Raw genomic sequence first — 57671 nt, 5'->3', positions numbered from 1 at the left:
GTCGCCCGCTGATCAGAAGGACTGTTGCGAAATAACCGGATCATCCGGCAAAATCAGCTTCCCCGTGTTTGGCAGTAAAATAACATTGAGCAAAGAAGGACATACAGAAGAATTTATTTTTGACCCGTTGCAACATGTGCAGCAACCCATGATAGAAAAGGTAACGGCCTATTTCCTGGGCAAAGGCGCTAATCCCTGTTCCGCAGAGCAGGCTATTTTATCAATGGAGCTGATGGACCAGTTCACGAAATCCGCGAAAAAAAGTCCCGGTAATTAGGTGAATACCCAACTATTTGCGTATCTTAATTCCTGCAGAGAGCAGCATTCAACCATATCGCTCATTCAGAAGAACCAGTTGAACAGGACCCACGTTATTGATTAACTACTTGACCGAGTAGTGTGATGCAGACATATCCTCCCGGATATGAACTTTATGTTACGAATGCAGTGAACACTTAATATTCAAATTATCCTGTAATATTTTCGCGCTCATGAAACCTATCTTCACACTTCTGTCAGTACTGTTATTATGCTGCATAATCAGGCAGCCATTGCTTGCACAAACAACGCAGGCGTCGATTTCGGGGATTGTCTCTGATGATACCAAACAACTGATTCCGGGTGCATCTGTACTGGTGCGCAACGAATCAACCGGCTTTAGCAGCCGTACTATTTCAAACGCCAAAGGAGAGTACCTTATTAAAGAGTTGCCACTCGGCGGACCATATACGATCCAGGTAACAGCGATGGGATATGCCGAACAAAAACGCACCGGGTACTCACTCAACCAGGGCGATGTGATCCGCGCCAACTTCCAGATGCAGACAACCGCGGTAGCCATGAAGGAAATCACGGTGTCGGGCGCAGCGCTCCGCAACAAAACAGAAAACTTTGGCGCAGCCACCACGGTAACGGCAAGGGATATTGCCCGCCTGCCGGTGAATGGCCGTAACTTCAGCAGCCTCATAGATCTTTCGCCGCTCAGCAGCGGAAGCAACCTGGCAGGACAGCTCGGCTCTTCTACCAACATCACCATTGATGGTACCTCCGCAAAGAACCCGACTTCCAGCAGTGGCACCAACACCCGTATCGGCGGCCCATACGCTATTTCAATGGAAGCCATCCGGGAATTCAAAGTAGTTACCAACCAGTACGATGTTACCTTTGGCCGCAGCGGTGGCGGTACCATCAGCACGGTAACCAAATCAGGTACCAACACTTTTTCAGGTAGCGCCTTCACCTTCGTAAGGGCCGATGCGTTATCCAGCAAATACGACGCCCGCGGTAACAGGCGCCAGAACGACTTCTCCACCTATCAATACGGCTTCTCTTTAGGCGGCCCTATCATTAAAAATAAACTACACTTCTTCGTAGCGTGGGATCACCAGGCCGATTCACGCCCCCTGCAACTGGCGGATATCAAAACACCGGCAGATGAAAAACGGTTCAACGTTACACAGTCGACACTGGATACTTACCTCGGTATTGCACGCGGCAAATACGGCGTAGCCTCCACGCCGCAGTTCGGATCTTTCAACAAGAAACGCGGTACAGATGCGGCTTTTGCACGTATCGACTGGCAGCTTAACGAACGGAACCTCCTCACCATCCGCGATAACTATGTAAACGACCGCGCACCGCTGGGTCGTGACGATAACACCGCCATCAATCTCTATGAAGTATATGCAGATGCGCATGCCATCAACAACAGCTTGCTGGCTACCCTGCGTACCGTGGTGAATCCCAGGATTACGAATGAGCTGAAACTGCAACATCTGTATACTTTTGAAGAAAGCTCACCCGGCAGCCAGCTGCCTGCACAGAATATTCCACGTGCTATCGTGGAGAGAGTGGAGTCCAGCATTGACAATAAATCCGTGTTTACCTCCATCCAGCTCGGTGGACAACGTTACTCGCCGGAACACTTCTACAATAACGTATTCCAGCTGGTAGACAATCTTTATTACAATACCAATAAAGCAAACTATACTTTTGGCGCCGATGTGATGTACAGTCACATGAACTCACTGTATGGCAGTGAAATGAACGGCCGTTTTTATTTCACCGGTATGGATAATTTCAATAACCTGAAACCTTACCGTTATGCCCGCGAAGTAGCACTGGCAGATGATCCCAGCGTGAACCAGAATATTCTCAGCGGCGCCTTATACGCACAGATGCAAACCTACCTGTTCCCTGGTTTTGAAATGATTGCCGGTCTCCGTGCCGATTATACCACTTACCTGAACAAGCCCAACTTCAATCAAACCGTGTATGACGAGCTGGGACTGAGCACTGATAACTCGCTGAAAACTTTCCAGCTGCAGCCACGTATCCAGTTCAACTGGGACATCAAGGAAAAGCATACAGATTACCTGCGCTTCGGTGCGGCCATCTTCGGATCAGACATAAACAACTATGCCATGATCAACAACATGTTGTTTGATGGTACGAAAGTACTTACTGTGGATATACAGGGCGCCGGTGTACCCGTTCCCGATTTCCCGGCATACCGCAAAGATCCTTCTACCGCACCGGGTAAGGAAATGTTCGATAAGCTCGGACTGCCACGCCAGGGTACCATTAACATGAATGGTAAAGATGCCAGGATCCCGGTTGTGTACAAAGCGAACATCTCCTATAATCACCTGTTCTCCGACCGCTTTAAAATGGGCGTGACTTTCTTCACCACTATTGCGCGTCACAACTATATGTATGTAGATCGTAACATGGCGGATCAGCCTTTCTTCCGTTTGTCGAATGAAGGTAACCGCGGCGTATATGTGCCTGCATCTACGATCAACGTAACCAATGGCGCTACCGACTGGACCAAAGGCCGTAAGAGCACCAATGTAGGCCGTGTGCTGGAACTGAACAGCGATGGTAAAGTGAACCAGTTTGCCTTTGTGGTAGATGGTACTTTCCGTTATTTCAGAGACGGGGAAGTTTCTGTTAGCTACACCTGGAACGATGCAAAAGATAATACCTCTTATAACGGCGACGTAGCCAACACGGCTACTTTGTCGCTGATGGTAAAAGACGATCCGCGTAATCTCAGCACTATGAGCTATTCCGATAACCAGTTCCGTCATAAGGTGGTGGTATACGGTACACTGCCCACCTTCTGGGGAATTAATGTAGGTGTGCGTTATTCCGGTATAGGCGGTACACGTTATTCGCTGGCTGTAGGCGGTAACGTAAATGGCGACTTCGTAAACTCAAACGACCTGGCCTATGTATTTGACGTGAACAATGCCAATGTGCCGCAGAAGATCCGTACCGATCTCCAGGCGATTTTAGATAATCCTTTAGCCGATGAAAGCGTGAAAGATTACATCCGCAGAAGCAGCGGGAAAGTAGCAGAAAGAAATGGTGGTGTAAATGGCTTCTATGGTGTATGGGATCTGAGGATCGCTAAAAAGATCCGGTTTGGTAAGAAGCAGTACCTGGAGCCATCTGCCGATTTCTTTAACCTCGCCAATATGTTTAACAAAGAATGGGGTACCAGTAAATTACTGGGCAAACAGAATATTTATTCTTTAGGTGGTTTCGATCCTGTTACCTCCACTTATAAATATAACGTGAACGTGAACTCAGGTGTAGTAGTGCCGGGCGGTAACCCGTGGCAGATTCAGCTGGGGCTCCGTTACGGTTTTTAATAAAAACGGGTTAAAGCGAAATAACTGTTTGAAAACAATACAAAGGGGGATCGCCGTTACAGGCTGGTCCCCCTTTCTACTTGGATTACTGGCAGGAGAATTAATTATCGTTAAATTTGCCTGATTGATATTGAATATTTATGAAACAGGATTTATCAGAGATTTCTCTGGCCCCACTATTAAAGTATTTCAATGATCTTATTCCGCTGAACAGTATGGAAAGGGAGCTCATTGTAGCCAGGTTTCAGCCCCGTCTGTATCGCAAAAGACAATATGTGCACCAGGAAGGCGATATTTGTTCGCAACTCAGCTTCGTAATACGTGGTTGCCTCCGGATGTATAAAGTAGATGAAAAGGGAAACACGCATATTTTACAGTTTGCAGCGGAAAACAAGTGGATCAACGATCTTGGAAGCTTCCACAGCAGAAAAGCCTCAGAATTAAACATAGATGCCCTGGAAGATACAATGGTTTTGCAGATCAGTTACGATAACCTTATTTCACTTTATATAGAGGCTCCGAAATTTGATCGTATTTTCAGAGTTTTGACTGAGAACAGTTTTATTACCCTTCAGAAGAGACTGCTGCAAAACCTCAGTTCCTCTGCAGAAGATCACTACAACTCGTTTTTAGAGGTTTACCCCGATTTGTCTAACCGCCTTCCCCAGACCCAGATAGCATCCTTTTTGGGTATTACGCCCGAGTTCCTGAGCCGTTTGCGTAGCAAGCGCACAAAGAACTCTTAAACCAGATCAATATTTTTTCTTGATGTAGTTTATTGGCCTGCAGATAGACGTTGCTGAACTTTGTGCTATCAAATTCTAAAAAGAGATAGTATGAAAACAACTTCGAAAGTGGCCATCATAGGTATGGGAAACATAGGACAGGTAGTTGCCGCAAACCTGGCTAAAGCTGGCCGCCCCTTTATTGCAGCCGACAGGAATGTTGACAAGGCAAAAGAACTTGCCGGAAAATGGGGCGCATCAGCTCAGGCAGGGGATATTCATTATGCAGTGAAAGAAGCGGGTATTGTGGTGCTAGCCATTCCATTTGGCGCGATTGCTGATTTTATAAATCAATATGCTGCCGATCTGGAAGGTAAGATTATTGTGGACCCATCCAATCCAATTGCTCCGGATGAAAAAGGCGGGTTCAAAAAAATCATCGCTGAAAACCAATCTGCCGGCGCAATAAACGCAGCGGCTTTACCGAAAAATACCTGGCTGGCAAAAGCATTGGGAACATTAGGCGCCGGTTCGCTGGCAAACGCTGCGTTTCAAACGCCGGAAAGGGCCATACTGTTCTATGCAACAGATGATACAAGCATTAATGCCGATGTGGAGCAGTTGATCATCGATAATGGTTTCGAACCGGTACGTATTGGCGGACTTGACAAATCCATCAGGATCGAGGTATTTGGGGATCTTCACGAATTTGGTGCGTTGGGTAAAACGGTTACATTAAAAGAGGTAAAAAACATATAGTATGGCAAGGGAAGAAAAAATACAATTGATGAACCGGTTTGTGGAATTTATAAATACAGCAAACCCTCAACTGGCAGATGAATTGATTAGCCCTGATGCGGTCTTTCATGTACCTGGTAACCCTGAGCCTATGCGTGGTCCGGAAGGTTATCTGGCGATTATTGGTATGATGCGTAGCGGGTTTCCCGATATTCAATGGAGCCCCGACGACATCGTTATCGATAATGATAGGGTAGCAGTACGTTTCACGATGAAGGGAACTCATAAAAACATATTCTTTGGGATTGCTGCAACGGAAAGGTCAATTGAGATAAAAGCAATGAACTTTTACTATTTTAAAGAAGGACAGATTATTGAGGAGCATGGTATGCCGGATATGTTTGGGCTGTTGCTTCAGCTGGGAGCAGTGATAAACGCCGGGTGAATCTTACAGGAATGAGGCTTTTGGCAGCTTTATGCAACAGGCCTCCGGATTTATGCACCGGAAAAGCTGCAAAGAATAAAAACAGGGTGCGGTATTATCACCGTACCCTGTTTTTATTTTTTAGAAAGAAATGATTACCACGCGCCCAATTCCGACAGCACCGCATAATGCGAGCCCGAGTAATTAGAGGCGGTTACGATCTTGATATATTTTGCAGAAATGGTAGCCCCGAAAGAGATATACTGTTTGCTGTTTACATTCGTCAGCGTATAGTTCCCCCTCGATGTATACGTTACATTATCGGTACTGGTGAATACCGAAATATCTTTTAATGAACCATTCAGGTTTGCCCGTTGCAGGAATGCCAATCCCTGTATGGATTTTATTGCATTCATATTTACGATCACTGTATGCGGATGCGCGGGTTGTACCGTTTTCCACTGCGTGTGCCATACTGTTGCCTGGTCGTTGTCCAGCAGGTTGGTTGCGGGGCCATCGTCTTCCTGGCTGCTTACAAACGTGATACTCCAGGAAGATTTGTTCAGTTCGTCCTTGGTGCTGATATCCAGTACGGGTTCATTGTTTACAAAAGTATACGGGTAAGAGATTTCTGTAGAAGAACCATTGGTATACAGGAAACGGATACGCAGGGCGTAGTTGCCTGTCTTCTTATGAAATTCACTGATGGGCATACTCAGCTGGAAACTATCGCCGGAGGGCGCAGCCACCCACGGTACGGCATCATAATCATTTCCTCCTTCCGGATCATTATATACGTTTACATTGTTCACCGTTTGTGTGGAAGAGAATTTCACTTTCAGCTCAATGTTGCCGCCGGTATAGCTGGCTTTGATGATATTGATAGTAGTGTTTCCTCCGCCGTAAATGCCGGTGGCGGTGCTGGTGCGGAATACCTGTGAGTTGTTGAGGATAGCAGCGCTGGCGGCAGTAAGAAAGGTAGGGCTTTTGCCGTAGGTGTAGTTGCCGCTGCCCATGAGTGCCGTGCCTTTGGCCGGATCAGCGGCTTCAGATACTTTCTCTTTGTTATGTGGCAGGTTAAGGCCGTGCCCCAATTCGTGCATGAGGCCACCGATCCATTTGGTAGCGCGGTTGCCCAGCGTGGTATTCTGACCGAGATAGCTGGTATCCATTTCGGCATAGTCCAGTGCAAAGCACCACCGGCCCAAACCATAGAAGGGCACGCCGCCGGGATCGCCATCAGAAGCATAGGTGCTGGCGGGCATAATAACCAACGTGTGTTCACTGTGCTTATCTGCCGGATGTGCGGCAAACCAGGTGTTCAGTTCACCGATGGCAGTGTTGCCGCCTCCTTCATAGGGATAGCCGGTTTTTGGCAGTGCGCCTTTTACTACCGTGATCTTTACTTTACCGGTGGAGTCCAGTGGCAGTCCGAAGGAGCGGTCGCCATAGCCGTAGTAGTTCATCCACTTTCCGTAGAAGCGTTGCCCCTGTTGTAAAATGCCGTTTAGCCGTGCCCGGTAGTTCACGATGGTGTCGCCATCGGAAGGCACAAAGTAAACAACGTTTAAGGCGTACGCGCTGGGTACAAAGTTTTGCAGGCCGGATTTGGTTTTATCTGCTACGGGCTGCAACTCCCCGCCGGGGGATCGTTTACAGGCCATAAAAAGGGTAGGCAGCAATAGCATACCTGCTAACAGGGAATGAAGGTTTTTCCTTTTCATTGTTCGGATTTATTGATTAACAAAGACAGTAAGAATCGACAGATTTTGGTTTACGGTTTTCCAGGTTACGCAGTTGGCGTTTCACATATTCAGGTAAACTAAATTAAGTAATTGTTTCAGAAAGCAAAAAAAAATAATAATATTAGGTAAATGGCTGAAGAATTAAGCAAAAAAGAACAGCAAAGAAGATTCCTTTCAGGATACAGCTATGCTTTTGATGGTTCGCCCAAAAGGCGTAACTGGAAGAAGATTTTTGCTTTATGGTATCCGGCTGCATCAAATGGTCATAAAAGAGCACAGTTTTATGTAGGTACCTGCTATGATTATGGGAAAGGAGTGGAGAAGAATACGGAGGAGGCATTTTACTGGTACCTGAAAGCCGCTATGCAGGGACATATGGATGCACAGTTTAATGTAGGACTCTTTTTTAAGACCGGAGAATATGTGAACCAGGATTATGGAAAGGCAATAGAATGGTTTATGCGTTCAGCAAAACAGGGAGGCATCGAAGCCTGGAGAGAATTAGGGTATAGTTATTTCTATGGTCAGGGTGTGGCAGAAGATCATCAGAAAGCTGTTTACTGGTATCGAATGGCAGCCGGGAAACAAGACCTTAAAGCGGTTTACAATTTAGCCCTGTGTTATAAATGGGGAGATGGTGTGGTACAGTCTGACCGGTGGGCAAAATATTATTTTGAAAAAGCAGGAAAGGAAGGGCATAAGAGAGCCTTGAGGCAATTAAAGAATTATCCGAAAAGCACGATCAGATAATCCCCGCTCCAACATTAGTTGTAATATTCCCCCCTCTCTTCCGGATATGAAATATTTATCGCAAATTGGTCCCCGTAAATAATAATAACTATGTTCAAGTACCTGTACCTGTCAGGGTTGCTGTTGGCAGCCCTGGGTTTGTATGCAACCCCGGCTATCCCCAAAGCCGCTCCCATTGAAGATTCAACGGAGCTTTACCAGAAAGAGCTTGATAATTATGTTGACTCTGTAAACAAATCTTTTAAGTATGAGAAAGGCACTATCCTGTTGCCGGGTGGGAAAGTAGAAATTAATGTACCTGCCGGTTTTAAGTTCCTGAACAAGGAAAAAAGCCAGTATGTGCTCACCACGCTCTGGGGCAATCCGCCGGAAAATGCCAATAATACGTTGGGAATGATTTTCCCGGAAAACTCTGATCCGTTTGCGGATAGCAGTTATGCTTTTATCATCGAATTTGAGGACATCGGCTATGTAAAAGATGACGACGCTGAAAAGATTGACTACAATGAAATGATGAAAGGAATGCAGGAAGGAGAGAAGGAAACCAATGAAGAACGTGCTAAACAGGGCTACGCCGGCATCCATCTGATTGGATGGGCGCAGCAGCCTTTCTACGATAAAAAAAATAAAGTACTGCACTGGGCAAAGGAGATCCGTTTCGATGACCAGGAAGGCGGTCATACGCTGAATTACGAGATCCGTATCCTGGGGCGTCATGGTGTATTGTCGCTGAATGCTGTTTGTAAGATGAGTGAACTCCCGGTGGTAAAGGCGGATATCAGCAAAGTATTACACATGGCCACTTTCACACAGGGCAATACCTATTTCGATTTTGATCCGAAAGTGGATAACGTGGCGGCATGGTCTATCGGCGGCCTCGTAGCGGGTAAATTGCTGGCGAAAGTTGGGTTCTTTGCTATCCTGTTAAAGTACCTGGCGGCCGGATGGAAGTTTATTGCTATCGGGTTTGTGGCGCTTATCGGTTTTTTCAGACGGATGTTCAGCCGGAAGAAGGCGGAGAAGGAAAGTGTTGTTTTTAATACGGTTACAGATGATCATACAGCACCAGATGATGCCGGAGAGCAGGTGGCTGACGCTCCAGTAGATGCACCGCCAGCGGATAATAATCCGGAAGATAAATCGTGATTAATATCATCATAAGCATAAATGAGAAGGCCTGCATCATACGCAGGCCTTTTTTAATGCCCAATGCCCACTGGCAGGCGCAAATATTGTTTTCCTGGTTTTTTCGGAATAAATGTCTTATTTTTTCAGGTGAGATGCCATTATCTATGGTTTCCGGATTGTCAGAATTGATCACGAAAGGTATATTTTATGTCAACGCCATCCGAAGCACTGGAGCCAGCCATACTTTTCAAAACTTACTATACCAGGCTTTGCTACTTTGCCTTTCAGTTTACCGGTGATAAAGACAAAGCCAGGGATATTGCCCAGGAAGCCTTTGTAAGCTACCTGGGGCAACAGGGGCAGGTGACCGCGCATCCCGTGGCAATCAAAAATTTCCTGTATAGCACCGTGCGTAACGCCTGTTTAAATGCTATCCGGCATGAAAAAGTAGTAGAGAAATTTGCGGCAGCACAGGAAGGAATGTCTGAAAACGATCCTTCTGTTATATTAACAATGATCCGGTCTGAAGTGATCGGGGAAATCAACCGCGCACTGGAAACATTGCCGGAAGCCTGCCAGGTGATTATCAGGATGGGCTATATCTCCGGGCTCAAAAACCAGGAAATCGCCGACCAGCTGAACATCAGCATTAATACGGTTAAAACACAAAAGAAAAGGGGACTACACCTGTTAAGGCAACGTCTTAACCCCGAAATCTACGCCGTGCTGTTCCTGTAAATCCTTCTCTCAAAAAAAATATTATTATTTCTTTCACCCCTTTTTTCATCCCGCGTTTCTTTACCTGGTAAGCAACCTTTATGGAGGAAAACCAGGATCTGTATAAATACGCCGATTTAATTTTAAAATATCTCCGGGAACAGGCTACCGCAGCAGAACAGCGGGAGTTGGAAGCCTGGCTGGAAAAAGATGTGCGGCATCAGCAGCTGCTGGAATCCCTGAAAGACCAGGAAACCCTGCGTGATGCACTGGCGTTTCATGAGGCCATCGATGTGGATGCCGACTGGCAGTCCGTGCTGGCCCGCGCCACCCCGGCCACTTCCGGCAGGAGCATAGCATGGCGCCGCCTCGTCGGGTGGACGGCCGCCGCTGCCGCCATACTGGGAGGCGTGATCCTTGCCTACAACTGGCGCACAACGGAAACAAAGCCCGTAAAAATGATGGCGGCCACTTCCCCTCCAATAAAAAACGACGTACTCCCCGGCAGCAACAACGCCACGCTGCAACTGGGCAACGGGAAAACCATACACCTGGGCAATCAGCCGGAAGGAGCCATCAAAGAGGAAGATGGAACCACTATTGCACAGCAATCAGGCGGCCTTGTATACAATAAAACAAATGAACCGCACACGGCTGCGTTATTCAATACCTTGTCTACCGCAAAGGCCGGGCAATACCAGCTCACGCTGGAAGACGGCACACGCGTATGGCTTAACGCCGCATCCTCCCTGCGATTCCCGGTACACTTCACCAATGGTGAACGCCGTGTGGAACTCACCGGTGAAGGATATTTTGAAGTGGCCGCCAGCCCGGATAAACCTTTCCGGGTAATGGTGCAGAACATGGAAGTACTGGTACTGGGCACCCACTTTAACGTAGGCGCCTACAGCAAAGTGGTGAAAACCACGCTGATCACCGGCGCAGTAAAAATCCAGGTAAAGGATAAACGCTCCTGGCAGCTGGCGCCAGGTCAGCAGGCCAATGTACAGGGCGACCAGGTACGTATCTCCGCAGCAGATACGGAAAAAGCCATCGCCTGGAAAGAAGGGATCTTCTTTTTTAAAGATGATGATTTCCGGGAAATTATGGAGCAGGTGGCCCGCTGGTACGACCTGGATGTTCACTACGAAGGTCCGCTGCCCGCAAAACTTATCAGCGGTAATATCAGCCGTCAGGCTAAGTTGTCGCAGGTGCTGGAAATGCTCAACTTCGTGAGCGGCGCCAACTTCAGGGTAAATGGAAAAGACGTTACTATAACACTGTCGAAATAAAATCAGTTATAACTGGAACGGATGCACGAAATATAAGTACCTGTAATAAACAAAGACCAGAATTTAAACGAATCAATCGCTATTAATTTAAAATTAAACCGATGATGAAAAGATTTATTTCCGCTTTCGGGCGGGGTATACTACTCCCATTGCCTGTAAAAACGAAGGTGGCCTTAAAGCTGACCACCCTGCTGCTTTTCCTTTTCGCATTAAGTGCCGCAGCCACTGCTTACGCGCAGAAAATTACGTTGTCGGTAAAGAAAGTACCGTTACAGCAGGTGTTTGACGCCATCAAACAACAAACCGGCTATTACTTTTTGTACAACAACGATATCCTGAAAAATACCACGCCCGTTTCTTTAAATGTAAAGGATGCGGAAGTAACTGCGGTACTGAATCAATGCCTGGCAGGCCAGCCGCTGGAATATAAAATCATCGACCGCACCATCACCCTGAAGGAAGTGCCGGTGAAAAAATCCACTTCGGAATTGGTAGCAGATACACTGATTACCGGCAGGGTAACCGATGAAAAAGGCGTGCCATTGCCCGGTGTAACCGTTACAGTAGAAGGTTCCGCAAGAGGTGCCGTAACAGATGCTACGGGCAAATACACCATCCAGCTGCCATCCGGCGCTAATGCATTGTTATTCTCCTTTATCGGGTTTAACAAACAACGCGTGGAAACCGCCGGCAACACCACGCTGGATGTAAAATTAACAGAAAGCTCAAAGGGCTTGTCGGAGGTAGTGGTAACGGCACTGGGTATCAAACGCGAAAGCAAATCGCTCGGATATACCGTAGCAGAGCTGAAAGGCGCCGACCTGTCGGAAGGGAAAGAAGTAAATGTGGCCAACGCCTTATCCGGTAAAGTGGCCGGTGTACAGGTGAGTCAGCCTGCCTCCGGCGCCGGCGGATCTTCCAAGATCCTGATCCGCGGAAACAACTCTTTGCAGGGAAATAGCCAGCCGCTGTATGTGGTAGACGGAGTACCCCTCGATAACCAGAACATCGGCGCTGCCGGCAGCACCGGCGGTGTGGACTATGGCGATGGCATCTCCAATATTAACCAGGAAGACATTGAAAGCATTTCCATCCTGAAAGGACCGAATGCTGCGGCATTGTACGGCCAGCGCGGCAGCAACGGCGTAGTGCTCATCACCACCAAATCCGGCAGCTCCCGCAAAGGTATCGGGCTGAAGTTCAGCAGCGATTACGCCATCGGCAACGCACTGGTAACACCCGATTTCCAGGATGAATACGGACAGGGCCTGAACGGTGATTTTACGCACTTCCGCGCTACAGATGGTAAGGTGTATACGATGGCGCAGGCCAAAGCGCAAGGCTTGCAGGGCATGCCTAAAATGAGCGCCGGCCGCGACAGGATCGCCCGCAGCAGCTGGGGCGCAAAAATGGAAGGGCAGGAGTATGAAGACCAGTGGGGAAACGTATTGAAGCTAACGCCGCAACCTAATACCTATAAAGATTTTTTTAACCAGGAAAAACAGTTCGTTAATAACATCGCCGCGGATGGTGGAAACGATAAAGTGAACTACCGCTTCTCTTATTCCAACACGCATGTAAACGGATATGTGCCCACCAATACGCTGGACAGGAACACATTTACCCTCCGCACACAGGCGTCTATTACGCCTAAATTACAGCTGGACGTAAAGCTCAACTACATCTCCCAGAAAGGTAAAAACAGGCCTACACTTTCTGATGCATCCGATAACCCGGCTTACCTGTTTATCAGTCAGCCGCGGAGCATGCCGCTGAGTATCCTTGCAGATTACACCTGGACCGCCCAGGACGTGGCCCGGCAATTTGGCTACAGCGGCGTAACACCCGGACTGGAGAAAACATACGCTACCAACAGTTCTACCGCCAATCCTTACTGGACCATCCATAAAACACAAAATACTGATCACCGCGACAGGCTCCTGGGCATGCTGCGGTTGTCGTACGATTTTAATAAATGGCTGAAATTAACAGCCCGCGGCGGTACCGATTTTTATACAGAAGAACGCCTGCGCTGGAGAGCCAAAGGCACTTACCAGAGCCAGAACAGGAATGGTGATATTGAAGACCGGGTAATAAGAGTACGGGAAGATAACTATGATGTATTGCTGAACGGTAACCTGGAACTGAGCAAGGACTTCACCCTGGGGCTGAATGCAGGCGCCAGTCACCAGAAAAAGTTTATGCGCATGACCGGCAACACCGGGAAAGAATTTATTGTGCCGGACCTGCACGTGATCAATAACACGCTGACCAATTCCTATCTTTTCGACTTACAGGAATCTGAAATCAACTCCGTATATGGCTTCGGACAGCTGGCCTTCCGGAACTACTGGTTTGTAGATTTCTCCGCACGAAACGACTGGTCATCTACTTTATCTGCCAGCAACAATTCTTTCTTTTATCCTTCTGTGAGCACCAGTTTAATTATGACTGATCTGCTGAAGATGAACAGCAATATCGTAAGTTTCTGGAAGCTGCGCGGATCACTGGCGCAGGCCGGCAGCTCCGGTAATCCTTACCAGCTCACCGGCGCCTACAGCCTGGATCAGTTCACACATGGCGGTCAGCCGCTGGCCGCGTTTACCTCCATCATCCCGGACCCTAACCTGAAAAATGAACTGACTACCTCGGTAGAATTTGGTACCGATGTACGTCTCCTGAATAATCGCCTGGGCATCAGCTTTACTTACTATAACGCCGCTACGAAAAACCAGATCCTGGATGTGCCCTTACCGCCTTCCAGCAAATTTGAAGCGCGCAGGATCAATGCCGGTGAAATCCGGAACAAGGGAATCGAACTATCGTTAAACGGAACACCAGTGAAGCTGGCGAATGGATTTACCTGGGAAAGCACTTTTACTTTTTCCCGCAACAAAAATGAAGTGGTATCACTGACCGAAGGAGTGGAAACATTTGTATTGGGCAGCGACAGGGGGATCAACGTAATTGCTGCACCAGGTAAGCCTTTCGGTACCATGATCGGAACCGGCTTCGCCTGGCTGAAAGATGAAGCCGGCAACCGGTTGATAGATCCGGCTACAGGATTGCCACTGCGCACGCAGGGCCGCCAGCTTACGGAGCTGGGAAATGCCATGCCCGACTGGACCGGCGGTTTCGCCAACACCTTCCGTTATAAAGGCTTTGCCTTAGCAGCATTGGTGGATATCCGCCAGGGCGGACTGGTATATTCCCAAAGCAACCGCGAAGAGCTGATCTATGGCACCACAAAGAAAACGCTGGCCGGCAGGGATGGCAGCTATGTAGCTTCCGGTATGATTGCAGAGAAAAACAGCAGCGGCAACTGGGTTAGCACCGGTAAAGAAAATACCATGAAAGTACTGGCACAGGACTACTGGAACGTAGTGGCGAGCGATAAAGAAAACGTGGTGTCAGAGGAGATGATGAACGATGCCAGCTATGTAGCCATGCGGGAAATCAGTTTGAGTTACGCGCTGCCGTCGAAATTATTCTCCGGTAAAATTATCCGCAGAATGAATGTAGGCATTTATGGCAGGAATCTTTTTTACTTCCAGCGGAAAACAGATGGCTTCTCTCCCGAAGCCTCTTCCTTCAACGTAAACAACTCTTCCCTCGGCCTGGAATCAACGGCGCTGCCGATGATGCGGAGCTTTGGTGTGAACGTAAGCCTGGATCTTTAATCTGTAAAAACGAAGCATATGAAAAACAAATCATCGATATATAGAAAAGTGCTGGTGTTAACTGCGGGACTGTTACTGGGCGGCTGTACCAAAAACTTCAGCGATTTAAACACGCCGCCAACAACGGTTACCAACATTGATCCCGCCCTGTTGTTGTCGAAAGTACAGAAAGATGCGGCCTTTTCTGAAGGCACAGAAACCGCCAATATACAGGTAGGGTCCTGGGTGCAATACTGGGCCGGTGGCCTGGTGGCGCCTACTTCCCGCTACATCCAACAGCCGGATAATAACATGTGGGCGGCGCATTATACCTTGCTGCGCAACCTCGGCCAGATCCGCAACCAGGCATTGAAAGGAAAAGAAAATGATCCCACAGGAAGAACGAAGCTCGCTATTGCCCGCATCCTCGAAATATTTATATGGCAACGGTTAACGGATCTTTTTGGCGCAGTACCATTTTCGCAAACAACAGAAGATGCTACTGATGTAAACAACAAACCGGTGTACGATAGCCAGCAGTCGGTTTATGAACACCTCATTGCCGACCTCGATGCTGCTATTGCCAGTATCAACGCCAGCGACGTATCGTACGGCAATGCCGATTTCTATTACAAAGGCGCTACCGATAACTGGAAGAAATTTGGTAACTCACTGAAACTCCGTTTAGGCATGCGCATTAAATATGCCGCGCCGCAGCTGGCAGAAAAAACAGTGCGCGAAGCGATGAGCCAGCCGCTTTTTTCAGATAATAAAGACAATGCCGCTGTACCTACTTTCAACGATGCACAAACCACCAACGCAAACCCTATCCTGGCGCAGTTTATCAGCGGCAGCCCCGATCTGCGTTACCTGGCATCGGCTTTTGTAGCTACGCTGAATGATAAACATGATCCACGCCTTACCTTTATTGCGGCGCCTACCGTAAATTCAAGAAACAGTGGAACGCCCGTGTACAAAGGTATTGGCGTGGCATTAACCGATGCGTTGTTGTCTGGCATCATCAAGGATGATTACTCTACCGCTTCCATGACTACCTACTTTAATAAAACATTGGCTACGCCTATCCCTGCATATGTATTCACGTATGCAGATGTATGTTTCTTCAAGGCAGAAGCGGCGTTGATGGGATGGGGCGCCACACCGGCAGAGGCAGAGAAATTTTACCAGGATGGTATCAGGGCGGCAATGGCCATGCAGCCGTACAATATTACTTCCATTCCGCAGGCGTATATTGATGCGGAGTTTTCACTCGCCGGACTTACGTCAGAAAAACAGCTGGAGAAGATTATGACCCAGAAATGGATACTGTTGTTTGGCCGCGACTATGAAGCTTATGCTGAATGGCGCCGCACGGGCTACCCCGTTTTAACACCGGGGCCTAACCAGGGATCTACCAATGGTACCATTCCCCGCAGGGCGGTATACTCATCGCTGGAAGCGTTGCTGAATACAGATAATTATAAGGCTGCCGTGTCCGGTTTAAGCAATGGAGATTCCTACCTGTCGAAGGTTTGGTGGGATCAGAAGAAATAGATAGTGAATGATAGAGAAGGGTCGTCTTTTACAGGCGGTCCTTTTTTTATTGCCCCACCCGCCGCTTTACCGGTAAAAAAGTTGTTTTTACCGGCATGATACTGTCATTAACCCATTTTAACTATGCTGCAGTAGCCCGGCTGCCTATTTTCGTATTCATATCTAAACAGCTATCGTATGAACCAGGCATATGAAATTAATGCGATCACGCAGGCGAACAACGCCATCTATCACTCCTTCCGTACGCTGGATTTCCGCGGGGCTTCCGTATACCTCACGGAAGATTGCGACTACATTACCTTTAACGGCATGCACTTAAAAGGGCGGGAGGAATACATCATGCTGCATGAGCGGCTGATGAATAACTTTATGTTCAGGGGCGCGCGGTTACATGGACACATTGAACAGGTACGTTTCCTGAATGAAAATGTAGCCATCGTGGTAGCCACCGGTGCCATCCGTTTCCGCTGGCAGAAAAGAGTACCTGAAAGCCGTCAGTCGGTGAACACCACCGTATGGGTGAAAAGCCCCGAAGGACAATGGCAGATGTCCGCCTTTCACAATTGCCGCATAAAGAAAATGAACTGGCTGGCCAGGTGGATCATGGGGTCTGTAAAAAAGAAGCCCGACGAAAAGAAGCCGCAAATAGCCCCCTGGATTGTCGGAACCACACCCCCGGAGTATGCTCCGGAATGAATAATTTTGTTTTAAGAGATACATCTTACAAGATTATTCAAAACAAAAAACAGGTGTTATGTCATTCCAGGCTTATTTAGACAATATCAAAGCGAAAACCGGCAAAACAGGTGACGATTTTAAAAAGCTGGCAGAGAAGAAAAAGTTCCTGCAAAACGGGGAACTGGATCCAAAAGTAAAAGCCGGCGAAATTGTAAACTGGCTGAAAGAAGAATATGAACTGGGCCACGGTCATGCGATGGCAATATTCGCATACTTCAAAGGGAAGCGGGATTGATTCATCTCCGCAGCTGATCTACACTCCAGCGGTATGCAGGTAAGGTAGATAATAAAAAGCTGCCGGCACTGGCGGTGAATACAGAATAATTCAATGGCGCGGCTACACCCAGCGCTACAGTCATGGCCAGTGCAAATCCCAGTAACAAAACACCACTGCCAATGGCCGCCCATCGTGTCCAAAAGCCCGCGATCAGCATTACCGCAAAAAGTATTTCTAAGCCCGATGCCAATGCGGCAAAGATTTCCGCTACGGAGTAGGGGAGAAAGAACATCAGCTTGTGTGCATACTGCATGAAATGCTGCCAGTCGCCCCAGCCGATATTAGGTGCACCCGGAGGCCCCCACACGCCGAACCTGTCGAGCCCCGCGCACAAATAACTGGCGCCTAACGCCACCCGCAAAAAGAGCTGAATGAGATCCTGTTTAATATTCATCGCCTGGTATTTTTGACAGGCAAAAATAACGCAGATTCCGCTGCTGCAGGTAGTCCAGTTTATAATCAGGGGATAGTCCAGCTAACTTCCGTATATCCATTATCGTTACCCGGTCTGTAAATCTCCCCGCTATTTACTATTTTCAGGGATCAAAAAAATGTTATTATGAAGAAATGGTTGCCGGTCCTGCTCATCGCTACAATAGTGGCCGTTACCGCTTTTACGCCCCGGAAAATCACCTGGGTGGCCATCGGGGACTCTATTACGTATCTGAATGAACACCCCGATGAAACCGGGAACAGGATCACCAAAGGATACCTGACCCGCGTAACAGAAAAGCTCCCGGAAATACAGTACATCAATAAGGGCTATAACGGCTGGACTTCCGGCGGTATCGCCGATGCCATTGAAAAACTGGATCTCGTAAAAGCAGATGTATACTCCGTATTCCTCGGTACCAACGACTGGTGGGGCGGCCGTCCGGTTGGTACTTTCTCCGACTATCTTCATAAAACCGGCAACAGCACCGTGTACGGTGCATTCCGGACCATCATTGATAAGCTGAAGTCGCTGAATAAAAACGCGCACATTATCCTGATCACCCCACTGCAACGCGGCGATTTTGTATACATCGCCGATATGCATAACAACGCCTGGGGTTCTTACAAAGAAAAGAAGGGACAGCAGCTTTCACAGGTGGTGGCTGCCATCGATTCTATTGCCGGCTACGAGCACTTCGATAAATTAGACCTGTATCATAACAGCGGTATCACCCTGGAAAATATGGTGAAGTATAAACGCCTGAAAGACCCTGCCACCGGCGAATACAAGGACTACCACTGGCCGGAGTATAAAGACATTCCCTTTCACCCGGACACCGACGAATACCCTTATCCCGTTTCCGCCATCGATATGACGTACGATGGTTTGCATCCTTCCGATAAAGGATTTGCCGTAATTGCGGATATGCTGGTGGAAATAATGAAGCGGTATTAGCCTCCTTTCTGACACTTGAAAAGTTGGTTAAGTGCTGATAACATTAACACTATATATCGTCTGAAATAAATATGCTATATTACCCCTGGTTTAAATTTTGAATAATGGCGATTAACTTACAAAAGGGACAAAGGATCGACATCGGCCTCTCAAAAATCAGTATTGGTTTAGGCTGGCATCCTAATGAAGGAACAGGCTCGGCTTTCGACCTGGACGCCTCTGCATTTATGATCGATGAAACCCGGCACATTCTCCAGGAAGAATATTTTATCTTCTACGGAAATACTGATTCTCCCGATGGTGCGCTGCATCACACCGGCGATGACCCTACCGGCGGCAACAGCGCCGATGGCGATGATGAAACCATCCAGGTAGACCTCACAAAAATAGATCCCCGCGTAAGGGAAATTTTATTCGTGGTAACCATCCATGAAGCCATCAGCAGAAGACAAAACTTCGGACAGGTAAGAGATTCGTATATCCGTGTTGTTGATGAAGGCACCGGCAATGAAATTGCAAAGTATGAACTGGGAGAAGATTTCTCCATTGAAACAGGCGTGGAATTTGGCCGCCTTTACCTGAAAGATGGTAAATGGAAATTTGAAGCATCCGGTATTGGCTACAGGGAAGATCTAGCTTACTTCTTATCCAAATATTTCAAAGGTCAGATTATTAAATAATCCCTGATAAACTACCACCTATGGCTATCAATTTAGTAAAAGGTCAAACTATCGACCTCCGTAAAAACGACAAAGGAGAAGAATTCGATTTATCAACGGTCACTATCGGATTGGGCTGGGATGTACGGCAAACAAAAAGCAAGGAAGGCTTCCTCGGAAAATTATTCGGCGGCGAAAAAAAAGAAGCAGAATACGACCTGGATGCAGTAGCCATGTTGCTGGACAGCAGCGGCAAAGTGGCTAATCTCGGCAGAACCGTTCAAACAAGGGATGGCCGGTCAGTAGGATTGTTTGAAGGAGATGTGATCTTCTTCAATTCCATGCGCCACCCTTCCGGCAATATCTGGTTAACCGGCGATAACCGCACCGGCGCAGGCGACGGCGATGATGAACAAATTATCATCAAGCTGGATCAGCTGGAAAGTAAATACGAAAAGATCCTGTTTATGGTCACCATTTACAATGGCCGCGCCACTAACCAGCACTTTGGTATGATCGATAATGCCTTTATCCGTGCGGTGGACAACCGGGGAAAGGAAATTGCAAAATTCAGCCTGTCGGGCGACAGCACCTACAACGGTATGTGCTCCATGACATTTGCGGAAATTTATCGTAAAGATGGCGCCTGGAAATTCAGGGCCATTGGTATTCCACATCAATCCGATAGCTTTGTGGATGAATTGAAAAAGTTAACCTATTCCTGATAACAAAAAACCTATATTCAGCATACCTTCATCCTGCGGAAAACGCAGGATGAAATGTTACCCATTTTCAACATGCCAACACTGGTATTAAATTAATGCAGTATGAGAAGATTACCCGTGTATCTTTTGTTAGATACTTCCGGTTCTATGAATGGAGAACCTATTGAGGCTGTAAAAAATGGTGTACAGATAATGATTAACTCATTACGCCAAAACCCACAGGCCATTGAAACCGCCTTTATCAGCATCATCACTTTCGATAGCTCTGCAAGACAGGTAGTACCCCTTACCGATCTTGCGTCTTTCCAGATGGTGGATATAAAAGCCACCGGCACCACCGCACTGGGAGAAGCCCTGCAGCTGGTAAGCAACTGTATCGATCATGAAGTGGCTAAAACCACTACGGAAAAGAAAGGCGACTGGAAACCACTCGTGTTCATCATGACGGACGGCATTCCTACCGATAGCTGGCAAAGCGGACTGGCAGCATTTAAACAACGCAAAGTTGCTTATACAATCGCTTGTGCCGCCGGCTCCGGTGCCGATACCGCTATCCTGAAACAAATAACGGATAATGTACTCAGCCTGGATACTGCGGACAGTCAGAGCATCGCCCGCTTCTTTGCATGGGTAACCGCTTCTATCGGCGTCACCTCCACAAAAGTGGAAGATGCCGGCAAAGAATTAATAGGCTTAAACGAACTGCCGCCACCACCGGCAGAACTGAATATCGTGGTGTAAGAAATTAAAATACTGATATGCGACGATTACCGGTTTTTTTCTTATTGGATACCTCCGGATCTATGTACGGTGAACCCATACAGGCGCTCAACAACGCCCTGAGCGGCATGGTAAACACTTTGCGGATGGACCCCCAGGCAATGGATTCCCTGTGGCTCAGCATCATCACTTTCGACCGGGAAGTAAAAGAACTGACACCACTGGTGGAACTGGCCAACTTCCAGCTGCCGGAAATTACCTGCCCCCAGAGCGGCCCCACGCACACCGGCTATGCACTGGAATTCCTCCACGCAAAAGTGAATAGCGAAGTACGCAAAGGTACCCCCACACAAAAAGGCGACTGGCGCCCGTTGTTATTCCTCTTCACCGATGGTAAACCCTCGGATCTGCAGCTGTACCGCAAAATGATCCCGCTGATAAAGGAGCTGAACTTCGCCACCATCGTAGGTTGCGCGGCCGGCAAAGCAGCAGACAACGGCATGCTCAAAGAACTGACAGATACCGTGGTACATCTCGATACCGCCGACAGCGCCACACTTAAACAATTTTTTAAGTGGGTATCCGACACCATAGAACAGGGAAACAAAAGCATGGGCACCACCGAGCAGGTAACATTGCCGCCGCCCCCCAATGAAGTGAATTTAGTCATCTGATAATAAAAAGAATGAACGTAAAATTGATCGGACATGATTTTAAATGTCTGGAAGTAGAATTATCCCAACAGGAGAAATTCTTCTGTGAGAAAGGCGCACTGATCTATCATGAAGAAGGAATTACTTCAAAGGTCAACGTATTCGATAAAGGCGTAGCCGGACTGATAAAAAGAAAACTCACCGGCGAAAGTATTTTCCAGGTAGAACTGTGCAATACCAATCTCAATCCGCGCAAACTGGTGGTAGCCGGTAAAGTAGGGCTGCTGCCCATTAATCTCAAGCAAGTCACCACCGGCATTGTTTGTAAAGCAGGCGCGTATGTAGCCTCCTCCGACAAAATTGATATTGATGTAAAAATGAACCTCACCTCCCTCATCGGCGGCACGGGCCTGATCATGCAGAAAATAACAGGATTCTGTACTGTTTTTTTAGATGTGATTGGCACACCCATCACGCTGGACCTCGCACCCGGGCAAACCGTTTTTGTGGATGAAAAAAGTTTCATCTGCATGAATGCAGATATGGTAAACCGGATGTCGTCACATTTCTCAGGAAATAATCTCCTGGGAGGAGAAGGATTAAGTATGTTGAAAATTACCGGTCCGGGTACAGTATATATCACTTCCGTAAATTTTGGATAATGAGAAGACTTCCTGTTTATTTCCTCATAGACGTCTCCGAATCAATGGTAGGAGAACCCATTCAACAGGTGGAAGAAGGCCTGGGACAAATCATCCAGGCGCTGAAAACAGATCCCTACGCCATAGAAACAGCGTGGATCTCTATTATTGTTTTCGCCGGCCAGGCAAAAACACTGGTACCCCTGCAGGAAATCATCAACTTTTATCCGCCACGTTTTCCCATCGGCGGCGGTACCTCTTTAAGCAGGGGACTGGGACACCTCATGTACGAACTGAGAAAAAACCAGGTGAAAACCACCTATGATATGAAAGGCGACTGGAAACCCATCATCTTTCTTTTCACAGATGGCGTACCTACCGACGATACCACTGCAGCGATCACGGAATGGAAACAGAACTGGCAACGCACCGCCAATATGGTGGCCGTTTCCTTTGGTAACGAAGCAGATACCAACGTGCTGAAAGAACTGACAGAAAACGTGGTGCATTTTAAAAACAGCTCTCCCGCAGCGTACAAACAGTTCTTCAAATGGATCACCGACTCAATCAAAACCAGCAGCGAAAGCGTAGAGAAAAACGCTTCCGGATTTGAACTGTCGAAAATACATGACACGGATACATTGTCGAAAATAGATCTCTCCAAACCATTGCCGCCCGCCAGTTATACCGACAGCAACTTCGTGGTAATGGTAGGGAAGTGCCAGCACATGCAACGCGACTATCTCATGAAATACCGCCGCGCAGAACAGGACGCAGAAATATACGGTTTGAACCTGAACCGGCTGTATTACCGGCTGGTAGGGGCGTTCCAGGTGGATAAAACCTATCACGAACTGTCCGATAGCAACGCCAAACCAGCCAGCATCAACAGTGAAGAACTGATTGGCAATCCCACCTGCCCCTGCTGCGGCAACCAGTGGGGATTTGCACTCTGCTCCTGTGGCCAGATCCATTGCATCGGCGAAGAAAAGCTCAGTACCTGCCCCACCTGCGGCAACACCGCAGCCTACGGCGCCAGCGAAGGCGGTTTCGATGTAAACCGGGCACAAGGCTAACCGACAAAAGATCAACATGGACAAATCCTTTATCCAGGAATTATTTAAAGCAAATAATATTACGGTTGGCACTAACCGGCAGCACCTGTTCGACGCATTTGTAAACGAAGAGAAAAACAGGCTGGCAGTGAAGCTGATCATGGAAAATAAAAAGCTACTAATGGATACCTGGCAGTTTAAAAACCGGTTAGCAGACATTCAGCAACAACCCGTCAGCATCCCGAATGCCACTGCCGGAAAGCCTTACGAGGTGAAACTGGACTTCGCGCAGCTGAACTGGAACGACTTTTCTTATTTCCATATCGACGGGCTCGAGGAATCCGGTCTGCAATACGACCCGGAAACAAAGGTGATTCACGGTACACCCGTTAAAAGCGGCGACTTTAAACTCACGCTGAAATACCGCATCAAAGGGGAAGACGAAGCCTCCGCACCAAACGAAAAAAAGGTGCCGCTGGTGATCAACCCCAATCCAAAGTCGCTCTGGAAAAATATGGAGAGCGATAAAAACGATCCTTACTGGAAAGAAGACAATGTAGCCATATATGCCCCGCTGGGCGACCGGCATCTGCTGGCAGCCTCCAAAAGGGGCCGCTCACACGCCAATACCGGCGGCTTCCGGGAAGATGATTTTGCCTTTAAACACTTCACCGACACCGGCTGGAGTGTATTGGCCGTTTCAGACGGCGCCGGCAGCGCGCGGCTGTCGCGCGCAGGGTCCAGGATCGCCTGCAACGGCATCGTGGAATACTTTGAACAGCACTTTACGCCTGAACTGAGAAGCACATTTGATGCGCTGATCGCCACACACACCGCCGCCCCAGGCGATAAAACACAAAAAGAGCTCACCCGCTTTGTATACGATAACCTCGGCAAAGCAGCGTTCACTATACATAAAAAGCTGGAAGAATTTGCCGCTACCGCCGCCGCACCGGTGAAAGATCTTCATTCCACACTTATATTTGTACTTTTAAAAAAGTACGAATCAGGCTATGTGATCATGAGCTTTGGCGTAGGCGACTGCCCCATTGCTTTGATAAATAAGGACTTTTCAGATATTGCGTTGCTGAACCGCCTGGATGTAGGGGAATTTAGCGGGGGAACCCGGTTTATTACCATGCAGGAAATCTTTAAAAGTGATACATTTGCAACCCGCTTCGGGTTCAGGCTGGTGCCGGATTTTTCGTACCTCATGCTGATGACAGACGGTATTTATGACCCCAAGTTTGAAGTAGAAGCCAACCTGGAGAAGCTGACAGCGTGGAAAGCACTGCTGGAAGACCTCGGCGGAAAGAACGATGACAACGTAAAAGTAGACCTGGCCAGCCATACAACGGAAACCGCCAACCAGCTATCTGCCTGGATGGACTTCTGGAGCCCCGGGAATCATGACGACAGAACTTTAATGATCATCAGTTAAGTATGCGGACTATATGAGTACAAAAACGGTGAATTCCGTCATCAATGCAGGAAAAAGTTATCAGTACGTTGATAATGGAGAACCTATGCGTGGCGGTATGAAGGACGTTTACTTCAGCCCGGATAAATCATACGTGGTGGCATTTTATCGTGATGCGCAGGACTACGCTTCGAAAGAACGGTTACGGAAAATTGTAACGGATTACTATAACAGCTTCTTTAACCGCGAAGGCGGCGACTACTACCGGGCTCTTTATTGCTGGCCCACAGATATGGTGGAAGCGGATAAAAAGGTGGGCCTCGTAGTACCATGTTACCATGCTAACTTTTTTTTCAAGAAGGGATACGCCTCAAACGACCTGATTAAAGGAAAGGAAAAAGAAGGGAAATGGTTTGCTTCACCCAAATTCAGGAATAAACAGTTTACCCTGCGCCTGGATGAAGCAGAACTGGGCAACTGGTTAAGCTATTTCCAGATTGGTGTAAATATTTCCAGAGGCGTGAAACGCCTCCACGCCGCCGGACTCGCACATTCCGACCTGTCGTATAAAAATGTGCTGGTAGACCCGGTAAGTAAATCGGCTACGATCATTGATATTGATGGCCTCGTGGTACCGGGCCTGTTTCCACCCGATGTAATTGGCACCGCCGATTTCATCGCACCGGAAGTACTGGCCACCAAACACCTGGACCTGAAAGATCCGGGCAGGAAACTGCCCAACCGCCTTACCGACCTGCACGCACTGGCGGTAATGATCTACATGTATCTTTTATACCGTCATCCCTTGAAAGGAGGGAAGATCCACGATCTCGACGCAGAAAAAGACGACCTGCTGGCAATGGGAGAGAAGGCGCTGTTTATTGAACATCCGCAGGATACTTCCAACCGGCCAAAACTGAATCACGTTAATCCGAAGGAATTGCCCTGGGCAGATGTAAATAAGCTGCCATACACCATTACAGGGCCTTACCTGAAGGAGCTGTTCTACCAGGCGTTTGTAACCGGTTTGCACCAGCCAACCGAACGTCCGCCGGCAGAAATGTGGGAACAGGCGTTGTTAAAAACAACAGACCTCATGCAGCCCTGCAGCAATGCGGCCTGTGAACAGAAATGGTATGTTTTTGATAACACCCATTCTCCCAAATGCCCCTTCTGCGGCACACCGCATAAAGGTACCCTGCCCGTGCTGGACCTCTATTACGAGTTTAAGCCAACGGTATGGAAACCGGAAAACCACCGGCTGATGGTGTATAATAATCAATACCTGTTCCAGTGGCACGTAAACAGGAATACCATCCGCAATGAAAGGATCACCGCCGCGCAGAAAGTGCCGGTCGGGTATTTTGTATTTCACCAGGGAAAATGGGTGCTGGTAAACCAGCAGCTCACTTCTTTAAAAGATCTTACGGAAGACAAAGAAATTCCCATCGGCGCCATGGTGGAATTAACGGATGGAAAAAGACTGCTGCTGTCGAGGGAAGAGGGTGGAAGAGTAGTGATCATAACAATTGCCAACAAGTAGAAACCTATATAAAAAAATAAACTGAAATGAATGAATTAATCCAACAAATTATTGACAACCCAATACCTTCGGCGATCATTGTCGGGAACCTGGTTATCATTGAAAGCTTACTGTCGGTAGATAACGCCGCCGTACTGGCTACAATGGTAATGGACCTGCCCGAAAAACAACGCGACCGCGCCCTTAAATACGGGATCTTCGGCGCTTACCTGTTCCGTGGTCTGGCTATGCTGTTTGCGTCTTTCCTGATCAAGATCTGGTGGCTGAAACCATTGGGCGGTTTATATCTCCTGTACCTGGTATTCAGCTGGTGGAAAAATAAGAAAACAGAAGGGGAGAAAGAAGAAGAGAGCATCGATAAAGGCCAGAACTGGCTATACAAGGCCACCGTGGGGGCTATCGGGCCTTTCTGGGCTACAGTGGCACTGGTGGAACTGATGGATATGGCCTTCTCTATAGATAATATTTTTGCTGCGGTAGCTTTTACCGATAATATATTACTGGTGTGTTTGGGCGTGTTTATCGGTATCCTCGCCATGCGTTTTGTGGCGCAGGCTTTCGTGAAACTGATGACGAAGTTTACCTTCCTGGAATCAGCGGCGTATATCGTTATTGCTATTCTCGGTATTAAACTGACCTTGTCTATCTACGAACACTTCTTCCCGGAATCGCCTATCACGCATTTCCTGGAAAGTTCACAGGCAGATATCATTACGTCGATCATCACCGTAGGCGTGTTTATTGTTCCGATCATTACTTCGGCGCTGTTAAACTTCCCTAAAAAGACCCCTGCTGCAGAGTTGGAGAAAAAATGATGCCGGTCACAAACCGGATCAACTTAATAAAGGTTTCTATGGCGCCAGTCTCCGGACTGGTGCCTTTTTATTTAAATGACATTGGTATTCAGCATCGTTTTGAGGATGTTGGTCTGTACGTCAAAGCGACCAATATGCTGGAGGAAATCAACATCGGAAATCTTCTCATAGTATTCTTTCAGCAACGCCTGCACATTGTCCGGGATCACCGTTTTCAGTACATTGGCGCGGCTCATCAGGTTATCATTCTTATCCGTTAGTTCCTGTACGATCCTTGTTTTTTTGGAGAGGGTATTGGACCAGTCAACATCCGTAATTTTTGAAAGATCGCAGAACAGGAATAAATTTTTTGCGGGAAAGAAGAGAAAGTAACGGTCCATATTAAGGAAGCGGTACACTTCCAGGATGAGGTTACCGGCACTGAGCCCGCAAAAGAACTCGGTTTTAAAATCCATTTTGCACAACAATCCCATCAGCTTGCGTTGTATGATGGCGGAGTTGTTCCGGTACACGTCTGCCGGGTTGAATTTAATCAGCTCGTTGAGCGCTTCAGTAGAAATATCAAAATAAAAATCCTGGGAGAAGCGGGCGCTGAAAGCATTGATATTTTTGGAAAAGGGGTAGTCTTCAGAGTTGTCAGACAGTACCTGGTACAGCTTCCGCAAAGACAGGTTGATCTTCAGGGATTGTTTCTGTTTATCCAGCTGGTAATTTTTCTCTGAAAAAACGGAGTCGTTTATATTTTCGATCAGGTCTTTGTTGATCTGGATTTCATCATACAAAATACTCACGTTCCTTTCGTTGCTGGCTTTTATTTTCCGCAGGAGCTCGATCACTGTGGTGGTGTATTGCAGATGGAAGAGTTCCAGCTTATTGATATCGAGTTCCGGATTGGTTTCAAATAATTTATGGACAACCTGGCTTCGGAGATAGATCTTGTATATTATCTCTTCTTCAAAAAAAGTGGACAGCAATTGTAATTTGCTGATAGTTTTATTTGAGTCATTTAATATGATTGCCAGGTTATCCTCCATTACTTATCCTCCGTTAGCTAACGTTTGTTACATTTTTCTTCAGCTCTGTTTCCAGCGTCTGCAATTCACCATTCAGCACTTTCCGGCTTTCGGTGCCCTGTTCGTGGATCTTCTTCACTTCATGTAAAGTTTCAATCAGCGACTGGGTAGTTCTTTTCAATGTTTCAATGGATACTACCGTTTTCTCGTTCTCTTTCGCTACCTCAATACTGTTTTGTTTCAGCAGGTCGGCATTCTTCTGGAGAATGGTATTGGTGGTATCGGAAATTTTCTTCTGCATTTCCACGTTGGCTTTCTGTCTTTGCAACGCCACCGCAATGGTGAGCTGGTTTTTCCAGACAGGGATCGTGGTGGAAATGATTGATTGCGCCTTTTCCGCAATAGAAGTATTGTTATTTTGTACCAGCCTGATCTGGGCTAAAGACTGCAGCATAATAAAGCGTACAATCTTCATGTCGGCCAGTCTTTTATCCAGGCGGGTAACGAAATCCCTTAAATCAGCGATCTCATAGTCGTTGTAATTGGCGGCATTCACTTCCATTTCAGCCAGCTTCTGGCTAAGCTCATTGTATTTCAGCTGACCTGAAATAATGAGATCTTCCATTTGCTTGATGTAAGATACGTTACTATCAAACATGGTTTGCAAAGAACTGTTGTCTTTCAGTGAATTAATACGGCCCGCTTTGATCTTGTTGGTGATCTTATCGATGTTGCTGATAACGGTATCGTATTTCTGGAAAAGCTTTTTGGCATCAAATACCAGCTTTTTCAGGAAAGGTATTTTGGAGATAAAACTCTGCAAAGCACCCTGGTTCAGCTCATCTACGTCGATATAATTCAGTTCGGTCAGCAGATCGTTGATCAATCCGCCTACTTCGCCGGAGTTATAGGTACGTACAGAAGTCAGGAACTCGTTACTGTATTTTTCCATTGAATTCTGTACTTCTGTACCGTAATTCAGGATGGAATTTACATCGGTGATCACCAGTGTTTTACTTATTTCCCCGTATTTCTTGGCGTCGTCCGGCGTAATAACCGCCAGATCCACATTTCCCTCTTTGTCGAGCCTCACCGCGGGAAGGGTTTGGTCGGTGATATTTGGGTTTGCTTCCATAAGGTATCTGATTATAAATTGATATTATCTTATCAAAAGTAAATCCTACAGGTAGTTCTGCGCAACGGTGTTCACGGTTTCCTGCAGCTTTTTATCTTTTGTAGGTTCACCGATCGCATTAAATTTCCATTCGCCGTTCTTCTTGTAAAAAACACCCATCACCATAGATACGTGTCCTGCAAAGCCGGGGCCGCTGGCAATATCATAGGTGGCAAATACTTCATTCACGCGGGCAGGGGTGCCTTCATAGATGCGGATAGACGCAAAAGGAATGGTACCGAAATCGTGTCCGCGGAAGCTGTTCAGCACAAACGCCACGTAATTGGTATTGGCATCCAGCCGGGAAAAATCGAGGGTGATCACCTCGTTGTCCAGGCCGTCGTTGCCGTTCAGGTCACCGGTAAGATCATCGCCGCTGTGCTTTACCGCGTTGTCTTTGGATTTCAGGTTGCCGAAGTAAACCACTTCCTGCAGCTGTTTCTGTTCTGTGAACATGGCGCAGCTGCCGTCCAGGTCTACTGCTTCTTTGGTTTTAGACAGGCCAAACAGGCCCTTCTTTTCAATGGCGCCCCAGTTGATCCCTACACAGATATTCTGGAGTTTGGCACCATTGCTTTTTTCAAGATTTATACGCTGACCTTTTTGAAGATTGATTGCCATAGTAAGCTAATATTTTTAGATATAGTGGTGTATAATTAGTTGTATTTATTCAGGTAGTCCTGCAGGCCGCCTTTCATGCCAACGCCTACTGCTTCAAACTTCCATTCGTCGTTGCGTTTGTAAATTCTTCCGAATTCAACGGCTGTTTCAATAGAGAAATCTTCTTCCAGTTCGTATTTCAGCAACACCTCGTTGGTAACCGGGTCGAATATACGTACAAAGGAATTCCTTACCTGGCCGAAGTTCTGCCGGCGTGCTTCCGCATCATGGATGGTAACCACCACGCATATTTCGGTGATTTTTGAATCTGCTTTGGACAGGTCAATCTTGATCTGTTCATCGTCGCCACCGCCATCGCCGGTGAGGTTATCGCCGGTATGCTCTACGCTGCCATCGGGCGATACCAGGTTATTGTAAAAAATAAAGTGCTGATCGGATAAAATCTTTTTATTCTCTCCCATTACAAACAGGGAAGCATCCAGATCGAAGCTGGTGCCGGTAGATGAAGCATTCGCGTCCCAGCCCAGGCCAATTACGAATTTGGGCGCATTAATTGTTTGCCGCTGACCTTTTTGCAAATTAATTGCCATGTTGTATGCTTTTATGTTTTCTGTTAAATAAGTAATTTTTAATAAAATTCAGATTTTTCTGGTACACTTCTATCGTATGATAACCGTTTCCCAGGGCCATATTATACAAAAGATTTACGAATTTATCTGTTTGATTTTGCAGGAAAATACAAAATGAATCAAAATCGTAGTTCAAAATATACTTTACAATCCGTGTATTAATGAAAAAGTGTTCCCCCTGAATAATCTTTTCCAGGTGGAATATTGACTTTACAAAATGATAGTTCAGGTGGTTTTCAATGTTGGGATGAATGCTTTTATTCTGCAGTTCCGCATAATAAAGCAGGTACACATCATTGGAAAGGTCGTATGCATCTACCATTTTCAGGATCATCCTTTCATGGCCGCCCGTAATTTTGATGTCGTCCAGGAAAATTACTTTCTTCCCGATAAGGAATTGACGGTCGATGTGGAAGCTGTCGTTGCCGATCAGCTTTAGCCGTTGCTCCGCATCCAGTTCGCCGTAATCCTCCTTGTAAGTAATGGTACGATGCACTTTGGTTTCCTGTAAAACGGGATGCCCATGCGCCGCCAGCCACCTGTTCAGATGAAAAACGAAATAGTTTTTCATGGCAAAGGTAGCCGTTGGAATGAACGAATACGGACTGGAAACCACTACAAACTGCGGTACTTCCTGTCCTTTCAGGTGATGCTCAATAAACCCTTCCGCCAGGCTGGTCCCGAATTTTTCGGCAACGGCATCGTCCCCGAATTTAAAACGGCTGTAGTCATCGGGGCAAAACCCGAAATGGCCAGGATGGGTGATCTTATGAAGTGAATAGGTTGTTGTCATCAGTTAAGTAAACTTGAAATACATTGATTATTGGAGTTGACCAGTAAAGTACGAATGCCTGTCACCTGCGCCCCGTTGATATCTGCTTTTACATTATCGCCAATATGTATGATGTTACTTAGCGGGATTGCTGTATCATTTCTTACTGTTGCCACGTTTTCCAGCATGAGGCGAAACATTTTTTCATTGGGTTTCGACATGCCGGTTTCATCTGAATACAACTGGAAATCGAAAAAGCGCTCCAGTTCCAGCTCCTGTAATACGCGTCTTAACGTGCTGCCTTTTATAAAGGCCGTATTACTGAGTAAACTGATGGTACTATCGGACGATTCTTTTATCCTGCGCAATGTTTTCACTGTTTCCGAGCAATAAATAACCGGGAGGTATTTAAGCACCAAGGCGTCCATCTCCTGGTAAAGTCCGGCCAGATCAATGTTTCCGAAGTCGTTACCGTAATCATTTATTTCACTGATCACCATGAGATACATTTCTTCCGCATCAATATTGCCGCCTGTTTTTTCATTGATGGCATTGCATAGCAGATCTGTTTTGCGGAAAATACGGCCTACCTCTTCCAGCGTTTTTTGGTGTTGATTGAAATGGTTGTAAAAAAAGCGCGTCCTTTCCTGTTTAAATAAAGGATTCGATTTTATTAAAGTTAACCATAGATCAAAAGAATAATGTTGGTATATGTTCATGTACTTTTTATAGCATTTACGTCACGCCGGTAATTGTTAGTTGGTTCGGTTCCCTGTAGCAGCATACCTGTAAAGGTTAATCCAATGTGGTAGCGTAACATTAATATAAGTAATATTTAGTTGCTCCCGTTTAATCTTTTTGTTACCAAATCAGTTTGTTATGGGTTAATACTAAAAAAAGCCAGCATATTGCTTTTTTTCAAGCTCCTAATATAGGATTTTATCTTTCACAAAAACCCAAAACGATCTGTTAATGTATTGGTAATAAAGTAAGTTGGTTTTTAAGTTATCTAGTATTCTTTATGCAATTTCATGCGGCTAAGCTACCAAAAAGCAGCTATTCTTCACCTGTGGAAATTCTCAGGCGGCAGGTGCTGTATTTGGCATACTCTGTGAGCCCGCCCACGGTGAATGCCAGGCTGTTGTCTTTATCTGCCTGCCACGGTACCACCATTTTAACATCCGTTTACAATTGTTTAAAATCCGTTGACAGGTTACCGTAGAAAGATGTGTTAACTTATCTACCAGAACAACCAAAACTACATTGAGCAGCAATTGCCTCACCAGGGGCAGTTGCTTATAATTGAAAACCCGAAACCCCCTTTCATTAATTCATCTTAAAAAAAAATGTATGAAAACTTCATTGTTTGCTGCAGCATTCATTGTGCTGGGCATACTGTACGGATGCGAAAAGAAAAGCGCTCCCGGCAGTGATCTTCAACCCGTTCCCGGAAAAACAAACCTGCAGGTGTTAGCCACGCCACCCGCCACCTGGCAGGAACATTGGTTTGAACACGTGCAGTTGCTGAACCGCGTTTTTTATGATACCAGCGTAGCCGTGTATTTCGATAACGACGTAAACAGCAGCATCACCTGGCCCAATACCTATCTTGCGCAGGTGTGGAACTATACCAAAAGTACCTACGGCGCTTTTGGCGATGATTCCCGCCTTTTTGTAATCCTGCATTCCGGTAAATATTCCGGTGGCCACCCTTCTACGTATATGGATGCCGGTCATGATTACCGCAACGTAATAGATGTAGGTTCCTCCGATCCCAATGCCTGGATCTCCGGTGCCGGCAACGACATCGACCTCACCACCCATGAAGTGGGACATATCGTGGAGGGGGCTTCCAAAGGCGTACACGGCTCCCCGGCCTTCGGCATCTGGCACGACAGCAAATGGATGGAGATTTACCAGTATGATGTATACCTGGCGCTGGGCCGCAGCGCTGATGTGACCCGCTGGTACAACATGAAGATCACCCAAACAGATGCTTACCCCCGCGCAGGTACCTACTGGTTCAGGGATTGGTTTTATCCGATCTATAATAACTACGGCGGTGTAACTGCACTGAATAAGTTTTTCGCACTGCTGGCGCAGCACTTCCCCAAGCAAACCTTCAACAACGGCATCACCACTTACCCCGAATACACCCGCGGGCTTAACTTCGGGGAGTTTGTACATTACTGGAGCGGCGCAGCCAATAAAGACCTGAAGCAACTTGCACTCACCGCCTTTGGCAATAAAGACGAACAGGGCAACGACTGGACGGCACAACTGAAGCAGGCAAAAACAGATTTCCCGGGCATCACCTATCCGTCGGACGACGTCACCGGTTCAGGCACTATTACCGTGAGCAAGGAAAACAACGGCGGCGCCTCCGCAGCAGAAGGCTCCCTGAAGCTCACCGATAATGTATACAGCACCAAGTTGTTTGTAAACGCCGTGCCTACTGATTTCAAAATGCAGCTGCAGTTCGCCACCGGGCAAACCGTAAAATCATATACCCTCACTTCCGGTAACGACGCCATAGACCGCGATCCCAAAAACTGGCAGCTGAAAGGCTCTGATAATGGTATTACCTGGACTGTACTGGATACGCAAACCAACCAGGTATTCAGCGCCAGGAATCAAACCAGGCAGTTTGTTATTCCCAATACCACGGCGTATAAGTATTATGCGGTGTATGTAATCGCCACCAATGGCAGCGTGGATTTTCAGCTAAGCGAATGGAGATTGTTTAAATAAACAGGAGAGGGCTGTTGCTGTAAAAAGGAACAGCCCTTTATTTTCGTAGGCGGGTAACCGTTATTTCATATCCTCAAACCGGCGCAGTATTTCTTCCAGTTGCTTCCTGGTGAGGTCAATATTCATCCCCTGCGGATCCAGGATATTTTTGGCCCTCAGTTCTTTCAATGTCCTGTTAAAACTCCGGGTAGTAATACCCAGGTAAGCCGCCATATCCTTTTTTGGAATAACAATATCCTGTTCCGCTTCCAGCGCCAGCAGGCGAAGCAACGCATACTCCACCGGGTATAGCTGCTGGTAAGACGCACGGATACAGGTTTGACGGATACGGATAACCAGTTCTTCCAGCATCAACCCGTTGAACTCCGTATTGTTGAGCAGCAGCCAGCTAAACAAGGTATGCGGAATGGCATACACCGTTACGGGCGTAATGGCTTCAATATTACAAAGACATTTTTCTTTCCTGATCCCTTCCAGGTCCCCCGTAATTTCGCCCTTGCCCAGGAATTCGAAAATATAGTCTTTCCCGTTATCTTCTTCGATATAACATTTTGTAATACCTTCCCGTATAATATAAACATGGCTGATGGTATCGCCCTGGCGGATGAGCCGCGTACCGGCAGTGAAGGTTTTTATCGCCACCGCTTCGCTTTCCCTGCCGCTGGCAGTGAACCGTTCCATGAAATGAAGAAAAGCAGGATTAGTCCGTAACATATTTTTAAGAGTGAGACAAATGTCCCGATTTATAAACCGCCGGTTTCTATTTTTGCACCCGGAAAAATGTAAAAATAACAATGATCTCTGATATTAGCGTGATCGCATTTGATGCCGATGACACCCTTTGGGTAAACGAGCCATACTTCCAGGAAACAGAAGCCCTTTTTTGCGGCCTGCTGGAAGATTATCTGCCGCATCATACCGTGTCGCAGGAACTGTTTAAAACGGAAATGGCCAACCTGGAACTCTATGGCTATGGCATAAAATCTTTTATGCTCTGCATGATAGAAACCGTGTTGCGCGTATCTGAAAATACCGCCAACCCGGAAGTATTCCATAAAGTGCTCCAGTACGGAAAAGAAATGCTGGATAAACCCATTGTACTGCTCGACGGGGTGGAAGACGTGCTGCAGGCGCTCTCCGGCAAATACCGCCTGGTAGTGGCCACGAAAGGCGATCTGCTGGACCAGGAACGCAAACTGAGGAAATCGGGCCTGGAACATTATTTCCATCATATTGAAATTATGAGCGACAAAAAGGAGCGCGACTACAGCAAATTAATAAAGCACCTCGACTGCCGCCCCGAAGAATTCCTGATGATGGGCAACTCGCTGAAATCGGACGTGTTGCCGGTGCTGGCATTGGGCGGTCATGCTATCCATATTCCATATCATACCACCTGGCAGCATGAACACATTGACCATACCATTGAAGATCCCCGTTTTTACCAGTTTAATACAATGGCAGACATCCTGCCGCACTTAATATCATGAAACAATTATTAGACCTGGATACCTGGGCGAGAAAAGAACACTTTAATTTTTTCCGCCAGTTTGAGGAACCTTTTTTTGGGGTCACCACAGATATCGACTGCACCACTGCCTTTAACAAGGCCAAAGCCAGCGGGGATTCCTTCTTCCTAAGCTACCTGCACAAATCACTGGCAGCCGCCAATGAAATTACCCCTTTCCGTTACCGCATTGCCGGCGACGAAGTATGGGTGTACGACCAGGTACACGCATCGCCCACCATTAACCGGCCCGACGGTACTTTTGGTTTCGCATATATGAATTTTTATGAAGATGCTGCTGCGTTTGAAGCCAGCAGCAAAGCGGAAATTGAAAGAGTACGTCAAAGTACAGGATTGATCCCCGCTGTGTCAGGAGAGAATGTGATCCATTATTCCTCCCTGCCCTGGATTAATTTTACCGCAGTATCCCATGCGCGGAGCTTTTCGTTTAAAGATAGCTGCCCTAAAATTACTTTCGGTAAAGTGAAAGAAGTGGGAGCGCGGAAAATGATGCCGGTGTCGGTACATGTGCATCATGCGCTGATGGATGGGTTTCATGTGGCGCAGTTCCTGGATGGGTTTCAGCAGAGGATGGAAGAATGAATATTTGGAGCATAGCCGGAATTGTATAGTTTGGTAGCATAATCAGATTGAGTCAGCTAAATACTGAAATAAAATCACGTAGTTAAAAATTAATATGTATTCCTGGTAGTGCGGGGTTACTTCCCGGATACTTCTGGGTTACTTCTTGGATACTTAGGAGTCGTCTATGCGTTGTATTCCCCATACAGTTCCTATACAGTCCCCATACAGTCACTATACTGTTACCATACACTCCCCATACACTCCCCATACACTTCCAATACACTTCCAATACACTTAGGGTCATTTTTACCGGCTCATATATCGGTTTTTGAGAATATCAGATAGCGGCAAATGTGGTCAGGCCTCCGCCAGCTTCAGTAGGGCGATCAGGTTGGGTCGGCTTCCCCAGGCTTTAACCGATGTCTTTAGCGGCGTAACGGCGTTTATCCGCATAACAGCCGCCAAAGAAAATGATCCACAGAACCCGGGAGTGGCATCTGGCCAGTTACGCAGGGGTATTGGATTTTAATAAAGACACTTGTCAGGCCTGGAGAAAGCCCCAGCTTTTCGCTCAAGGTCCAACATCGCCTGTAACGACTTCTCCGGCGCGCTTGTAGCTGGCTATAATAACCCCTTTTGGTGTCACATGGCTTTCTGTTAAGGTAAATGCTGCCGGGATCGTGCCATTTTCGAACAGCTTTTTTCCTTCACCAAGAATCACCGGGTAAATTTTGAGCCGGAATTCGTCCACCAGGTCGTGCTTAAGTAACAGCTGAATGAGCTTACCGCTTCCCCAAACCTGGATGTCAGCACCCTCCGAATTCTTAAGCTTTTCGATGTCTGCCAGGCCTTTGAGGAAAAAGGTATTTTCCCAATCTGATTTTTCCAGGGTTTCCGACAGTACGTATTTGTTGCCATCATTGATGCCTGGCCAGAAGTCGGCATGTTGAGGCCAGTAGGATGCGAAAATATCAAATGTTTTTCTACCTAAAAGATATGCTGCCGGTTTCATTTCTTCTTTCATGATCTCACCAAAAACCTCATCACCATAAGATACCGTCCAGCCGCCATATTTGAAGCCGCCTGATGTGTCTTCCTGGGGGCCGCCCGGGGCCTGCATTACACCATCTAAGGTAATCATTGATAAAACAGTTATTCTTCTCATACTATTATCGTTTATTGTTTAAAAAAAGGTTTTGCTATGATTTAAGGTTTGCTTTCAAAATGCCTGGCAACATCTCTTATTATAGTTACTTCAAAAAACTATCCAGGTAACCCAATATTGTTTTGGTCTGCATCATCAGGCTGACATGGCTCTGCGAAGGAACAACGGCCAGCTGCGATTTAGGCATTACTCCAAAATCAGCACAGATGGCGCCTCCCAGTAGCTGATATGTTTTTATCAACTCAATTTTGTCCAGGCCATCATTGTCGCCCGAGATCAGTAATACAGGCGAACTGATTTTCGCAATATTGGCGTCACCCATATTGAATGGTACATTACTAAGAGCAATCATCTGTTCCAGGAACTTGGTCCATTTTGTTTTATCAGGCGCCACTGCATCGTATGCGGCTTTCATAGGCGTATTTGCAAAAAGTTCTGGCTTCATTGCTTTAAACGCATTGTTTACTTCGGGTAGCCAGCCATCACTTTTATAGGTAGAAGAAATGATTACTAATTTTTTTACCCGTTTAGGGCTTTGTATAGCAAGTTGATAAGCCACGGTGCCACCAAAACTATATCCAGCTACATCAGCACTGTCAATTTTCAGGTAATCCATTACTCCTGCTACATCACTGGCCAAAGTAGCACGCGATAATTTTCTATCTGAATACTGTGTACGTCCATGGCCCTGCAATTCAATGGCAATTACTTTCCTGGTTTTTGACAGCTCAGGGATTAATTCGCCCCAGTTGGTACCAATGGTCATAAAGGCGCCATGTAATAAAACTATAGGCTGGCCTTCGCCATGCACTTCATAATACACTTTGATGCCATTAACAGGCACGTAACCACTGTCGGAAGATTGGGATTGTCCGTTTGAGGAGGATGCTGCAAACATAGTAATCGCAATGAGTATGATTGATTTAAGAAGATGAGGTGTGCGGAGTAAATTTTTCATAAGGTCGTTTAATTGATAGTTTGAATTTTATTGACAATACAAAACTAGCATCCGCTTCAGGATTTGACCCGGGGGGAAAACGACAACTTGAGGGATGAATTCCGACAAAATGTACGCATAACAGTTTGGAATGATGTTATTACATCTTCGGAGAAAGGTTTTTTTCTTCCCACCTCTATTTGTAGCAATTTTGCAACACTTCCGGTCTCCTTTTTATTTCATAAACCCACTACCATCAGGCGCTTCCGGTCAGGCAGCCTTTTTGCGGTACCACCCGCAAATTCAGGCACATTATTTAAAATCATGCTTTATGAATAAAAAATTGCTGGTTCTGGGAGCAGCTGCGTCTGCTGCCGCGGCATATTTGCTATACAACAATACTAAAGTATCCATTCCCAAAGGGGCCAAAGCCGTTTCTCCTTTTGACCTGGAGAAGTACCTGGGCACCTGGTATGAAATTGCCCGGCTGGATTACCGGCTTGAATATCATCTCAGTAATGTTTCAGCTACCTATTCATTAAAGGAAAACGGAGAAATAAAAGTGGATAACAAAGGATATGATACGAAGAAATACCGCTGGAAGGAAAGCGAAGGGAAAGCCGCGTTCGTAAACGGTCCCGGTGAAGCCCGGTTGAAAGTATCTTCCTCCGGTCCGTTTTACGCAGGCTATAATGTAATTGATATCGATGAAAAATATCAGTATGCGTTGGTAGCGGGAAATAACCTGAACTATATCTGGATTTTATCACGCACCAAAACGATTCCTGAAGACATTAAAATCCGTTTCCTGGCGACGGCTGCAGCATTGGGATATGATACCGGCGCGCTTATATGGACTAAACACGATAGTTACGTGGGACTGAGTTAAAGCCGGCGGAAAAATAAATTAGGATTTACTAAAAATATTAGTATTTTTGTTTCAGAAAGCAAATGAATAATGTAAAAAAGCCTTGAGAACCATGCTGTAGTGGCCATCAGGGCTTTTTTATTTTATGTGGGTACTAACTATCTTAGTATCTTCCCTGGAACGTTAAATTCAGTTCATGCATAATCCCCTGGCGCTGCTCTCTCCCGAATTAGTGATGTCCTTAGCAAAGCATGGCTTCATTGCTTTCATAAGGCAAAGCTATCCGCGTGGGAAAGATCATTTTGATCCGGATACCATAGAAACCTTTCTTATCACGCCCTATAAAACTCTTGCGCAGGCAAATGAGCACCTGCTGCACATTTCAGCGGATCATAGAAAAGGCATTTATCATGCCGCCAACCCGGAAGAAATGGAGAAGCTGATGACTGCCGCCACGCAACCCAAAGGATATAAAGTGTATGTGGCTTTGCTGAAAGTCAGGAAATGGAAAGGTACCGCGCAGTTGCAGGAGAAACTTAAAAGTTACCTGCAAACAAACACCAAGTGGAAAGTAAAAGATGGGGCTATAGTGGCCGATCTTTACCTGCATTACGGAGAACTGATGCTGAAGCTGGTGAACCCGGTGGGGGAAATCAGGTTGCCTTTAAGCGAAGTGGAAAGATACTAAACAGGGTACCGGTGATAAAAACTGCCCGGTACCCGTAAGGAACAGTTAGCAGTCAAAAGTCCTGATTACCGTAGTGGTAGGATGGGTAGCCTTTTTCTGCTGTTGATCAACGGGTGTAACACCGGCATTTAACCTGGCCACTTTAATTGCGCCCAGCTTCATTTTTTGCTCATTCTTCTTTTTCATACGAATATGTATTTAGTGAGTAATTGCTTTGAGTTGTTTTTTAGAGATGGCCAGCATTGATTCATAATACCTGCTGAGGAAATGATAAATCACCAGTTCATGTTTACGCTGGTTGGATAACAGGATCCTGTTAAGGAACATATGAATATAGCTGCAAAGGAGGTCGTCGCGGTTGGCAAGCTGTACACCCGCAAGCTGTTGCTGTATTTGGGCAGAGCGGGTCTGAAAACAAGCCACCGCTGCTTCAATACCATGTTCGCCATCCTGCAGGGGATCAAGCACACTGCTCACTTTCCGCATCTCTTCCCGGTATTTGTCGTTGAGCTGCACCAGCAGGGTCTTTTCACCACCAAATTCATCAAAGAAACTTTTCTGGAGCATTTTTAACAGGGCTGATTTGGCAGCGAGCGTATACCCGAAATCATCCAGTAGCATGTCCACACCTCTTAACGCCAGCATCCAGCGGTAGTTTTCGCCTTCTTCTTCTTCCAAAAGATCCAGGATACCGATTACGCAGGTACTGTCGTAGTGAAACACCGCTTCACTAAATAGCATAGTACTGGCACCATAGCGTTCAATTTCTCTTTCGTAAGTATCTGTTTGAATCCGGTATATACTATCAGTAGCCAGTACCGCGTGCAATCTTTCCAGCACCGTACTCCAGAAATGCGGGTTAGTGCTATGATGGAACCTGATCCGCAGGTGATGTTCGGGATCGGTGTACCGGATAAAAAACCATTGGTCAATGATGTTTTCCTGCATCAGCTCCTGCGTTAACGGCAGGATCTTTTCTTTCAGGATATTTTCCGCGCTCCGTGTGCCGGCGTATAGTTTAACATACAGCCATTCGCTGCCGGTACTGAATTTTCGTTGAGGGGTAGCCGTATGTGCGGTAATTATTTCAGTTGTTTGTTTTTTTTCTTTTTCGGAAGATATATTCCTGAGCGGAATAATAAATTCGTTCGTATGCGCGCCATCGGGCCCGTTGATCCAGCAGTTTTCAGGTGTATGAAGAAATTCCTGCAGGGTTACCTGTTCTTTTTTAAGCAGAGTGGTTACCAGCAGCTGCACTGCCACTTCATTTTCCAGGTCGGCGGGCAGTTCATTGTCGCCTTCCTTCACTACTACATAGCGGGGGAGTTCCAGCTGGGTGCGGATCTCCCGGAAAATTTCCATATACTTTTCCGGGGTTGCTTTAGCCAGCGCCGGGTATGTTTTTTTGTGCAGCATCCAGGTGCTTTTGCTGAGGATGATATTGCCGTATTGCACGCGCGGGTAAAAGGAAACCTCACCGGGGATCTGCCAGTGCCAGCCGATGCCGGTATGATAGTCCTGGAATTGCAGATCGCAGAGGAATTTATATACCGGTAGTCCCTGCCGGTAGTTGTGCGCGGTACTGAGCCGTGGTACGATGATTTTATTCAGCCGCCGGGAACGCAGTACTACTTTATTACGCTGTACGCTCACCATCAGGTCGGAGAGGTGCAGCTGGTATTCTTCCGGCGCGAGGCTGTTGGCGAGATATACAATTTCGTACTCCCGTAGCCGTGGCCGCATCAGGATATTGCCTGTCCGTGATTCGGGCAGGTGAATAATTTCTGCATAGATTTTTTCCGGGTCGCTGGCTTCTTCTGCTTTTAAGCAGGCTTTTACATGGGCGGCGAGTTCTTCATCACCATGACAAAACCTACCCAGCAGGTTAGCCGCTGAAGGGCCGCTGCAGCCATTCATATCAAAGAGGTAGTCGCCGTTATCAATAGCGGCGGCGCTGTTGCTTAAAATGCTTCCCATCAGGTACATGCTGTGTGGGAGGGAAGGCGTTTCCTTTTCCCGGAAGCTTTCCAGGTGGTCGCGGGTGAGGGTGATCACTTTTTTATTTTCCTTCAGGCACTGGTGCAATTGCTGCAGCTGGAAGTCCTGCAGTTTACTGCGGGTGCTTGCCGTTGCGGTATTACGCGGCGGAACGTGTATATGATCTACCAGCGGTGTATGATCTGTATTGCTCTGGCTGTGGGCGCCATAGCCGATACCGGCTTCACTGTCCAGCGCCAGGCTGAGCGGAATTTCCTGTTCTTCATACCGTTGCCGGAAGGCATCGCAAAATTGCCGCAGGTCACTGTTGTTGTCGTTGCTGGCCAGTTTCCAGAGCTGTGCCACCTGGGCCGACAATTCATTGATCACAGTATGGCTCAGGGTGTTTTTTTCGGTGGAAAGAAACAGGTCGGTTTGTACCAGGTCTTTGTTGCTGGTTTCCGTTAACAGCGACTGCACCAGTTCATGTGTGGTGGTATACTTGGCGGTGCCTGTTTGTTGCCGGTTAAGCATACTTTGTATGGCTGTCAGCAGGGCCGTTGTTTCCTCTGTATGATCCAGGTTTTTCAGCCGGTTTACCAGGTGTATAAAAAACTCTTCGCCGGTAACGGTGGGTTCCAGTTCGCTTACCAGCAGCTGGTTCTGTAATAGTTCCTCCGTAAAGGCCGCGGCTTCTTCAGCGCTGATATCTTCTTCTTCGCTTACAATGCTATTGCGTATATCCGTTAGCGTAGCGCCGGTACTGGCTGTTTCCAGCATTTTTTCCAGGTAGCTGCTATAGTTTACGGCCGTGAGGTAATAATTGCGGATCTTATTTTTAACGCTGTAGGCCGCGTAGCGGTATTGGGTGCCGGCAGCGTATAAAGAGTTGTTGGGATAATACAACAGTTGTTCCCTGATAGCGGGTACGGCGGTAATGGCGGCAGTCAGCTCTGCCACGTAGTTCATGTCGAGGCGGCAATGCTTTTTATGTAACTGTTTATCGTTCAGTTGAATAGCCGTATGATCAGATAACCCGCCGGTGGCGCAGCCTGCAAAGAGGCCGTAAGGCGTGCACCGGCTGCTCATCCGCAGCAGGTAGCGGTACAGTGCGGATGCCAGCTTCTGGTTTTCGCTGTCGGTGGCCAGCCACTTCTGCAATTCCTGGTATAACTCCGGAGAGGCGATATAGATAGCTTCCTGCAGGAATTCGTCCCGGAAAATAGCTTTGATAACAGGAGCAAGGGAGGCGTGAGAGATATGGTGTAACTGAGTGACAATATTCACCGGTAATAACGGTGTTCTTACCACATAGAAGTTTTCAGCTCTGATCATGGCGCAAGGTCAACATTAAAAAAATGAAGGTAATTTTTTCTGCCACAGCAAAGTATCACGTAAAACCGGTAAAAAAGATGTTTAAACATGGTTATCTGAAAAATCACGTTTTTACGTGATCCCGATATTCTTACTTTCTCCCTACATTTATCATCAATCCTGTAATCTTATAAAAACCTGTATTTCGGATGACCCTATAATATTACACCTGCCAAATCTTATTGTCTATTTATTTTTCAACCATAAACATTTGCGAAATGAGAAAAACACCTGTAAAAAAGTTGGCCCTCGGTAAATTAAAAGTGGCTAAACTCAGTATCAGCAGCCAGGAACAGGCCGATGGTAAAGCACCTACATATACCGGCTGCAGCCTGTTTATGAAATGTACTCCACCTATTTCCAAAGATCCTTGCTTCTAATTAAACTGAACAACCATGAAAAAATCCGGTAAGAAACTGAGCCTCGGTAAAATCAAAGTGGCCGACCTCAGCAAAGTAAATACTGAAAACAGGGAAGCTGCTCAGTTTATCCAGTCACTGGCTTGTGTGCCCAGCATTAAGATCACCTGTCTTAGCCAGGGTGCACCCGTTTGCAGTGAAGATTCCTGCATTTTCTAATTTCATCATTGTACTGTTTAAAAAATTGTGTCATGAAAAAAGCATCAGGCAAAAAACTCAGTCTGGGTAAAATAAAAGTGGCCAGTCTTTCCAATGCAACAGGACAACAGATGGCGGCTACTGTCGGCACCTGTTCCGTTCTGTGCTCGCTCAGGATTTGTACTGACAACATCAGCCAGGGCGCACCTATCTGCAGCCTCGACTCCTGTCGCTACTGATCAATAACGGATCGATAATATTCACAGCAACCTGACTGTATGGCAAAACATGTATTGCAGTATGCATACGTGTTTTGCCATTATATATTTTATAACGGCAATTTATTTTATGGATCAACAGCAAGAAGCTACCTCCGCACTGCAAAGGATCTGCGCAGCGCTGGACCCATTTATCCTGGAAGATACCAATACCAGCCTGCTGGGAGGATATACCGGCGTAGCTTTGTTTTATGCCTACTACTACCAGCTTACCGGCAATGAAGAACACCTGGACAAAGTACATCACATCATTGAAAAATGTTTGCAGGCGCTATCCGAAGAACCCATGAACGGTTCTCACTGCAGCGGCATTGCAGGCGTATCCTGGTGTATCCAGCACCTGGGTACGATGGGGTTTATTGAAGCAGATGATACGGACGATACCTTTGCAGACATCGATCTGCTGGTAGCGGATTTTATGGCATCAGAGTTGGCGGAAGGGAGGAATGATTTCCTGCATCACGGTCTTGGTACCGCGCTTTATTTCCTGGAACGATTGCCGGCCACCACAGCAGTTACCCAGTTGGAAAACCTGGTGGCGCATCTCGAAAAAAGCGCTATCTCTTTACCGGGCGGCATCGCCTGGAAGGATCATTTCTCCAGCAGAAGCCAGGAGCATCCCGACGAAGACCTCTTCAATCTCGGGCTGGCGCATGGCGTGCCTGCCATCATTTCGGTGCTGGCGCGGTGTTATGAAAAAGGGATCGCAAAGGAACGCTCCCGCCGGTTAATAGACCAAAGTGTTCAATGGCTGCTGCGTACAAAAAATAACGCAGCTGAAGCTACGCATTCACGCTATCCCACTATTGTAAACACCGCCAATAAAGTAATGGGCGATGCGCACAGCAGGCTTGGCTGGTGCTACGGTGATCTTGGTATTGCCCTCACCTTGCAGGGCGCCGGCAAGCGGTTAAACAGAACAGATTACCAGGAGGAAGCGCAACAACTTTTTAAACATATTGCCGCGCACAGGAATGTAAAAAACGGCGCCGTGCATGATGGCTGTTTATGTCATGGCAGCGCAGGTATTGCCCATATCCTGCAACAGGCGGGACTGGCCGCCGGTGGCGATGCCGCACTGCTCAATGCTTCCCGATACTGGCTGCAAAATACCCTGCAAATGAATACCTGGGATGATGGGCCCGCAGGATATAAATTTTATCATCATCCCGATTATATCAACAGTCATAATGTATTGGAAGGTATTGCGGGCATCGGATTGTCGTTGATCAGCTTTGCAGATACCTCCATCAAACCTGCATGGGGAGAGTGTATGCTGATAGATTAAACTTGTCTTGATTTTTTTACTATATTACATACATAGTAAATGAGCATTTCAGTTGTTCGCCCGATATTATTTATGCCATCGCATACAGACGTTACAGCAAACAGAAAAACCATGATCCGTTTATATTTCGTTGATGATCATCCATTGATACTCGAAGGATTGCGATCTTTACTCAGCAGGGAAAAAGATATTCAATTGGCAGGTGAAACCAGGAACGGATTATCCTGTCTTCATTTCCTCGATCAGCACACCGCCGACGTAGTACTACTGGATACCCTGTTGCCCGATATCAGTGGCGCAGAACTTTGTGCCTGCATTAAAAAACGGTACCCCGATGTGGCGGTACTGGGATTAAGTTACCATAAAAACGACAGCGGTATTGCCGGGATGCTGGACAGCGGTGCAAGTGGCTGCCTGATGAAAAATGCCGATAAAGAAGAACTGCTGCGGGCCATACACGACGTATATTCCGGGCGCACCTATCTATCTGCAGAATTAAAACAGGTGCTTAAAAAAGACCTGCTGCCGTTACATATAACCAAAAGAGAAAAGGAAGTGTTATGGCTCATTGCCAACGGCCATACCAATCATGAAATTGCAGAAAAGCTATTTATCAGTTCAGATACGGTAGATAGTCATCGCCGGAACCTGCTTGGCAAATTTAACGCACGGAATACCGCGATGCTCATAAAATGTGCCGTAGATAATAAAGTGCTGATCTGAGCCAGGCTCGTGCATATAAACAGGGATTTTTTTCACGGTGGTGCAGCACATTTTTTACATCCTGTAGAGATTTTTACCAGGAAAATACCGGAAAACAGCCCTTTTTCACTGGCACGATTTTTCGACATTTATTATCAGATGTTTCAGAATGGGGTGGTCTGGTAAAACAGATCTGAGATCAAACCCAAGCACCTGATCTGGGTAATGCCAGCGTAGGGAAAACGAAACAACTAACAGCTCCGGCCACAACCGGAGCTTTTTTTATGCCTTTACCGCCGGTAAGGATAACAATGGTATATTGGAATCATACGCCAGTTTTTTGGAGATGCTGTTATGGAAGAAAGAAGCGACCACTCCCAGTTTTCTAGGCACTACAATAATGATGGAAGCATGGTGACTATTGGCATATGATAAGATGCCTTCCACCGTGTTATCTTTATTGATATAGTCAAATGTAGCATTGTATTTATCAAAAATATCATGCAGTGTGGCAATAGATTCTTTTGTTTCTATGGTATAACTTTCACCTGCGGCTTTATCAACGTTTATCACCTGTACGGCAGCTCCGGGAAAAGCATCCAGGAACTCATAGAGCTGATGCGCCGGTATGGAGGCATGGTCTTTCAGGTCGGTAGTAAATACCACGGAATTTATGGGTTTGCCAATCAGTGTGCTGTTGGGAACGATGAGTACAGGTACGGTACTTTCCTGTATCATCATGGAAGTAGTGCTGCCGAGTAATAGTTTCTCCAGGCCCGACCGGCCGGAAACCCCCATCACCACAATATCTATTTCTTCACTTTTACATAAAGTACTGATATGAACAGGCAGGGAAACATCTTCCGCCATGAGGTCGATCCTTACATTTTTTGTGAGCGCGGATAAGCGGTCCTGCTGCAGGCCCAGGTTTTCCATACTTTCGAGATATATCTGCTGGTCATTGGCGGTATTGGCTACAGGTAAATCGGTACCTATAATGGTGCTTTGGTAAGCATGATACAAAACGATCCGGCTGATTTGAAGAGGATCCACCAGCTGGGCTGCATATTCCGTTGCCCGGAAGGCATTTTCTGAGAAATCCGTCAGGATGAGCATTGTTTTCATATGCATGTGTTTTGGTGCAAACAGATTAGTACGAAATTACTGCCAATAACTGTATGAACAATCGAAGGAACCTTATGTTCCGTGAAAATTAACAATCGGACGCCAGGCTGGTAATGTCCATTTTTGTACAGAAAAGTGTCCATATTTGAACAAAAAGGAGTGGGCAGATTATTAAAATCCGCTATGGTACTGGTTTCAGCTATGTGGCATTTGTTTTGGCCGGGCAGGAGGTATATTTATATCGTCGTAATTACCTGAAACTATGATCAGCAACTATTTTAAAATTGCCTGGCGGAGCCTTTCAAGGAGTAAAATGTACTCTTTGATCAATATTATTGGGTTAACCGTAGGTATTGCCTGTTGTATCCTGATAGTGTTATATGTGAAAGATGAATTGTCGTACGACCAATATCATAAAAACTACCACCAGATTTACCGGGTGTTGCATTCTTATCGTGAGATATCCGGAGAGAACTTGCGCCCGCCGTCACCAGATGAATACCAGGTATGGGGCAATGCACCTGTAGCACCGGCTTTACAGGCAGACTTCCCGGAAATAAAAAAAACAGCCAGGTTCACCAGCCCAATAACCCTGTTACTGCAGAATGGAGATAAACGTTTCCAGGAAGGTAACCTGATGTTTGCTGATTCTACTACGTTTGACATCTTCAGCTGGAAACTGTTATACGGCGACCGGGAAACGGCATTAAATGCACCCAATAGTATTGTACTCACCGAGCGTATTGCAAAGAAATATTTTGGCGACAGTAACCCGGTAGGGCAGGTATTTCAAACCGATCAGGATAGTACCTCGTTAACAGTTACCGGTGTAATGGAAGATGTGCCTTCCAATTCTCACTTTACGTTTTCAGGATTGTTGTCGATGAGTACTTTTTATCGCTTCAGGCCGGATATCTTTAATGAGTGGGGGTATATCGACTTCTACACTTATTTCTTACTGAATGAAAATGCCGATATCAAAATGATGGCGGCAAAGGTGCCTGAATTTTTAAAACGGCGTATTCCCAGCCAGATCGGTTATATGATCGCTTTCGAACCCCTGAAAAATGCTTATCTCCGTTCACAAGCAATGCGGCAGCCCGGAACTACCGGCAGCTTATCGAATGTGTATATTTTTTCGCTGGTAGCCGCTTTCATCCTGTTTATTGCAGCTATTAACTTCATCAATCTTACCACTGCCCGGTCTATGGAAAGGGCAAAGGAAATCGGTGTGCGAAAAGCAGTGGGCGCTCATCAGCAGAGTTTAATCCTCCAGTATCTTGTAGAAGCAATAGTAATTTCCATGCTAGCCACAGTATTAGCATTTGCGTTGGTATTTCTTTTACTGCCGATGGTGCGTAATATCTCAGGAAAGCCCTTGCCATATGGTGATCTCATGTCCTGGAAGATGATGATTGTTCTGATATTCACACCTTTTTTGGTGGGAATCCCCGCAGGTATTTACCCGGCGCTGGTGCTGTCGCGTTTCAAGCCTGCCCTTGTGTTAAAAGGAAAGTTCCATTCATCCGGGAAAGGTATTCATCTGAGAAAGGGCCTGGTGGTATTCCAGTTTAGTTTATCTATTGCATTGATTGCATGCACCGCGATTGTATTTTCCCAGCTGGATCATCTGCGGTCGCATAACCTGGGCTTCCGGCAGGACCAGATGCTGGTGATTGATTACGGTGGCGATAACAAAGTAAATAAGAACATAGAGGCTGTAAAAGCTACGCTGGCCAACAACCCGGCGGTAATAACTGTAACCGCTTCCCGTGCTGTACCGGGAGAATTTTTTCCGAATGCAACTACTTTCATCGCTTCCCGAAGTGGTGAAATGCAATCTTTTGCCCCGGGGCTATATGAAATAGATGCAGATTTTTTACCCGCATATGAAATGAAGATGGCCGCCGGCAGGGCATACTCCCGCGATTTCCCGGCCGACCTGGAGCAGTCGCTGGTTATTAACGAAGCTGCTGCAAAGCAATGGGGCTATGCCAATCCGCAGGAAATTATCGGGAAAAAATTCGAGCAATGGGGCCGTAAAGGCACCGTTATCGGCGTTGTAAAGGATTTCAATTACCAGTCGCTGCACAAAAAAGTAGAGCCGCTGGCGTTGAGAATGGCGCCGTCTTATGTACTGAACAGGCTTTCCCTGCGTATTAAAACGGCACAGGTAAACAAAACCATCTCGGAACTGGAACATACCTGGAATGAGCTGGAACCACAAAGGCCCTTTAAATACAGCTTCCTGGATCAGGCGTTCAACGAACAATACCTGAAAGACCTCCGCTTCGGAGAAATTTTTGCCGCCTTTGGAACGCTTACTATATTGATCGCTTGTCTTGGCTTATTTGGACTGGCTACTTTCTCCACCGAAAAACGCCTGAAAGAAATAGGCATCCGCAAAGTGCTGGGTGCATCTGTCACCAGCATCGTCGGTTTATTATCCGGCGACTTTATTAAGCTGGTACTCATTGCCATCGTGATCGCAACGCCGCTGGGCTGGTGGGGTATGCACCGTTGGCTGAATGGCTTCGCCTACCGGGTAGATATCCACTGGTGGACATTTGGCCTCGCAGGATTGGCAGCGGTGATTATTGCTTTGCTCACGGTAGGAGTGCTGGCGCTGAAAGCTGCAAGGATGAATCCTGTGAGGTCGTTGAAGGCAGAGTAGCTAAATAATAAATAATAGCATGACGGGCAGGTATTAGTTTTCCTATCGTATTCATGTAAGTTGGTGAGCGTTTATGATTTCCGGAGTGTCTGCGATGCTTATTGCTGTGGTAACTGTGAGTTCCCAGGCGGTTAAGACAGCTATGGCGAATCCGGTGGCGAGTTTGAAGGTGGAGTGATTGGATTACAACTCAGGTTAAATGATTTCCATTGATATATCCGGTAGGTGTAATGCCCTGATTTTTATTATATTTATAATCTAAATTATCACTCACCTCAAAATAACTGACCACAATGGAAGCCTTGTTCACTTTACTCTCGCAGTTGGGGCCTGTTTCTGACGACTTAAAAGCTAAGATATCCAACAAGCTACAGTTCGCGGAATTTAAAAGGAAACAGATAGTGTTGAAGCAGGAGGATGTTTGTGATCATCTCTTTTTTGTATCAAAGGGACTTTTAAGGGCTTACTATGATAAGGATGGAGAAGACGTTACAAGCTGGTTTATGATGGACAATGATTTTATTGTATCAGTTTTATCTTTCTTTGAGAGGAGCAAGAGTCATGAAGCAATTGAAGCATTGGAAGATTGTGAATTGGCATACATCCATTATGATGATCTCATGTATCTTTATGCGCACTCTCTTGAGTTTAATATTATCGGACGAAAGCTTACTGAATACTATTATTGTAGAAGTGAAGAACGTTTATTGGCAATGAGAAAACAGAAAGCCTCTGACAGATATGACTTCCTGCTTCAAAAGCATCCGGAATTAATTAAGAGAGTTCCATCGGCATATATAGCTTCTTATCTTGGGATTTCGAGGGAAACGCTCTCAAGAATAAGATCTTCATCGAGAATAATTTATTGACATTTGTCACACGACAATTCAATCCAAATCCCCTAATTTTGATCCCGAAGCGCTAAACACTTATCAAGCATTATCAAAGCAACAAATCCATTATCTTTTTAAAAGACGAAATCCCGTAGTAGCTACAATCAATCTTTACTTCCAATTAACAGGACATTGATTCAATACCAGATATTGAAGAGGCAATCGCATGGAACAAGAATTTCATTCATCCATTAAATAACCCAACCAACCAAACAACCCACTTCACCGCTCTTGATTGTACTGGGCGTGCAATTAAAGTGGTAAGCTCTCCCTTTCCTCCATCCGTTTCGGGGTGGAGGAATACGGGAGGCTGTTCTCCCCGCATAAAACCCCCTTAACAATCTGCCATTAACAAATTGATCACTTCCGGTGTTAGTAAGAAGACAGCACCCTCAAAATAATATTCCCTCATTAATAAACCACTCATATGAAAGCTATCAGGAACCTCACCATATGGCTGTTGTTCATTTCCTTTACGGCTATACAACCCATTGAAGGCTTTGCCCAGGAAAGGAGACGGGGAGGGGCGCCGGCCAGGAACCGACCTGCCCGCACACCGCAAAATGCACCAGCCAGAACCCGCCCGGCTCAGCCGGCAAGACCCGCGCAAACGGCCAGGCCGGCAAGGCCCGCACAGCAACAAACCCGCCCGGTCAACAGGCCACAAAACAATACCGTTAACCGCAATAACGGCAACCGTGTCAATAATAACAGCCGGAATGTAAATATCAATATTGATAACAGCCGGGATATCAATGTACACAACAACCGCAACACCGTAGTACGACGCAATAATATCAATACCTACCGCAGGCCGCCATATGCCTACGGCGGACGGAGATATTACGCATACCATCCTTATTATTATCATCCTTACAGACCCTATGTATGGGGACCCGTTTGGCATCCGTGGGGATTCTTTATTGCTACATTGGCTACTACTGCGATCATTGTGAGCCTTAATAATGCAAAGTACCACTACGATCAGGGCGTGTGGTATCAGCAGGCCAATAATGGTTACACTGTTGTACAGGCGCCGGTAGGAGCTACCATCACCACTGTGCCGTCAGGTGCGCAGCCGGTAGTGGTGAATAATGTAACTAACTATTATTACGGTGGGGCATATTATGAGAAAGACGGTAGTAAGTACAAGGTTGTTCCTCCGCCCGCAGGCGCAGTTGTGCAGAACCTGCCATCTGGTGGACAGGAGGTAAAAGTAGGCGATCAAACCTATGTCAAGGTAGGAGAAACCTACTACCAGCCGGTAAATCTCGATGGTAAAAGCCAGTATGAAGTAGTACAGGTGGAAGATGGTGCACAATGAAAAATTTCATCAGCTACATAAAAGTAACTATCGTCGGTGGGGCATTATTATTGATCCCCCTGTTTGTAGTGATAGCAGTGCTTCTTAAAGCAGGCAGCCTCATAAAGCGGGTGGTTACGCCCATTGCCCACAGGCTGCCTGTTCAGATCCCCGGCATCGGGAAGGAAACCCTGCTAGCCATTCTCATCCTCCTGTTACTTTGTTTTCTCGCCGGTATCTTTATGCATACCAGCATTGCCCGGCGTTTTAAAAGAATTCTGGAAGATGATATCCTGGTACACATCCCCGGATATTCTTATCTGCAGGCACTCTCCACCGACAAACTTACCAATAGCCATGATTCTACCTGGAAACCTGCTACCGTACTGATAGATGGTAATGAAGTTATTTGTTTTGTGGTAGACGAAACAGAGCACTACTGTTCTATATTCTTTCCTTCGGCGCCAACTCCTTCTTCAGGTACGATTTGCGCCAGGGAGAAACAGGATGTTCGCTACCTGCCCATCAGCGTATCAGAAACCATTACCATGCTACGGCGACTGGGAAAAGGCAGCGCCGCTGCATTGGAAAAAATAAGAAATACCTGAGCCTCCCGACAAACTACATTTGAGCCCTGCAACAAAATCCCGCAACCATTTCCCCCCGACCTTTGCCTAAACAAAAACAATACTCATGACAAAAGTTTGGTTTATCACAGGAAGCTCACGGGGCCTCGGCCGCAGTCTTACGCAGGCAGTCCTCGCAAATGGTGGTCTGGTGGCTGGTACCGCCCGTAACCCCGAACAGTTAAACGACCTTGCCGCACAATACCCTGGTCAGCTACTGCCTATACAACTCGATGTAACAGATAGTAAACAGATCCAACAGGCGGTAGATACAGCCATCGCACACTTCGGCAAAATTGATGTGTTGGTAAACAATGCCGGCTTCGGTATCACCGGCGCAGCGGAAGCCTTCACGGAAGAACAGGTGCGTAGTCAGCTGGAAACAAATCTCTATGCGCCCATCGCTATTACCAGGGCGGTATTGCCGCACATGCGCCAACAACGCGCCGGCCGTATTCTCCAGATCAGCTCCATTGGTGGTCGCGTAGGAAACCCCGGCCTCACCATCTACCAGGCGGCGAAGTTTGGCCTCGGTGGATTCACGGAAGCCCTGGGCAAAGAAGTAGCCCCACTGGGCATCTTCGTTACAGCTGTGGAACCCGGCGGCTTCCGCACAGATTGGGGCGGCGCCTCCATGACCTTCGCCACACCTATCGAAGACTATGAACCTACCGTTGGCTGGATGATAAAATATCTCCGCGAAGGCAATTATGTACCGGTAGGCGATCCTGAAAAAGCAGCGAAAGTAATGGTGGAATTGGCCGATCATCCCGCGCCACCGGTACATCTCGTTTTAGGCAGCGAAGCAGCAGGAATTTTAAAACAGGCAGATGCTACACGACAAACGGAATTTGAAAAATGGCTGCCCGTTAGCAGGTCTACTGATCACAACGATGCAGTAGATTTTTTCGGAACAACTGCAGCAGATAAGTTCGCTACAAAAACAGCACAATCATGAAAATAATAGATCAGATTTATATCAACGGCGCCTTTGTGACACCACATGGGGCCACTACCTTCGATCTCATTAATCCCACTACCAACCAACAGATAGGACGGGTAACACTGGGCGATGAAACAGATGTCAACAAGGCCATCGCCGCGGCAAAGGCAGCCTTCACCACTTTCTCAAAAACTACCGTGCAGCAACGGAGCAACTACCTCCAACGCCTGCACGACGCAATGATAAAAAGACTGCCGGATTTAGTGGAAGCATCCATCATTGAATACGGCGCACCCAGGCAACGGGCGCTGTCCAGCAATCAACTGGCAGCCGACAGCTTCCTGCATTATAAAAAAGTACTGGAAGATTTCTCATTCACCCGCAAAGCAGGAACCTCCGAAGTGGTCATGGAACCATTAGGCGTAGTTGGAATTATTACGCCCTGGAATGCGAATGCCAGCTATATTTGCAATAAACTGGCTACGGCTATCGCGGCTGGTTGTACAGCCGTTATCAAGCCCAGTGAAATGAGCGCTATTCAAACGCAGATTGTAACAGAAGCGCTTCATGAAGCAGGATTGCCGCCGGGTGTATTCAATATCGTAAATGGCCCCGGCAACGTGGTAGGATCAGCAATTACGCTGCATCCCGATATTGCAAAGATCTCTTTCACCGGCTCTACTGCCGTAGGCAAAATGATCGCACGCGGCGCAGCAGATACCATGAAACGGGTCACACTGGAACTCGGCGGCAAGTCGGCCAATATCATCCTCGATGATGCCGACTTTCATACCGCCATTCCAATGGCAGTAGCGGCCTGCTTTATGAACAACGGACAGGCATGCATCGCAGGCACACGGCTGCTGGTACCGGAAGCACGACTGGAAGAAGTAAAGGCCCTGCTGAAAACAGCTGTGGCAAACGTGAAAACAGGCGATCCTATGAACGAAATAACGACCATAGGCCCGCTCGTAAGCAGGAAACAATACGACCGCGTACAGCAGTATATTCAACTGGGCATCGATCAGGGCGCGGAATTACTGACAGGCGGGGTAGGACAGCCCGCAGGACTGGAAGCCGGGAACTTCGTACAGCCAACGGTGTTTACAGGGGTTACACGGGATATGCGGATCGCCAGTGAAGAAATATTCGGGCCGGTTATGTCCGTGATAACTTACAAAACAACCGATGAAGCCATCGATATTGCTAATGATACCGTATATGGCCTGATGGCGTACATAAGCTCATCCAACGAAAAGAAAGCAAGGGAAATAGCGGGAAAAATTATAGCAGGAAGAGTGTTGATCAATACACTGAACCATGATCCCCTGGCGCCTTTCGGAGGATTTAAACAATCAGGTATCGGAAGGGAGTTTGGCGCGTACGGACTGGAAGAATACCTTGAACCGAAAACCATCATTCTATAATATTATGTCGAAGGAAATTGTTTATTCCTGTTATGTGAACAGGAGCAGGGAAGGAGAGCAGTTTGTTCCGGTACACGTTTTTAGTTATCAGATCGCCGGTGCCATTACCTTCAACGACGGGCAACGCACACAAACTTTTGATGAAGGAACATTCCGTTTCTGCAGACGGAACAAGCTGCTCAAATTCTTTAAACAACCTCCGGAAAATGGTGAGTTTAAAACAATCTCCGTTTACCTCGATGAAACCACCCTGCGGAATTTCAGTATGGAATATGGCTACACTGCCGATAAACAGGTGGACAGTGAAACCGTGATGGAATTGAAACCCCACCCGCTGCTGCAAAGTTATGTGACCTCATTGCAGCCCTACGAAAAGCTGAACGAACCGGATAACGATAACCTGTCAGCCCTGAAACTAAAAGAAGCTATTCTCATCCTGCTGAAAGTAAATCCTGCACTCAAAAATATATTGTTCGATTTTACAGAGCCAGGCAAAATAGACCTGGAAGCTTTTATGCAGCAAAACTATCACTTCAATGTAGAAATAAAACGTTTTGCATATCTGACCGGCAGAAGCCTCGCCACCTTTAAACGCGATTTTGAAAAGATTTTTCATACTTCGCCCAGCCGCTGGCTGCAACAGAAGCGGCTCCAGGAAGCTTACTATCTCATTAAGGAAAAAGGAAGGAAAATATCAGATGTATATCTTGAAGTAGGGTTTGAAGATTTGTCGCACTTTTCTTTTGCTTTTAAGAAGACGTTTGGCGTGGCGCCGTCGACGCTGGTATAAAAAAGGGCTGTCGTTTAAGACAGCCCTTTTATGCTTAGAACCTTTGACCACCAATGGCCAAACCACCATCTACCAAAATACTCTCCCCGGTAACAAACGATGCCGCCGGACTACTCAGCCACAACACCAGTTCTGCCACCTCTTCAGGTTTCGCAAAACGGCCAAGAGGCGCATGTTTCTTAAAAGGCTCCTGTAGTGCTTCCGCGCCCTCTGTTGGAAAGAAACGGTCAAACATCGGGGTATGAATATAGCCAGGCTGAACATTGTTCACCCGGATTCCCGCCGGCGCAGCTTCAATAGCCAGTGCCCGGATCAAACCATCGGTACCTGCTTTACTGGCGGAATAAACGCCAGAACCGGCGCCGGCCCCGCGGGCCAGCCATGATGAGGTATTTACAATCGCCCCACCGGTGCCTTGCTTCTTGAATTGTTCAATTTCATATTTGCAGGATAACCACACACCCTTTAAGTTGATGCCAATTACTTTATCAAATTCTTCTTCCGGCGTGTTTTCAATCAACCCGAATTGGCCTTCAATACCGGCGTTATTAAACGCAATATCCAGTCGCCCGAAACGTGCTACCGTATCCGCTACCAACTTTTGCACCATCGCACCCTGCGATACATCGGCCGCAATAAAATGTACATCGGAACTGATTTGCTGTAATGCGTGTAATGCTTTTTGTCCTTCTGTTTCCCGGCGTCCTGCAATCACCACTTTGGCGCCATTGCGCAGAAATAATTCAGCCGTTGCGAAACCTATACCGGTAGTGCCTCCTGTAATCAGGGCTACTTTGTCTTTTAATACTTCCTGTGCCATATATTTTTTATTTATGACACAAAGATAGCCGGCGCATTACTCCCGGAATTATGCGAATCAAACAGGTAGTTATGAAATGGAAACAGTCGCCTTCCGGAACTGGTTGGGTGTTTGTCCAGCTTGTTTTTTAAAGAAGATATTAAAGTTAGAAGCATGCTCAAAGCCCAGGCAGTAACCAATTTCCGCGATATCGCAGTTGCTGTGCAGCAGCAGCGCCTTTGCTTCGGCGGTTATTTTCTCCGAAATCCATTCGGTAGTGGTTTTCCCGGTGGTTTCCTTTAATGCCCGGTTCAAATGATTGGTATGAACAGATAAATGCTCGGCATACTCATTGGCGTTTTTCAACCGGATCACCTGGTGCGGCGGATCAATAGGGAATTGCCTTTCCAGCAACTCTATAAATAATTCACTGATCCGCTGGGACGCGTTACCCGCCTGGTAATAGGTTTCAGGTGGCTGCATTTTGAGCGCTTCATGCATAATGATCTGCACATAGCTCTTCTGCAATTCCTGTTTATTGGCGTAGCCGGAATTCATCTCCCGCAGCATATTTTCAAATATCTGCCGGAGAAAATCCACTTTCTCTTTATCAGGAAAAAAGATGTGATTGCCGCCGGTTTTAAACAGCGGTGATTGCGCAAGACTGCCATTCTTTAAGTGAGCGTCTATAAAGCTTTCCTGGAACAGGCAGAAGTAGCCGGTTTGCAGGTTGGTAGTGGGTTCCCAGGAATAAGGAATCATGGGGTTCATGAAAGAAAGACAGGCGCCTTCGATCCGGATGCTTTTATCAGAATAAGATAAAATACCACCGCCTTCTACAATGAGCGAGATCTTATAAAAATCCCTCCTGTTGGATGGTAAATTGGTAGCACTGCAACCAAATTCCTCCAGCCGGTTTACACTGAACTGTCCGCTTGAATACTCCTTCCCGTGTAATTCAAAAAAGGATGCCACACTTTCTTTTGCTTTCATCCGGTAAAGTTATGCAATTCAAACGTAACATCCGGGTAAACCCCCTTTTTCAACAATTCAACCCGTTAAATCCGCAGTTCATGAAAAATTAGATGGCTGTAACCCATGCCTGTTGCATTTTTACACCGGATGCTACGCATAAAAACAGCCGCATATGAAATTTGAAAAAGTGCATAACAAAGGCC

The 57671-nt window shown here is 46.7% G+C and carries 57 protein-coding genes and 1 riboswitch (2 of these 58 running past the window's edge); of the genes, 41 read left to right on the top strand and 16 right to left on the bottom strand.

The window, feature by feature from the left end:
* The 5 genes from PV783_RS20520 to PV783_RS20500 all read left to right on the top strand — a co-directional run.
* A protein-coding gene (locus tag PV783_RS20520) for a Gfo/Idh/MocA family protein (RefSeq protein ID WP_420989377.1) crosses the window boundary here: on the top strand, positions 1-277 show its 3' end. Its footprint begins 719 nt before the window's first position; the window shows 277 of its 996 coding nt (coding positions 720-996); its start codon lies off the left edge, out of view; the stop codon is at positions 275-277.
* 214 nt (positions 278-491) lie between these two features.
* Complete coding sequence (locus PV783_RS20515; protein WP_079472930.1) at positions 492-3659, top strand: TonB-dependent receptor; 3168 nt, start codon at positions 492-494, stop codon at positions 3657-3659.
* Between the two features lie 140 nt (positions 3660-3799).
* On the top strand, positions 3800-4405 hold the full coding sequence (locus tag PV783_RS20510; protein ID WP_420989376.1) for a Crp/Fnr family transcriptional regulator: 606 nt from the start codon (positions 3800-3802) through the stop codon (positions 4403-4405).
* A gap of 90 nt (positions 4406-4495) precedes the next feature.
* Positions 4496-5143 (top strand): NADPH-dependent F420 reductase, encoded by a 648-nt coding sequence (locus tag PV783_RS20505; protein ID WP_079472932.1) that lies wholly within the window; start codon positions 4496-4498, stop codon positions 5141-5143.
* A gap of 1 nt (position 5144) precedes the next feature.
* Positions 5145-5567, top strand: coding sequence for an ester cyclase (locus PV783_RS20500; protein ID WP_420989375.1), 423 nt, complete (start codon positions 5145-5147; stop codon positions 5565-5567).
* Between the two features lie 134 nt (positions 5568-5701).
* On the opposite strand, the gene PV783_RS20495 is transcribed toward PV783_RS20500, so the two are convergent.
* Complete coding sequence (locus PV783_RS20495) at positions 5702-7270, bottom strand: discoidin domain-containing protein (RefSeq protein WP_420989374.1); 1569 nt, start codon at positions 7268-7270, stop codon at positions 5702-5704.
* Between the two features lie 150 nt (positions 7271-7420).
* Between PV783_RS20495 and PV783_RS20490 the strand changes: the two genes are divergently transcribed.
* The 8 genes from PV783_RS20490 to PV783_RS20455 all read left to right on the top strand — a co-directional run bounded on the left by PV783_RS20490 (position 7421) and on the right by PV783_RS20455 (position 17364).
* The gene (locus PV783_RS20490) at positions 7421-8041 is read left to right on the top strand and encodes a tetratricopeptide repeat protein (RefSeq protein WP_420989373.1); all 621 of its coding nucleotides are present in this window, start codon (positions 7421-7423) and stop codon (positions 8039-8041) included.
* 90 nt (positions 8042-8131) lie between these two features.
* A complete protein-coding gene (locus PV783_RS20485) occupies positions 8132-9187 on the top strand; it encodes a DUF2167 domain-containing protein (protein ID WP_420989372.1) in 1056 nt (351 codons plus the stop codon).
* A 189-nt stretch (positions 9188-9376) separates the two neighbouring features.
* A complete protein-coding gene (locus PV783_RS20480) occupies positions 9377-9907 on the top strand; it encodes an RNA polymerase sigma-70 factor (protein WP_336389253.1) in 531 nt (176 codons plus the stop codon).
* 80 nt (positions 9908-9987) lie between these two features.
* On the top strand, positions 9988-11178 hold the full coding sequence (locus tag PV783_RS20475) for a FecR domain-containing protein (RefSeq protein ID WP_420989371.1): 1191 nt from the start codon (positions 9988-9990) through the stop codon (positions 11176-11178).
* Between the two features lie 104 nt (positions 11179-11282).
* Entirely contained in the window at positions 11283-14858 is a 3576-nt protein-coding gene (locus PV783_RS20470) for a SusC/RagA family TonB-linked outer membrane protein (RefSeq protein ID WP_420989370.1), read from the top strand.
* 18 nt (positions 14859-14876) lie between these two features.
* On the top strand, positions 14877-16391 hold the full coding sequence (locus tag PV783_RS20465) for a SusD/RagB family nutrient-binding outer membrane lipoprotein (RefSeq protein WP_420989369.1): 1515 nt from the start codon (positions 14877-14879) through the stop codon (positions 16389-16391).
* 177 nt (positions 16392-16568) lie between these two features.
* Positions 16569-17087: a YybH family protein gene (locus PV783_RS20460; protein WP_420989368.1), complete on the top strand. Its 519-nt coding sequence runs from the start codon at positions 16569-16571 to the stop codon at positions 17085-17087.
* A 58-nt stretch (positions 17088-17145) separates the two neighbouring features.
* Complete coding sequence (locus tag PV783_RS20455) at positions 17146-17364, top strand: DUF4287 domain-containing protein (RefSeq protein WP_079472942.1); 219 nt, start codon at positions 17146-17148, stop codon at positions 17362-17364.
* 1 nt (position 17365) lies between these two features.
* Here PV783_RS20455 and PV783_RS20450 read toward each other — a convergent pair whose 3' ends face one another.
* The gene (locus PV783_RS20450) at positions 17366-17800 is read right to left on the bottom strand and encodes a DoxX family protein (protein ID WP_079472943.1); all 435 of its coding nucleotides are present in this window, start codon (positions 17798-17800) and stop codon (positions 17366-17368) included.
* Positions 17801-17965: 165 nt separating this feature from the next.
* On the opposite strand from PV783_RS20450, the gene PV783_RS20445 reads away from it, so the two are divergent.
* From PV783_RS20445 to PV783_RS20400, 10 genes are all read left to right on the top strand, one after another.
* Positions 17966-18796, top strand: coding sequence for an SGNH/GDSL hydrolase family protein (locus tag PV783_RS20445; protein ID WP_420989367.1), 831 nt, complete (start codon positions 17966-17968; stop codon positions 18794-18796).
* 104 nt (positions 18797-18900) lie between these two features.
* A complete protein-coding gene (locus tag PV783_RS20440) occupies positions 18901-19476 on the top strand; it encodes a TerD family protein (RefSeq protein ID WP_111579760.1) in 576 nt (191 codons plus the stop codon).
* Positions 19477-19496: 20 nt separating this feature from the next.
* Positions 19497-20180, top strand: coding sequence for a TerD family protein (locus PV783_RS20435; RefSeq protein WP_079472946.1), 684 nt, complete (start codon positions 19497-19499; stop codon positions 20178-20180).
* 102 nt (positions 20181-20282) lie between these two features.
* Entirely contained in the window at positions 20283-20921 is a 639-nt protein-coding gene (locus PV783_RS20430) for a vWA domain-containing protein (protein WP_079472947.1), read from the top strand.
* Positions 20922-20938: 17 nt separating this feature from the next.
* Positions 20939-21574, top strand: coding sequence for a vWA domain-containing protein (locus PV783_RS20425; RefSeq protein ID WP_079472948.1), 636 nt, complete (start codon positions 20939-20941; stop codon positions 21572-21574).
* Between the two features lie 11 nt (positions 21575-21585).
* Positions 21586-22215: an AIM24 family protein gene (locus PV783_RS20420; protein ID WP_079472949.1), complete on the top strand. Its 630-nt coding sequence runs from the start codon at positions 21586-21588 to the stop codon at positions 22213-22215.
* Positions 22215-23270, top strand: coding sequence for a TerY-C metal binding domain-containing protein (locus PV783_RS20415; RefSeq protein WP_111579761.1), 1056 nt, complete (start codon positions 22215-22217; stop codon positions 23268-23270). The genes PV783_RS20420 and PV783_RS20415 overlap by 1 nt, the downstream gene beginning before the upstream one ends.
* Before the next feature lie 16 nt (positions 23271-23286).
* Positions 23287-24690, top strand: a complete 1404-nt coding sequence (locus PV783_RS20410) for a PP2C family serine/threonine-protein phosphatase (RefSeq protein ID WP_420989366.1) — start codon at positions 23287-23289, stop codon at positions 24688-24690.
* Between the two features lie 13 nt (positions 24691-24703).
* Positions 24704-26212 (top strand): helix-hairpin-helix domain-containing protein, encoded by a 1509-nt coding sequence (locus PV783_RS20405; protein ID WP_079472952.1) that lies wholly within the window; start codon positions 24704-24706, stop codon positions 26210-26212.
* Between the two features lie 26 nt (positions 26213-26238).
* A complete protein-coding gene (locus PV783_RS20400) occupies positions 26239-27027 on the top strand; it encodes a TerC family protein (protein ID WP_111579764.1) in 789 nt (262 codons plus the stop codon).
* Positions 27028-27098: 71 nt separating this feature from the next.
* Here PV783_RS20400 and PV783_RS20395 read toward each other — a convergent pair whose 3' ends face one another.
* Genes PV783_RS20395 through PV783_RS20370 form a run of 6 tightly spaced genes read right to left on the bottom strand, consistent with a single transcriptional unit; the run spans position 27099 to position 31955 of the window.
* Positions 27099-28061 carry a hypothetical protein gene (locus PV783_RS20395; RefSeq protein ID WP_079472954.1) on the bottom strand — a complete coding sequence of 321 codons (963 nt, stop codon included), beginning with the start codon at positions 28059-28061 and terminating at the stop codon, positions 27099-27101.
* 13 nt (positions 28062-28074) lie between these two features.
* Positions 28075-29175 (bottom strand): toxic anion resistance protein, encoded by a 1101-nt coding sequence (locus PV783_RS20390; protein WP_079472955.1) that lies wholly within the window; start codon positions 29173-29175, stop codon positions 28075-28077.
* Between the two features lie 45 nt (positions 29176-29220).
* Positions 29221-29835 (bottom strand): TerD family protein, encoded by a 615-nt coding sequence (locus PV783_RS20385; RefSeq protein ID WP_420989365.1) that lies wholly within the window; start codon positions 29833-29835, stop codon positions 29221-29223.
* A gap of 35 nt (positions 29836-29870) precedes the next feature.
* A complete protein-coding gene (locus PV783_RS20380; RefSeq protein ID WP_079472957.1) occupies positions 29871-30425 on the bottom strand; it encodes a TerD family protein in 555 nt (184 codons plus the stop codon).
* Positions 30415-31257, bottom strand: coding sequence for a phosphoribosyltransferase family protein (locus PV783_RS20375; protein WP_420989364.1), 843 nt, complete (start codon positions 31255-31257; stop codon positions 30415-30417). The genes PV783_RS20380 and PV783_RS20375 overlap by 11 nt, the downstream gene beginning before the upstream one ends.
* On the bottom strand, positions 31257-31955 hold the full coding sequence (locus PV783_RS20370; protein ID WP_079472959.1) for an HAD family hydrolase: 699 nt from the start codon (positions 31953-31955) through the stop codon (positions 31257-31259). The genes PV783_RS20375 and PV783_RS20370 overlap by 1 nt, the downstream gene beginning before the upstream one ends.
* Before the next feature lie 631 nt (positions 31956-32586).
* Here PV783_RS20370 and PV783_RS20365 point away from each other — a divergent pair.
* Positions 32587-33987: a hypothetical protein gene (locus PV783_RS20365; RefSeq protein ID WP_420989363.1), complete on the top strand. Its 1401-nt coding sequence runs from the start codon at positions 32587-32589 to the stop codon at positions 33985-33987.
* A 60-nt stretch (positions 33988-34047) separates the two neighbouring features.
* On the opposite strand, the gene PV783_RS20360 is transcribed toward PV783_RS20365, so the two are convergent.
* The gene (locus PV783_RS20360; RefSeq protein WP_079472960.1) at positions 34048-34701 is read right to left on the bottom strand and encodes a Crp/Fnr family transcriptional regulator; all 654 of its coding nucleotides are present in this window, start codon (positions 34699-34701) and stop codon (positions 34048-34050) included.
* 80 nt (positions 34702-34781) lie between these two features.
* Between PV783_RS20360 and PV783_RS20355 the strand changes: the two genes are divergently transcribed.
* A complete protein-coding gene (locus PV783_RS20355; protein ID WP_363439574.1) occupies positions 34782-35477 on the top strand; it encodes an HAD family hydrolase in 696 nt (231 codons plus the stop codon).
* Positions 35474-36097: a chloramphenicol acetyltransferase gene (locus PV783_RS20350; protein ID WP_079472962.1), complete on the top strand. Its 624-nt coding sequence runs from the start codon at positions 35474-35476 to the stop codon at positions 36095-36097. Before PV783_RS20355 ends, PV783_RS20350 begins: the two co-directional genes overlap by 4 nt.
* 553 nt (positions 36098-36650) lie before the next feature.
* Here PV783_RS20350 and PV783_RS20345 read toward each other — a convergent pair.
* Together PV783_RS20345 and PV783_RS20340 are read right to left on the bottom strand one after the other, a co-directional pair.
* A complete protein-coding gene (locus tag PV783_RS20345; RefSeq protein ID WP_111579770.1) occupies positions 36651-37244 on the bottom strand; it encodes a dihydrofolate reductase family protein in 594 nt (197 codons plus the stop codon).
* Between the two features lie 85 nt (positions 37245-37329).
* The gene (locus PV783_RS20340) at positions 37330-38202 is read right to left on the bottom strand and encodes an alpha/beta fold hydrolase (protein ID WP_420989362.1); all 873 of its coding nucleotides are present in this window, start codon (positions 38200-38202) and stop codon (positions 37330-37332) included.
* A 310-nt stretch (positions 38203-38512) separates the two neighbouring features.
* Between PV783_RS20340 and PV783_RS20335 the strand changes: the two genes are divergently transcribed.
* Both PV783_RS20335 and PV783_RS20330 read left to right on the top strand, forming a co-directional pair.
* Entirely contained in the window at positions 38513-39070 is a 558-nt protein-coding gene (locus tag PV783_RS20335; RefSeq protein ID WP_363439586.1) for a lipocalin family protein, read from the top strand.
* A 175-nt stretch (positions 39071-39245) separates the two neighbouring features.
* Entirely contained in the window at positions 39246-39737 is a 492-nt protein-coding gene (locus PV783_RS20330) for a hypothetical protein (RefSeq protein WP_420989361.1), read from the top strand.
* 45 nt (positions 39738-39782) lie between these two features.
* Here the strand turns inward: PV783_RS20330 and PV783_RS20325 are convergent, their stop codons facing one another.
* Both PV783_RS20325 and PV783_RS20320 read right to left on the bottom strand, forming a co-directional pair.
* The gene (locus tag PV783_RS20325) at positions 39783-39923 is read right to left on the bottom strand and encodes a hypothetical protein (RefSeq protein WP_159454460.1); all 141 of its coding nucleotides are present in this window, start codon (positions 39921-39923) and stop codon (positions 39783-39785) included.
* A 12-nt stretch (positions 39924-39935) separates the two neighbouring features.
* Positions 39936-43049, bottom strand: a complete 3114-nt coding sequence (locus tag PV783_RS20320) for a lantibiotic dehydratase (protein WP_420989360.1) — start codon at positions 43047-43049, stop codon at positions 39936-39938.
* 257 nt (positions 43050-43306) lie between these two features.
* Here PV783_RS20320 and PV783_RS20315 point away from each other — a divergent pair, with 257 nt between their 5' ends.
* From PV783_RS20315 to PV783_RS20295, 5 genes are all read left to right on the top strand, one after another.
* Positions 43307-43468 carry a hypothetical protein gene (locus PV783_RS20315; RefSeq protein WP_159454461.1) on the top strand — a complete coding sequence of 54 codons (162 nt, stop codon included), beginning with the start codon at positions 43307-43309 and terminating at the stop codon, positions 43466-43468.
* Between the two features lie 15 nt (positions 43469-43483).
* Complete coding sequence (locus PV783_RS20310; RefSeq protein ID WP_079472968.1) at positions 43484-43666, top strand: hypothetical protein; 183 nt, start codon at positions 43484-43486, stop codon at positions 43664-43666.
* Between the two features lie 32 nt (positions 43667-43698).
* Positions 43699-43884: a hypothetical protein gene (locus PV783_RS20305; RefSeq protein ID WP_111579775.1), complete on the top strand. Its 186-nt coding sequence runs from the start codon at positions 43699-43701 to the stop codon at positions 43882-43884.
* A gap of 109 nt (positions 43885-43993) precedes the next feature.
* Positions 43994-45211 carry a lanthionine synthetase C family protein gene (locus PV783_RS20300; protein WP_420989359.1) on the top strand — a complete coding sequence of 406 codons (1218 nt, stop codon included), beginning with the start codon at positions 43994-43996 and terminating at the stop codon, positions 45209-45211.
* A gap of 111 nt (positions 45212-45322) precedes the next feature.
* Complete coding sequence (locus tag PV783_RS20295; protein ID WP_079472971.1) at positions 45323-45934, top strand: response regulator; 612 nt, start codon at positions 45323-45325, stop codon at positions 45932-45934.
* 139 nt (positions 45935-46073) lie between these two features.
* Positions 46074-46170, top strand: a riboswitch (TPP riboswitch).
* Between the two features lie 25 nt (positions 46171-46195).
* Here the strand turns inward: PV783_RS20295 and PV783_RS20290 are convergent.
* The gene (locus PV783_RS20290; protein WP_420989358.1) at positions 46196-47038 is read right to left on the bottom strand and encodes a universal stress protein; all 843 of its coding nucleotides are present in this window, start codon (positions 47036-47038) and stop codon (positions 46196-46198) included.
* A 313-nt stretch (positions 47039-47351) separates the two neighbouring features.
* Between PV783_RS20290 and PV783_RS20285 the strand changes: the two genes are divergently transcribed.
* From PV783_RS20285 to PV783_RS20255, 7 genes are all read left to right on the top strand, one after another.
* Positions 47352-49712: an ABC transporter permease gene (locus PV783_RS20285; RefSeq protein ID WP_420990655.1), complete on the top strand. Its 2361-nt coding sequence runs from the start codon at positions 47352-47354 to the stop codon at positions 49710-49712.
* Between the two features lie 293 nt (positions 49713-50005).
* Positions 50006-50581, top strand: coding sequence for a Crp/Fnr family transcriptional regulator (locus PV783_RS20280; protein ID WP_111579778.1), 576 nt, complete (start codon positions 50006-50008; stop codon positions 50579-50581).
* Between the two features lie 451 nt (positions 50582-51032).
* Positions 51033-51929, top strand: coding sequence for a DUF6515 family protein (locus PV783_RS20275; protein ID WP_420989357.1), 897 nt, complete (start codon positions 51033-51035; stop codon positions 51927-51929).
* Positions 51926-52516, top strand: coding sequence for a hypothetical protein (locus PV783_RS20270; RefSeq protein WP_420989356.1), 591 nt, complete (start codon positions 51926-51928; stop codon positions 52514-52516). Before PV783_RS20275 ends, PV783_RS20270 begins: the two co-directional genes overlap by 4 nt.
* An 85-nt stretch (positions 52517-52601) precedes the next feature.
* A complete protein-coding gene (locus tag PV783_RS20265; RefSeq protein ID WP_420989355.1) occupies positions 52602-53492 on the top strand; it encodes an oxidoreductase in 891 nt (296 codons plus the stop codon).
* Entirely contained in the window at positions 53489-54904 is a 1416-nt protein-coding gene (locus PV783_RS20260) for an aldehyde dehydrogenase family protein (protein WP_420989354.1), read from the top strand. The genes PV783_RS20265 and PV783_RS20260 overlap by 4 nt, the downstream gene beginning before the upstream one ends.
* Positions 54905-54908: 4 nt before the next feature.
* Positions 54909-55694 carry a helix-turn-helix domain-containing protein gene (locus PV783_RS20255; RefSeq protein ID WP_079472979.1) on the top strand — a complete coding sequence of 262 codons (786 nt, stop codon included), beginning with the start codon at positions 54909-54911 and terminating at the stop codon, positions 55692-55694.
* A gap of 34 nt (positions 55695-55728) precedes the next feature.
* Here PV783_RS20255 and PV783_RS20250 read toward each other — a convergent pair whose 3' ends face one another.
* Together PV783_RS20250 and PV783_RS20245 are read right to left on the bottom strand one after the other, a co-directional pair.
* Positions 55729-56514 (bottom strand): SDR family NAD(P)-dependent oxidoreductase, encoded by a 786-nt coding sequence (locus PV783_RS20250; RefSeq protein ID WP_079472980.1) that lies wholly within the window; start codon positions 56512-56514, stop codon positions 55729-55731.
* 69 nt (positions 56515-56583) lie between these two features.
* A complete protein-coding gene (locus PV783_RS20245; protein WP_420989353.1) occupies positions 56584-57486 on the bottom strand; it encodes an AraC family transcriptional regulator in 903 nt (300 codons plus the stop codon).
* Between the two features lie 154 nt (positions 57487-57640).
* Between PV783_RS20245 and PV783_RS20240 the strand changes: the two genes are divergently transcribed.
* Positions 57641-57671, top strand: partial view of a sterol desaturase family protein gene (locus tag PV783_RS20240; RefSeq protein WP_420989352.1) — the beginning only. Its footprint extends 575 nt past the window's final position; 31 of the gene's 606 nt are visible here — the first part of the coding sequence; it begins with the start codon at positions 57641-57643; its stop codon lies off the right edge, out of view.

Source organism: Chitinophaga sp. CC14, from assembly GCF_048957795.1.
In the GTDB taxonomy this organism is placed as follows: Bacteria; Bacteroidota; Bacteroidia; order Chitinophagales; family Chitinophagaceae; genus Chitinophaga; species Chitinophaga ginsengisegetis.
This window is presented reverse-complemented; position numbering and strand designations above follow the sequence as displayed.

Coding starts and splice junctions, on each gene's coding strand:
- PV783_RS20515 (WP_079472930.1), top strand. CDS start 492: ATGAAACCTATCTTCACACTTCTGTCAGTACTGTTATTATGCTGCATA.
- PV783_RS20510 (WP_420989376.1), top strand. CDS start 3,800: ATGAAACAGGATTTATCAGAGATTTCTCTGGCCCCACTATTAAAGTAT.
- PV783_RS20505 (WP_079472932.1), top strand. CDS start 4,496: ATGAAAACAACTTCGAAAGTGGCCATCATAGGTATGGGAAACATAGGA.
- PV783_RS20500 (WP_420989375.1), top strand. CDS start 5,145: ATGGCAAGGGAAGAAAAAATACAATTGATGAACCGGTTTGTGGAATTT.
- PV783_RS20495 (WP_420989374.1), bottom strand. CDS start 7,270: ATGAAAAGGAAAAACCTTCATTCCCTGTTAGCAGGTATGCTATTGCTG.
- PV783_RS20490 (WP_420989373.1), top strand. CDS start 7,421: ATGGCTGAAGAATTAAGCAAAAAAGAACAGCAAAGAAGATTCCTTTCA.
- PV783_RS20485 (WP_420989372.1), top strand. CDS start 8,132: ATGTTCAAGTACCTGTACCTGTCAGGGTTGCTGTTGGCAGCCCTGGGT.
- PV783_RS20480 (WP_336389253.1), top strand. CDS start 9,377: ATGTCAACGCCATCCGAAGCACTGGAGCCAGCCATACTTTTCAAAACT.
- PV783_RS20475 (WP_420989371.1), top strand. CDS start 9,988: ATGGAGGAAAACCAGGATCTGTATAAATACGCCGATTTAATTTTAAAA.
- PV783_RS20470 (WP_420989370.1), top strand. CDS start 11,283: ATGAAAAGATTTATTTCCGCTTTCGGGCGGGGTATACTACTCCCATTG.
- PV783_RS20465 (WP_420989369.1), top strand. CDS start 14,877: ATGAAAAACAAATCATCGATATATAGAAAAGTGCTGGTGTTAACTGCG.
- PV783_RS20460 (WP_420989368.1), top strand. CDS start 16,569: ATGAACCAGGCATATGAAATTAATGCGATCACGCAGGCGAACAACGCC.
- PV783_RS20455 (WP_079472942.1), top strand. CDS start 17,146: ATGTCATTCCAGGCTTATTTAGACAATATCAAAGCGAAAACCGGCAAA.
- PV783_RS20450 (WP_079472943.1), bottom strand. CDS start 17,800: ATGAATATTAAACAGGATCTCATTCAGCTCTTTTTGCGGGTGGCGTTA.
- PV783_RS20445 (WP_420989367.1), top strand. CDS start 17,966: ATGAAGAAATGGTTGCCGGTCCTGCTCATCGCTACAATAGTGGCCGTT.
- PV783_RS20440 (WP_111579760.1), top strand. CDS start 18,901: ATGGCGATTAACTTACAAAAGGGACAAAGGATCGACATCGGCCTCTCA.
- PV783_RS20435 (WP_079472946.1), top strand. CDS start 19,497: ATGGCTATCAATTTAGTAAAAGGTCAAACTATCGACCTCCGTAAAAAC.
- PV783_RS20430 (WP_079472947.1), top strand. CDS start 20,283: ATGAGAAGATTACCCGTGTATCTTTTGTTAGATACTTCCGGTTCTATG.
- PV783_RS20425 (WP_079472948.1), top strand. CDS start 20,939: ATGCGACGATTACCGGTTTTTTTCTTATTGGATACCTCCGGATCTATG.
- PV783_RS20420 (WP_079472949.1), top strand. CDS start 21,586: ATGAACGTAAAATTGATCGGACATGATTTTAAATGTCTGGAAGTAGAA.
- PV783_RS20415 (WP_111579761.1), top strand. CDS start 22,215: ATGAGAAGACTTCCTGTTTATTTCCTCATAGACGTCTCCGAATCAATG.
- PV783_RS20410 (WP_420989366.1), top strand. CDS start 23,287: ATGGACAAATCCTTTATCCAGGAATTATTTAAAGCAAATAATATTACG.
- PV783_RS20405 (WP_079472952.1), top strand. CDS start 24,704: ATGAGTACAAAAACGGTGAATTCCGTCATCAATGCAGGAAAAAGTTAT.
- PV783_RS20400 (WP_111579764.1), top strand. CDS start 26,239: ATGAATGAATTAATCCAACAAATTATTGACAACCCAATACCTTCGGCG.
- PV783_RS20395 (WP_079472954.1), bottom strand. CDS start 28,061: ATGGAGGATAACCTGGCAATCATATTAAATGACTCAAATAAAACTATC.
- PV783_RS20390 (WP_079472955.1), bottom strand. CDS start 29,175: ATGGAAGCAAACCCAAATATCACCGACCAAACCCTTCCCGCGGTGAGG.
- PV783_RS20385 (WP_420989365.1), bottom strand. CDS start 29,835: ATGGCAATCAATCTTCAAAAAGGTCAGCGTATAAATCTTGAAAAAAGC.
- PV783_RS20380 (WP_079472957.1), bottom strand. CDS start 30,425: ATGGCAATTAATTTGCAAAAAGGTCAGCGGCAAACAATTAATGCGCCC.
- PV783_RS20375 (WP_420989364.1), bottom strand. CDS start 31,257: ATGACAACAACCTATTCACTTCATAAGATCACCCATCCTGGCCATTTC.
- PV783_RS20370 (WP_079472959.1), bottom strand. CDS start 31,955: ATGAACATATACCAACATTATTCTTTTGATCTATGGTTAACTTTAATA.
- PV783_RS20365 (WP_420989363.1), top strand. CDS start 32,587: ATGAAAACTTCATTGTTTGCTGCAGCATTCATTGTGCTGGGCATACTG.
- PV783_RS20360 (WP_079472960.1), bottom strand. CDS start 34,701: ATGTTACGGACTAATCCTGCTTTTCTTCATTTCATGGAACGGTTCACT.
- PV783_RS20355 (WP_363439574.1), top strand. CDS start 34,782: ATGATCTCTGATATTAGCGTGATCGCATTTGATGCCGATGACACCCTT.
- PV783_RS20350 (WP_079472962.1), top strand. CDS start 35,474: ATGAAACAATTATTAGACCTGGATACCTGGGCGAGAAAAGAACACTTT.
- PV783_RS20345 (WP_111579770.1), bottom strand. CDS start 37,244: ATGAGAAGAATAACTGTTTTATCAATGATTACCTTAGATGGTGTAATG.
- PV783_RS20340 (WP_420989362.1), bottom strand. CDS start 38,202: ATGAAAAATTTACTCCGCACACCTCATCTTCTTAAATCAATCATACTC.
- PV783_RS20335 (WP_363439586.1), top strand. CDS start 38,513: ATGAATAAAAAATTGCTGGTTCTGGGAGCAGCTGCGTCTGCTGCCGCG.
- PV783_RS20330 (WP_420989361.1), top strand. CDS start 39,246: ATGCATAATCCCCTGGCGCTGCTCTCTCCCGAATTAGTGATGTCCTTA.
- PV783_RS20325 (WP_159454460.1), bottom strand. CDS start 39,923: ATGAAAAAGAAGAATGAGCAAAAAATGAAGCTGGGCGCAATTAAAGTG.
- PV783_RS20320 (WP_420989360.1), bottom strand. CDS start 43,049: ATGATCAGAGCTGAAAACTTCTATGTGGTAAGAACACCGTTATTACCG.
- PV783_RS20315 (WP_159454461.1), top strand. CDS start 43,307: ATGAGAAAAACACCTGTAAAAAAGTTGGCCCTCGGTAAATTAAAAGTG.
- PV783_RS20310 (WP_079472968.1), top strand. CDS start 43,484: ATGAAAAAATCCGGTAAGAAACTGAGCCTCGGTAAAATCAAAGTGGCC.
- PV783_RS20305 (WP_111579775.1), top strand. CDS start 43,699: ATGAAAAAAGCATCAGGCAAAAAACTCAGTCTGGGTAAAATAAAAGTG.
- PV783_RS20300 (WP_420989359.1), top strand. CDS start 43,994: ATGGATCAACAGCAAGAAGCTACCTCCGCACTGCAAAGGATCTGCGCA.
- PV783_RS20295 (WP_079472971.1), top strand. CDS start 45,323: ATGATCCGTTTATATTTCGTTGATGATCATCCATTGATACTCGAAGGA.
- PV783_RS20290 (WP_420989358.1), bottom strand. CDS start 47,038: ATGAAAACAATGCTCATCCTGACGGATTTCTCAGAAAATGCCTTCCGG.
- PV783_RS20285 (WP_420990655.1), top strand. CDS start 47,352: ATGTACTCTTTGATCAATATTATTGGGTTAACCGTAGGTATTGCCTGT.
- PV783_RS20280 (WP_111579778.1), top strand. CDS start 50,006: ATGGAAGCCTTGTTCACTTTACTCTCGCAGTTGGGGCCTGTTTCTGAC.
- PV783_RS20275 (WP_420989357.1), top strand. CDS start 51,033: ATGAAAGCTATCAGGAACCTCACCATATGGCTGTTGTTCATTTCCTTT.
- PV783_RS20270 (WP_420989356.1), top strand. CDS start 51,926: ATGAAAAATTTCATCAGCTACATAAAAGTAACTATCGTCGGTGGGGCA.
- PV783_RS20265 (WP_420989355.1), top strand. CDS start 52,602: ATGACAAAAGTTTGGTTTATCACAGGAAGCTCACGGGGCCTCGGCCGC.
- PV783_RS20260 (WP_420989354.1), top strand. CDS start 53,489: ATGAAAATAATAGATCAGATTTATATCAACGGCGCCTTTGTGACACCA.
- PV783_RS20255 (WP_079472979.1), top strand. CDS start 54,909: ATGTCGAAGGAAATTGTTTATTCCTGTTATGTGAACAGGAGCAGGGAA.
- PV783_RS20250 (WP_079472980.1), bottom strand. CDS start 56,514: ATGGCACAGGAAGTATTAAAAGACAAAGTAGCCCTGATTACAGGAGGC.
- PV783_RS20245 (WP_420989353.1), bottom strand. CDS start 57,486: ATGAAAGCAAAAGAAAGTGTGGCATCCTTTTTTGAATTACACGGGAAG.